A 56,291-nucleotide genomic window follows, 5' to 3' on the forward strand; every position below is an offset into this window, starting at 1 on the left:
GCGTCGTCCCGGAAGCAGCGGACGAGGCTGTCGGCGGACTCGGCGGCGGCGTTCTCGCTGCGCGGGAACAGCGCCGCTTCGTAGGCAGCGAGCGCCCTCTCGGTGGCGCCGGGATGCGCGGCGACGGCGGTGGCGAGCTCGGCCCCGTCGAGCATGGCGAGGTTGGCGCCCTCCCCCGCGAAGGGGGACATGAGGTGGGCCGCGTCTCCGAGCAGCGTGACGCCCGGGACACGGTCCCAGCGGTGACCGATCGGCAGGGCGTGGATCCGGCGGGGGATCAAGGCGCCGTCCGCGTCGGCGATCAGCGCCTGCAGGCTCTTGTCCCAGCCGGCGAAATGCTCCAGTACGGCGGCCTTGGCGAGGCCGGTCCGGCCGGGTGCGAAGTCGATGGTGGAGATCCAGTCCTCCGGTGCCTCGAGCGCGGTGTAGACGTGCAGGCTGCCGTCGGGCTCGCGGTGGGCGAGGAAACCCTTGCCCTTGCCGAGCGCGAAGAACATGCCGCCGCCCACGACCGCGGCACTGCCTGGGTGGCGGGTGTCGGCGTCGAGGAGGTCCGCCTCGACGAAGGAGAGGCCGGAGTAGACGGGAGAAGCGTCCGAGACCAGGGGGCGGATCCGGGACCAGGCTCCGTCGGCGCCGATCAGCAGGTCGGTGGTGAAGGTGGAGCCGTCGGCGAGGCTCACCTCGTGGCGACCGCCACCGAGCGGACGCGCCCCGGTGACCTTCGAGCCCCAGCGCACGGCACCGTCGGGCAGCGACCCGAGCAACAGGTCGCGCAACTGGCCGCGTTCGACCTCGGGTCGGCCGCCGTCACCGTCGTCCGCCTCCTCCATGCGGACCACGGCGTCCTGGTCGAGGACGCGCATGGCCTCGCCTCCGGGGTGGACGAGCGCGCGGAACTCCTCGTACAGATCGGCGGCGCGCAGGGCGGCCTGGCCGGACTCCTCATGGATGTCGAGCATGCCGCCCTGGCCCACGGGCGGCAGGTGAGGCCTCCAGGTCGTACAGGGCGGCGGCGATGCCGTTGACGTGCAGGACTCGGGCGAGGGTGAGCCCGCCGAGGCCCGCGCCGATGATGGCGATGGGGTGGTGTGTGGTCATGGCGGTGCTCCTTGGCGTGCTGGTGGGGGATGTCGGCTCTGTGTTCTCGGGGGGGGCGCGTCAGCCCTCGGCTGCGGGGCCGTCGGCCGGGAGTGGCGTGTGCAGGATGCCGTTGATCAACGTGCGGAAGCCCCAGGAGAGGCGGGCCTCCGGCTGACCGGACAGAAGCTCGGTGGCGAGCCCGGCGACGTGCGGATACGTCTGCTCGGGGGCGTCCCGCAGGGCTCCGGAGAGCGCGTCCCACTCGTCCTGGGCGCCGTCGGCCCGCTCGCCCGGTGCGTGCTCGGCGGCGGTCGCGGTGGCGTGCTGCAACAGCAGGTCGATACCCCAGGCCGCCTGCGCGGGCGGGACCCCACCCTCGTCGAGCAGGGCGAGCAGCGTCTCGATGAGCCGCAGGTAGTGCTCGCCGCTGGGCCGGGCCACCAGCGCGGCCTTGGCGAGACCGCGGTGGCGGAAGAGCACGGAGGTGTACGAGGTGAGCACCTTCTCCAGGCGCTCACGCCAGTCGCCCTCGTCCGGCGGCGCATCGACCGCGCCGAGGAGCTCGTCCAGGACCGCCGCGTGCAGCTCGGCGGTGTTGCGGACGTAGACGTACAGCGATGCGGGCCCGGTGTCGAGCTCCTGGGCGAGCCGGCGCATGGTCACCTTCCCCAGGCCTTCGGCGCGCATGATCTCCACCGCGGCGGCCACGATCCCGGCGCGTGTCAGGGCCGGTTTCGCCGGGCGCTCGCGGCGGCCGCGCGGGGCGTCGGAATGAGATGTCATACGACCAGCATAACGAACATGTTCGTTACGAGCACGTTCGACACGAACACGTTCGTCTCTCCCCCTGCCGTCTCGGCAAGCTCCCGCGACGCGCGGCGATCGCTTGGCAGAAGTCTGGTTGGCGATCAGCAGGGGCGGGCATCACCGTGGGACAGGATCGGCCGCGCAAGACATGCCGTGGCCCCGGTGAGCGGATGTCTTCGCGAGCAAGCCGGTTGTCCCAGGGGAGGGAAGTGAGTTGCCATGCGTGCGCACACGCGCGCCCATCGGCACGTCGCCCGGGTTGAGTACGCACTGCCGCAGGAGGCCGCATCGGCCGGACGGGCGCGGAGGCTGACCTCCGCGTTCCTCACCAGGCCCCGTAGGAACCTGACGGAGGTGGACGCCGAGCGCGTGGACGATGCCACGCTGATCGTGTCCGAACTCGTCACCAACGCCACGCAGCACGGCCACAGCTCCTGCCGCCTGCGCCTGGAGGTCTCCGACGACCACGTGACGGTCGAGGTCCACGACGCGAGCCCCGTCGGCCCGCGCGAGCTCAAGCCGAGCGCCGAACGGGAGAGCGGACGCGGCCTCGCGATGGTGCGTCACCTAGCGGCACGTCTCGAGGTCGTCGGCAGCGGCCGACGCGGCAAGGCCGTCCGGGCGGTGCTCGCCTGACGCACCGTGGGCCGGGGTCACCCCATCGGCTGCAACGCTGCAACGTCCTCGCAACCTTGCCCGGAGTTGACTGGGTCACCGCCACGACGGCGTCCCGGTGACCAAGGAGCGGCTGCCCATGACCGATACCCCGCGCGTGGAGCTGACCCCTGCCGCCGCCGATCTGGTGCGGCGGCTGCGGGAGGCCCACGGCCCTCTGATGTTCCATCAGTCCGGCGGCTGCTGCGACGGCAGCGCCCCCATGTGCTATCCGGAGGGCGAGTTCAAGACCGGCAACTCCGATGTGCGCCTGGCATCGCTTGACGTGGAAGGCGTGGCGGAACCGGTCGGCTTCTGGATGTCGACGAGTCAGTACGACGTGTGGAGCCACACCCGGCTGATCGTGGACATGGTCCCGGGCCGTGGCAGCGGCTTCTCCCTGGAAGCCCCGGAAGGCGTACGTTTCCTCATCCGTTCCCGATTGGTCGGCACCTAGCCACCGGCCAGGCACCCATCCGGCGCTGCCCCCTGGTGCACTTTCTGACTGGCCCTCAGACTGAGGCGGTCGGTCGGCCAGGGAGACTTCAGGGGGTCATGGGTGTCAACACGGCGTACACACGTCTTGGGACGGTTCAGAACGGCGAGAGCGGCGCTCTCGGTACTCACGGCATTCGGCACACTGGCCGGTGCGGCTCTGATGGGAGCGGCACCGGCCAGCGGCGTGCCGGCCAACGACGAGATGGCCCGGTCGCGGATCGCGCCGGGCGTGGAGTACTGGCAGTTCGACATCCCGGCCTCGCACGGCACGGCCCGCGCGCACGTGCTCGAGGTCGACCTCGACGATCCGCGCACGACTGTCGGACTGCTCTACCCGGGTGCGGTTGGTGCCCGCTCCGTCGTCTCCGCGCTCGCGGACGGAGCGGGGGCGGTCGGCGGGATCAACGGCGACTTCTTCAACATCTCCGAGACCCAGCATCCGGGTGTCGAGGCCACCGGCGCGCCGGTCGGCCCCGCGGTCGCACGCGGCCGTGCCCTCAAGGCGGCGGTGCCGAACGGTCAGCGCTTCGGGCCCGCGATGCCCCCGGGTGTGACCACCGAAGCCGTGCTCGGCGTGGGCACCGACCGCCGGGCCCGCATGGACAATCTCCGCCTGGACGGCGAAGTGCGCACCGGCAAGACCCGGCTGCCCCTCGGCGGGCTCAACCAATATGCCCTCCCCGTGGGTTCCGTCGGCGCGTTCACCAGCGACTGGGGCAGCACCTCGCGGGTGCGCTCCACCTGCGGCACCGACACGAGCCGCGGCGCCCCCTGCAGCACGGACACCCATGAGGTGATGGTGCGCCGCGGCCGCGTCGTGGAGAGCGCGGGCACGCCCGGCAGCGGACCGGTAGCCCACGGCACCACGGTCCTCGTCGGCCGCGAGGCGGGCGCACAGCAGTTGCGCAAGCTCTCCGTCGGCGACCGGGTGGACGTGAGCCACCGCCTGGTGGCGGCCGCGTCACGCACCCCGTTCCGCTTCGCGCTCGGCGGCTACCCCGTCCTGCGCGGCGGCGCCCCGCTGCCCGGCCTCGACTCCGTCACCTCGGCCGTCCGCACGGCCGCCGGGATCTCCGACAACGGCAAGCGCCTCCTGCTCATGTCCCTCGACGGCGGGCCCGAGTTCCGTACGGGGCTGACCATCGCCGAAGTCGCCGACACCCTGCGGGGGTTGGGCGCGCGGGACGGCTTCAGCCTGGACGGCGGCGGCTCCTCCACCCTGGTCTCGGCCGCCACCCTGGTCGCCAAGGCCCCGGGCGCCGATTCCGTCACCGTGCGCAATCACCCCAGCGGCGGAATGGAACGCCCGGTACCGAACGGGATCGGCGTGTTCTCCGGGAGCTGACTCACTCGGTGTCACGCACCGCCACCAGGCCGTTGAACACGCCCACGTACGCCGTGCCGTCCGGGCCCAGGGTCACCGGCGCCCAGTTGTTGTCGTACGCGACGCCCGTACCGGCGAGGCGCTTCCACTTGGTCTCGCCGGTGCGGAAGTCGACGGCCGTCAGGTACCAGGCATCGATGCCGAGGCTGTTCGGCTCCTTCGTGTAGAAGTACAACAGGCCGGAGGCGGTGGACAGTTTGGGCACGTTCGACGGGGCGCGGACGTCGCTCTCCCACACCGTGTCGCAGCCGCTGCCGTCCGCGCGGACGTCGATCCTGCTGACGCCGCCGACGACGCTGCGGCCGAAGGTGAGGGAGGTGATGTTCTCGTAGCCGTAGTTGTTCTCGACGACGAGGCTGTTGCCCCAGCTGATCAGCGAGTTGTCGGTGGTGGACGCGCCGGAGCGGAAGACGGGGACCTTGCAGACGAGGCGCTTGTCGTCGGCGACGTCGTCGCCTCTGCGGTAGACGAGGACGTTCATGCGGTCGTCGGCGTTGTCGGTGATCGCCACGTAGTCGTTCTCGCCCTGTCCGAAGAGGTCGGGCGTGGTGCCGGAACCCTGGTTCACCGAGCCGGGCTTGGTGCCCGTCCCCCGGTCGTAGGTCTGGCGCCAGACGGCCTTCGGGGTGCCGTCCTTGTCGGCACGGAAGCTGTAGAGGGCGTGGTCGGAGACGATCGACACGCCGTCCTCGGCAACGGAGAACGAGTTCTGGATCTCCTCGCCCCCGAGACGGATGGAGCGGATGTCGCCGGACCTGGGGTCGACGGTGCCGACGCGCCCCTGCCGGGTCACCCACCAGATGCGGCCCTCCCAGTCGGGCATCACGGAGGTGACCGGGTCACATTCGCCACTCGGGTAGAGATTTGACCAGGTCACGCAGTCGTGCGGGACGTGCGCCGTCAGATCCCAGTCCTTGTCGACGACGAACCGCCAGCTGCCGTCCGCGACCTGCTCGTGCGCGAGCCGGACGATGTGCTGCCGGGAGTCGGCCAGGACGAGTCGGTCCTCGTCGTCGAGATACGAGTAGGCGCCGCCCGAGGTGTCCTTGAAGATCTTAGAGAAGTCCAGGCGCGTGATGGCCTCGACGGTCGAGGGGCGCTGCGGCAGCTTGTACTCGGCGAGTGTCTCCATCGTGTCCGGGTCGAGCAGCTTGACCAGGAAGCCGGTGAACGTGCCGCAGACGGTGACGATGCGGCCGGCCTTGTCGAAGGTGACGGTGGCGCACTCACCGCCGATGGCGGCCATCTTCTCGCTGCTCACCTTCGGCTTCTTCCCCAGGGGCCCGTTCCAGGGGTAGGTGCCGCTGCCCGCCGCGTCCGCGTGCATCCCGCTGCGGCCGTTGGCGGCCAGGTACGGATGCTGGGGCGGCTGTTCGCCCGGCAGGGGGCGGGCGTCGGCGGGCTTGCCCGAGTACTGGTCGACGAGCCGGTGCCCTGGCGCCTTCGGTATGTCGTCCGCCTGTGCGGGATGCGCGAAGGACACCGCCGAGACCGTGAGAGCAGTCAGGGCGAGGGCACTGCTGAGGGTTCTGCGACGCGGCATGGGCCGAAGCTAGAGCCAGCGCCTTGAAGTGTCCATGGAAAGGTGACAGTTGTTCACGAACACGCAACGATCATGGCTGCAGGCCGCTGACGATGTCCGCTGCGGCCGTGACCCCGTTGTGAATGGTCGGCGCCATGCTCGAACTCGCCAGGTAGAAGCCGAGCAGCGCACAGACCAGCGCGTGCGAGAACTTCAGCGCGCCGTTGCGCAGAAAGACCACTGCCAGGATCACCAGCAGCAGCACGACAGAGACCGAAATGGCCATGGGGACAACCTCCTCCGCCACGTCAACACCGCGGCACTGGGCCGAGTGTGGCGCAGCGGAGGGACCGTCCGGGCGACCGGCATGTCCTCCGAACGGGTGTTATGTGCCAGGGGGTTGCTTCAGCCGGGCCGGGGCTACTGCCCGTGGGCGTCGAGGAACGCCTCGAGCCCCGCGAGGTCGTCCGTGTTCAAGTGATCGACGCCGGCGGCGAGGAGCTCGCCCCACACCGCGTCGCGCGCCGGACCCGCCAGGTCGGGTGTAGCCCAGAAGCGGACGCGCTGCCCGCGCTTGTGGGCGGCTCCGACGATGCCGCGCAGCTTGTCGCGCTCGGCGGCGGGGATCGCGCCGACGCCCTGCCAGCTGAAGTTGAGCGTCCAGTTGTCGCTGATCAGCGGGATGAGCGAGGCGGGCGCCGCGCTGCCCAGGTCGGCGAGGCGACCGTCATAGAAGGCGCGGCGCACGCGCTGGGCCTCCATGGGCGCACGGGCGGCCCGGTCGCCGGATATCACCGCTGTCACGGGGCCCCGGCGCACCTTGCCGTGGGAGTACGTGGTGAACAGGTGGCGGTAGCGGCGGAGGTGGCGGTCCAGTTCCAGGTACGTCGCGGCGCCCTCGGTCTTGATGTCGATCAGGAGCTGGAAGGGGGTGCGGTGGTAACCCCGGTACACGGAACCGTGGTTGGCGTGTACGCGGGCGGCCAGGGGGTCCAGGTAGAGCGATTCGAGGGTGCGGGCGGGGTCGAGGTCGATCGGGTCGTGGGCGACCAAAAGTTGGCCGTCAACGAGGTAGATGTCGGCCTCGACGCTGCCGAAGCGGTGGTCGAGGGCGTCGAACAGGGGCCGGGGGTGCTCGTAGTCGTTGTGCGCGTGGGCGCGGATGAGAGGGCGGGGCCGGTGCCCGCGTTCGCTCGCCTGGGCGTACGCGGGGACGGCGGCGGTGCCGGCGAGCGCGGCACCGATGGTCAGGGCTCTACGACGGGTGATGAGTGCCATGGAGGACTCCCGGAAAGGGCGAGGGGACGACGGGCGGGCCTCAGTGAGTATGCGGCCATGCTCGCGTCAAGAAACCCTTCCGGGAACGGAGTTGGCGCTATCGACGCCCCGCGTTAACTCCGGAAATCCCGGTGCTCCCGCACGGCACCTCAGGCCACCTCAAAGTCCACCTCGGCGACGGCCGACGGCTCCCTGTCGGCCGTCTGCGCGCCGCCCCCGACCAGCTCCTCCCAGTGGACGGTCCGCTCGCACCAGCGCTCCAGGAGCACCCGGTCGTGCCCGACCGCGAGCAGCCCGGCGCCGCTCGCCCGCCGGTACTCCTCCACGGCGTGCACGAGGGCCGCCGTCGTCGAGGCGTCCAGCATCGCCGTCATCTCGTCGCAGATCAGCCAGCGCGGGCGGAGCACCAGGGCGCGAGCCAGGCACGCGCGCTGCAACTGGCCGTCGCTGACCTCGTGCGGCCTGCGGCCGAGCAGGTCCTCGCCGAGGCCGACCGTGTCCGCCAACTCCCGTACCCGTTCGGTGGCTTCGGCTCCGCGGCCGGCCGCACGCAGCGGCTCGGCGATCAGGTTCGTGAGGGTCAGGCGCGGGTCGGCGGAGAGCCGGGGCTGCTGGAAGACGACGCCGAAGGCGGTGCGCTGGGCGCGGGGGGCGCGGTGCCGCCAGCCGCGGGCGGGCTCGCCGTCGATGACGACGCGGCCCGCGTCTGGTTTGTGGAGCAGGGCGGCGACGCGGGCCAGGGTCGACTTGCCACAGCCGCTGGGGCCGAGCAGGCCGACGGAGGTGCCGGGCGCGAGCGTGAGGTCCACGCCGCGCATGACGGGGGCGCGGCGGTCGTATCCGGCGGTGATGGAGTGGAGTTCAAGCACGGGGTGCCTCCAGCACGGGCGCCGCATGGGGGTGGTGGCAGGCGACACCGTCCGCGGGCCGCGGCACGGTGCCACAGGCCTCGTCCGCCGCGGGGCAGCGTGCGGCGAAGGCGCACCCCCGCGGCAGCGCGGACAGTTCGGGCGGCATGCCGGGGATCGGCGTGAACTCCCGTTCCGGCAGGGCGTTCAGGAGGCCGCGCGCATAGGGGTGCCGAGGTCCTGGTGTGCCGAAGAAGGCGTCGGCGTCGGCGAGTTCGACGATGCGGCTCGCGTACATCACGGCGACGCGGTCCGCGATGCGCTCGGCGGCGGCCAGATCGTGGGTGATCAGGAGGAGCGCCCGGTCGTCGCCCACGTGCCTGCGCAGCTCGTCCACCGTGCGGTCGACGAGTTCACGGTCGAGGCCCGTCGTCGGTTCGTCGGCCAGCAGCAGCGGCGCGTCGCCGATGAGCGCGAGCGCGGTGGCCGCCCGCTGGGCGAGGCCGCCGGAGAGCTCGTGCGGGTAGCGGTCCAGGTGCCCGGCGGGGAACGCGGCCCGCTCGGCGGCGGCCTCGGCGGCCTTGCGCAGCTGCGGGCGGCGCAGGCCGGACAGCTCCCGCAGGGTCTCCTCCAGCTGGGCGCGGACGGTGCGCACCGGCGTCAGGTGCGCGGCCGGGCTCTGCGGTACGAGACCGACGCGCCGTCCCCGCACCGTGCGGGACAGGGTGCGCTCGTCCGCGGTCAAGAGGTCCACGTCGCCGATGAGCGCGGACCCGGCGGTCTCCGCGTTCTGCGGAAGCAGCCCGAGCAGCGCCGAAGCGAGCACGGACTTGCCGCACCCGCTCTCGCCGACGAGGGCCAGGCACTCCCCCGCCGCCAGGTCGAAGTGGGCGTCGGTGACGGCGGAGACGAAGGTGTCGCCGCGCATGCGGAACCGTACGGAGAGACCGCGTACGGAAAGCACCGGGGACGAGAAGGACGGGGACGCAACGGGCTCGGTCACAGCATCAGCTCCGATCGGCGCCGGGGATTGATCCGTTCCCGCCAGGCGCCCGCGAGGCCCGCGATCGCCAGCGTGGGCACGATGATGAACAGGCCGGGGAAGAGCGTCGGCCACCAGTCCCCCGCCAGGAGCGAGCCGCGCGCGCTCTGCACGAGGGTGCCCAGGCTCGCCTGGTGGGTGGGCAGGCCGAGTCCGAGGAAGGACAGCGCGGACTCGTGCCAGATGGCGTGCGGCACCATCAGGACGGCGGCGAGTCCGGCCTGCGGGAGCACACCGGGCAGCAGATGGCGCACGATGACGCGCATCCGCGATGCGCCGCCGGAGATGGCGGCGTCGACGTACGGACGTGACCGCAGCGAGAGCACCTCGGCGCGCACGATGCGGGCGGTCGACAGCCAGTGCGTGAGCGCGACCGAGACGACCACCGGCCATACGCCGGGCCGGAACATCGCCACGATGAAAATGCCGAGCAGCAGGTGCGGCACGGACGAGAAGACATCCACGAGCCGCATCACGACCCGGTCCACCCAGCCGCCCGACGCGGCGGCCAGCGCGCCCACGGCCGTGCCGATGACGGTCGCGACGACGGCCGCCACCACACCCACAAGGAGTGAGACCCGCAGCCCGTAGACGCAGCGCAGGAGCAGGTCGCGTCCCACGTCGTCAGTGCCGAAGGGGTGGGCCCAGGACGGCGGTTGAAGCTTGGCCGCGAGGTCCACGGCCTGTTCGTCGAGGTTCACCAGCGGCGGTACGAGGAGCACGGCGAGCACGATGACGGCGACGATGACGGCGGAGGAGCGCACCCGCCACGCGCGCGTGGAGCGCGTCTTGGAGGCGTCGCCGCGGGAGGCACGCCAAGTGGTCGTCTCAGCCATCGAATCCCACCCTCGGGTCGGCGAGGCCGTACAGCAGGTCGGCGAGGAGGTTGCCCAGGAGCACGGCCGCCGTGGCAAGGACGGTGAGCGCGGCGAGCAGCGGGAAGTCCACGGCGGTCGCGGCCGACACGGTGGCCGCCGCGATGCCGGGCCAGCTGAAGACGGTCTCCACCAGGAGCGCCCCGGTGATCAGTTCGGGGACGCGCGAGCCGATCAGGGTGAGCACCGGCAGCATCCCCGAGCGCAGGGCGTGCCCCAGGAGCACGGTCCGCTCGGCGAGGCCACGCGCGCGTGCGCCCCGGACGGGGTCGTCACCGAGTGCGTCGCCGACTCCTTGGCGTACGTAGAGCACGAACCACGGGAGCTGCGAGATCGCCAGGACGGCGGCGGGCAGCACGAGATGGCTCGCGACCTGTCCGGCGGTCACGGCCGTGCTGGCGGTGTCCGTGAGCCCACCGGACGGCAGCACGCCGAGCTTCAGGGCGAACAGCCAGACGGCGAGCAGACCGATCCAGAACGGCGGCGCCGCTTCGAGCGTGTAAGCGAGCGACGTCACGGCGCGGTCGAGCCAGCCGCCGGGGCGACGCGCGGCGAGGACGCCGAGCGTGGTGCCGACGAGGATCGCGAGCAGGAACGCGGTGGCGGCGAGCAGCACGGACCAGCCGATGCGCTCGCCGATGACGTCGGCGACGGGCTGGCGCAGCGTGCTGGAGTCCCCGAGGTCGCCGGAGACGGCCGAGGTGAGCCACTCCCACCAGCGCTGCGTGAGCGGCTGGTCGACGCCGAGGTTGGCGCGCAGCTGGTCGAGGTTCTCCTGCGACGCGGTGAGCCCTGCCGTGCCCGCGTACGCCTTGACGGGGTCGAAGGGGGACGCGGCGGCGATCGCGAAGACGCCGAAGGTCACGGCGAGCAGGACGGGGACGGCGAACAGGGCCCGCCGTCCCGTCATGCGCGCCATCGGCCCCCAGGGGAGCTTCTGGAGCGCGGACGTCACTGCTTGGGCTGCCAGTCCTCGACGTTCCACCACGGGCCGGACGCGAGGCCGTGGTCGTGCGGCTCGATCTGAGTGGTCAGGTCACCGAAACGCTTGTCGACGACGTAGAGGTGGTCGATGTGGGTGAGGAAGGTGTAGCCCGGGTTCTTCACCAGCTCGCGCTGGATGGTGTCGTACGCGGCCTGCCGCTTCGCGTGGTCGCCGCTCTCGCGGGCCTCGTCGAGCGCCTTGTCGACCTTGGGGTTGTCGTAGTGCGCCATGTTGTTGAAGCCGTCACCGGCGAGCGAGGACTTCAGGAGCGTGTACTGGTCGAAGTCCGGGTCGGCCGGGGAGCCGCCGCCCGCGAGGACCGCGTCCTTGGGCATGCGCGGCTGGATGACCTCCCACGTGCCGGCCTGCACCTCGACCTTGATGCCGAGCTTCTTGGCGTCGGAGGCGTAGGCGAGCGCGTGGTCCTGGCGGAGCTTGTCACCGGAGAGGTACCAGAGCGGGAACTTCGCCTGGACGCCGTCCTTCTCGCGGATGCCGTCCTTGCCCGGCTTCCAGCCCGCCTTGTCGAGGCTCTTCTTGGCCGCGGCGAGGTCGTGCTTGCGCTCCGTGCCCTTGGTGAACCAGGGGCTGTCGGTCGGGACCGGGCCGTAGGCCTCCTTGCCCGCGCCGTCCAGGATCGAGTCGACCATCGCCTTGCGGTCGACGCCGTGGTCGAGCGCGCGACGGATATCGGTGTCGCCGGTGACCTTGTTGCCGGTGGGCAGGGTCACCACGCGGTAGTCGAAGGTCTTGGCGGCGTACGAAGCCTTGTTGTCGTCGTTCTCGTACTTCTTCGCCAGGTTGGGCGGCAGGATCGCGCCGTCGAGCTCACCGGCGTCGAGCCGGGTGGCGCGGATGTCGTCGTCCTTGATGATCGCCATGGTGAAGTTCTTGACCTTCGGCGCACCGCCCCAGTAGCCGGGGTTGGCCTTGAAGGTGAGCTTCTCGCCCTTGGACCACTTCACCAGCTCGTACGGGCCGGTGCCGACGGGCTTGGTGGTGAACTCACCGGTGTTCACGTCCTGCTTGCCCGCGATGTGCTCGGGCGCGATCGGCAGGACCGTGCGCTCGGCGAACGGCGCGTAGGGGTACTTGAGGTGGAAGACGACGGTGTCGTCGCCCTTCGCCTCGACGTCCTTGACGGCGTCGAGCTCGGTCTTGGCGGCGTTGTTGGTCTTCTTGTCGAGGATCGTCTCGTACGTGAAGACGACGTCCTTGGACGTGAAGGGCTTGCCGTCGCTGAACTTGACGCCTTCGCGCAGCGTGAAGGTGTAGGTCTTGCCGTCGTCGCCGACCTTGGGGAGCTCGGCGGCCAGCGCGGGCTTGAGCTTCATGTCGGCGTCGTGCGTGAGCAGACCGTCGAAGATCTTGGAGTTGCCGTCCTTGCCATAGCCGAGGAGCGGGCTGAGGGTGTCCGGTTCGTACGCGATGCCGACGACCGCCGTGTCTTTGGCGGCGTTCGCACCGCCCGCGTTCTTGCCGTCACCCGGCGCCGAACAGGCCGAAGCGGCGACCGCCAGTGAGGCGACCGCCGCTATCGCGCCCGTACCCCGTATCGATCGGGCCCTCATGCCCCACACCCCTACTGAAGATCAAAGGTTATTGCGAACAGTTCGCAATTATGCCTCATGTAATGGGTGGGTAAATACGTGCGGGCCGTTCCGAATGGATCACGCGGGCAGCGCCCCTGAGGTCAGGGAGCGGGAAGGTGCACGCGCGCGGCCAGCTCCTCACGGTGCCGGCCCACCGTGCCGAGCGCGATGGAGTCGGTCTTGGCCCGCTTGAGGTAGAGGTGCACGGGGTGCTCCCAGGTCATGCCGATGCCGGCGTGCAACTGGAGCGCCTCCTCGGCGATGTGCACCGTGGCGGGCGACGCGTAGGCCTGCGCGAGTGCCGCCGCGATGTCGGCATCCTCGCTGTCGGCGGCAAGGGTGTCGGCCGCGTTGCGGGCGGCGGCGCGGAGGTTGACCACCTCCAGCCAGAGCTGGGCGAGGCGGTGCTTGAGCGCCTGGAAGGAGCCGACGGGCCGGTTGAACTGGGTGCGCTCCTTGGTGTAGCGCACCGTCTCGGTCAAGCACCATTCGGCGAGGCCCAGTTGCTCGGACGTCAGGAGCCCGGCTCCCGCCCGCAGACCTCGCCGTACAGCGGGTCCGGACTCCGGACCCACGGCACGCGCGCGTGCCCCCTCGAAGGTGACCGTGGCGAGCGGCCGCGTGAGGTCGAGCGAGGTCCGCGGCGTGACACGCACGCCACCTTCCGACGCGTCCACGGCGAAGAGCCCCGCGCTCGTCGGCACCAGGAACACATCGGCCGCGACCGCGTCGGCGACACCGGAGACGCTGCCGTGCAGGACATCGCCCTCCGCGCGTACGTCGGGCAGGACGCCGGCCGGAGCGGTGGCCTGCGGCACGGTCAGCACGCCGACCGTGCGCCCCGATGCGAGCGCGCCCAGGAGTTCCCCGGCCACGTCCCCGCCGCAGGCCAGGAGCGTCTCGGTGGCGATGACGGCGCTGGTCAGATACGGCACGGGCGCGACCGCGCGGCCCAACTCCTCCAGGACGACGGCGGCCTCGCGGTGCGTGGCGCCCTGGCCGCCGAGCTCCTCGGGCACGAGCAGTCCCGCCAGGCCCATGCCGTCCGTGAGCGCCTTCCACAGCTCGCGGTCGTGCAGCTCGGCGGACTCGGTGCGCGCGAGCACGGCGGTGGCGTCGCAGTGGTCCGCGAGGAGGCCGCGCACCACCGAGCGCAGCGCTTCTTCGTCTTCGGAGTACAGCAGGTCGCGCTGCGCGGGCTGGGGGCTCTGTGGGGTCTGCGTACTCATCGGGCGAGGTCCTTCCACGCGACATCCTTGTCGGTGCGCGGCTCGGACGGCAGTCCAAGGACGCGCTCGGCGACGATGTTGAGCAGCACTTCGCTGGTGCCGCCCTCGATGCTGTTGCCCTTGGCCCGCAGATAGCGATAGCCCGCGTCACGGCCGACGAAGTCGACCTTCGCGGGCCGTCGCATCGTCCAGTCCTCGTACAACAGCCCTTCCTCGCCCAGGAGTTCCACCTCCAGGCCACTGATCTCCTGGTTCAGTCGGGCGAACCCCAGCTTCATGCCCGAGCCCTCGGGGCCCGGCTGTCCCGCGACCAGCTGCTGCCGGAGCCGCTCGCCGGTGAGCCGGGCGACCTCGGCCTCGACCCACAGCTTGAGGAGCCGCTGGTGCAGGTCGTGCGTGCGCAGCTCGGGGCGCTCGCGCCAGGCCTCGACGACCGGGCCGATCATGCCGCCCTCGCGCGGGATGCGTGAGCCGCCGATGGACACGCGCTCGTTCATGAGGGTGGTCTGCGCGACCTTCCAACCGTCGCCGACCTCACCGAGACGGTGCGCGTCCGGGATCGTCACGTCGGTGAGGAAGACCTCGTTGAACTCGGCCTCGCCGGTGATCTGCCGCAGCGGGCGCACCTCGACACCGGGGTCGGTCATGTCGCAGACGAAGTACGTGATGCCGCGGTGCTTGGGCACCTCCGGGTCGGTGCGGGCGATGAGGATGGCCCAGCGGGCGGCGTGCGCGCCGGACGTCCACACCTTCTGGCCGTTGACCACCCAGGTGTCGCCCTCACGGACGGCGCGCGTGCCCAGGGCGGCGAGGTCGGAGCCGGCACCCGGCTCGCTGAAGAGCTGGCACCACACCTCGTCGCCGACCCACAGGGGCCGCAGGAAGCTCCGCTTCTGCTCCTCGGTGCCGAAGCGCAGGATGGTCGGCGCCGCCATGCCCAGGCCGATCCCGATGCGGCGCGGGTCGTTGTCGGGCGCGCCCGCGGCCTCCAGCTCCGCGTCCACGACGGCCTGCAGAGAGCGCGGAGCGCCCATGCCGCCGAGCCCTTCCGGGTAGTGCACCCAGGCGAGTCCGGCATCGAAGCGGGCCTTCAGGAACGCCGCAAGTTCCGTCGTCGCGGGCGGGTGCGCGGCAAGGAACTCCTGGGTGCGGCGGCGCAGTTCGGCGGCGTCCGTCATGCGGCGCCTCCCTCGGGGACCACGGCCACGCGCCCCGTGGTGATGCCGTCGGCGACGCGCTGGACGGCGGCGGCCGCGTCGCTCAGCGGCACGCGCTCGCTGATCAGCGGCTTGATCGCGCCCTTGGCCGCCAGCTGGGTGAGCTCCTCGTGGCAGCGCAGGATCGCCTGCGGGTCCTTGGCGTTGTAGAGACCCCAGTGCAGGCCGACGACCGAGTAGTTCTTCACCAGGGCGTGGTTGAGGCCGGGCGTCGGGATGACACCGCTCGCGAAGCCGACGACGATGATCCGCCCCTCGAAGGCGACGCACTTGGTGGACTGCGCGTACGCGTCGCCGCCGACGGGGTCGTAGATGACATCGGCTCCACGGCCGCCGGTGGCTTCCTTCACGGCACCGATCACGTTCTCCGTACGCCGGTCGATGACCAGGTCGCAGCCGAGCTCGCGCGCGACCTCCGCCTTCGCGGCGCCGCCGACGACCCCGATGACCTTGGCACCGGCCGCCTTGCCCAACTGCACGGCGGCGCTGCCGACACCGCCGGCTGCCGCGTGCACCAGGAGCGTCTCGCCCGCCCGGAGGTTCGCGCGGCGGTGCAGGCCGAACCAGCCGGTCTGGTAGCCGATGTGCAGCGCGGCGGCCTCGGCGTCGTCCAGGCCGTCGGGCGCGGGAAGCACTGCCGCCGCGTCGGCGATCGCGTACTCGGCGAATCCGCCGTACGGAAGGGCCGGGTTGGCGATCACGCGGCGCCCGTCCTCGGTCTCGCCGCAGATCTCCACGCCGGGCGTGAACGGCAGCGGGGGCGTGACCTGGTACTGCCCCCGGCAGAGCAGGGCGTCGGGGAAGTTGATGTTGGCGGCGCGGACCTTGAGCAGCAGCTGCCCGTCGCCCGGCACCGGCCGGTCCACGTCTTCGAGGCGCATCACCGCACTCGGCTCGCCGTTCTGGTGCACTTGCCATGCCTGCATGCGGGGCCTCCACGGGGCTTTCGTAGACCGGGCTCCATCGCATACTAAGCGGTCGCTTGCAGGCAGGGGAACCGTCTGCGTCAGTCCTCTTCGCGCTTGCCCTGCGTGGGCCGCGCCCGTACGTGCATCCGCTCGCCCTGCGGCCCGAACAGGCTGAGGAACTCGGCGGGCCCCTCCCCCGTGGACCCGAACCAGTGCGGCAGGCGGGTGTCGAACTCGGCCGCCTCGCCGGCCGTGAGGATCACGTCGTGATCGGCGAGCACGACCCGCAGCCGTCCGGACAGGACGTACAGCCACTCGTACCCCTCGTGGGTCTGCGGCTCGGGCTGGACGGAGCGGGCGGGCTCGATCACCTTGTACGCCTGGAGCCCGCCGGGCTGCCTGGTCAGCGGGAACATCGTGCGCCCATGCCGGACGATCGGCTTGGAACGCACCCGCGGGTCACCGACGGGCGGGGCGCCGACGAGCTCGTCCAGGGGCACCTGGTGGGCGCGGGCGATGGGCAGCAGGAGTTCGAGGCTGGGCTTGCGGTGACCGGACTCCAGGCGCGAGAGGGTGCTCACGGAGATGCCGGTGGCGGCGGCGAGACCCGCGAGCGTCGCGCCGCGTTCCTTGCGGATCCTCCGCAAGCGGGGCCCGACCTCGGCGAGCACCCCGCTCATGGTCTCGTCGCCTTCGGCGCCGTCGGTGCCCGAGCTGGTTGCCGTACCGGTCGCGGTCTTGGTGCTTTCGGTCGCCTTCATGTTCATACATTCATTGCAGAATCAGCAAAGGCATTTGTCAATCCCCACTGCTGTTCTACTCCTCTTCCTGCCCCTCTTCCTGGTCCTCTCCCTGGTCCTCTCCCTGGCGGGCATGGCACTTTGAGGCGTTCCGCGATATCGATGCGGCCATGACGGACGATGCGAACGAAGGGACCCTGCCGGGGCTCCCGGCCCCCGCTCCGGCAGGCACGAGCGCCCTGCTCGCAGGGACGTACGACGGGGCGGTCGTCCTAGTGACCGGCGGCGGGACAGGCCTGGGCAAGGCGATCGCGGCGGAGTTCGCGCGGCTCGGTGCGGATCTGGTGATCGCCAGCCGCAAGGAGGACCGCCTGAAGGCTGCGCGGGATGAACTCGCGGGCCTCGGCGGGCGGGTGGCGGCAGTGGCGTGCGACATCCGGGAGCCGGACCGCGTCGCCGAGGTCTTCGACGCGGCGCAGGAGGCGTACGGGCTCCCGGGCGTCCTGGTCAACAACGCGGCGGCGAACTTCCCCGTGCCCGCCGAGGACATGTCCCCGAACGCCTGGCGCTCGGTCGTGGACATCACGCTGACCGGGACGTTCTTCATGACGCGGGAGTTCGCCCGCCGCCACCTCACGGCGGGCACGCCCGGCTCGGTCATCAATATCGGGGCGTCCTACGCATGGACGGGCGGGCCCGGTTTCGCGCACAGCGCGGCGGCCAAAGCGGGCGTGCGGAGCCTCGTCGAGAGTCTGGCGGTGGAGTGGGGGCCGTACGGGATCCAGGTCAACGGTCTGGTGCCGGGCCTGATGCCGCACGAGGACATGACCGCCGACATCCGCGGCAACCTCGACCGGGCCAACCCCTCGCAAGGGCATGAAACAGACTCCCATCAAAGGGAGTTGAGTACACGTCAGCCCGCCCTCCGTGTCGGCGCCCCGCGCGAACTGGGCTGGGCCGCGACCTTCCTCGCCTCGCCCTACGCCCGTTTCATCACCGGGCACACGCTGGTGGTCGACGGTGCGAACTGGCAACGGCGGGGGCTCGTGAGCCCGGAAGTGGTGACGGTGCGCGAGCAGATGGGGCGGGGGCCCTTCGAGGGATAGCCCCCCCAGGAGCACAACAGGCCTACTTCCCCTCGAACTTGGCCGCCTTCCGCTCCCCCTTCGCCACGTACCCGGCACGCGAGTCCTCCGACGTCAGCGTGATCGCCGCGTTCATCGCGACCCGATCGAGGGCCGCCTCCATCCCCGCGTCCGCGAACGCGTCGATGCCCCGCTTGATCCCCTGGACGGCCAGCGGGGCATTCGCCGCCATCTCCGCGGCGACTTCGTGCGCGGCCTTGGCCAATCCGTCCGCCGGAGTGACAAGTTGGACAAGGCGCAGACGCTCGGCCGTGGCCGCGTCGATGCGGCGCCCGGTGAGGGAGAGCAGCTTGGCCCAGCCCGCGCCCGCCTCGCGCGCGATGCGCAGATCGCCGCCTGCGTCCACCGCGACACCGATCTGCGCCTCGGGCAGCGCGAACACCGCGTCGTCCGCCACGATCCGCACGTCCGCCATCAGCGCGAGCTCGAAGCCGAAACCGAGGCAGTACCCCTGCACGGCGGCGACGACCGGCTGCGGAAGGCGCGCGAACGTGCGGAAGCGTTCATGGACCCAGCGCATGCCCTCGTAGTAGTTGCGGGTGCGCTCGGAGACCGAACGTCCTTCGATCGCGCCGCCGTTGAGATCGGTGATGTCGATCCCGGCACAGAACGCCCGCCCCTCGGCGCGCAGCAGGACCGCCCTGATCGAGTCGTCGAAACGGATCCGGTCGGCGAAGATGCCGAGCTGGCGTGTGGATTCCCAGCTCCACGCGTTGAGCTTGCGCGGATGACAGAGGGTGAGGATGCCGAGGCCGTCCTCGATGTCGAGGCGCAGCCGCTCCCCACCCTCCGGGATGTCCGTACCGAGGGTGTCGATCATCCAGCACCAGCTCCTGCCTACGTATCTGACGTACCGTCAGGAAAGTGACGTGCCGTCAGCGTAGCGGCGAGGCTTCAGCGACTGAAGACCTCGAAGGCCACCGCGGGCTTCCCGCCGAAGCGCGGCGCCAGCTGCTGTGCGTAGCCGATGAGGAACTCACGGCAGTACTTCTCGGGGTCTTCCTGCGTCAACCCCTCGATGTACGTGCGGTGTTCGAGCAGCGAGCGCACGGACCGCTCGAGCCCGGCCGTCGCGTCCACCGCGTGCGTGGGCGACGACGAACCGGCGACGGCCACCCAGCGAACGCCGCCCCAGGGCTCGAGCGCGTCCTCCTCGATCAGCTCGGGGAAGATCCAGCGGTTTCCCGCGTCCGCCACGGCGTCGAGCGTGGCGCGGCCGACGGCGACGTGGTCGGGGGTGTTCCAGGCGACGCCGCCCCAGGTGTCACGGTGGTTGAGCGTGATCACGAGTTCGGGGCGGTGCCTGCGGACCGCGGCGGCGATGTCGCGGCGCAGCGCCGTCCCGTATTCGATCACGCCGTCCCTGTGGTCGAGGAACTCCACGGCCGACACGCCGACGACGGCCGCGCTGGCCCGCTGCTCCCGCTCGCGCAGCGGCCCGCACGTGGCGGGGTCGAGGGTGTCGATGCCCGCCTCACCGCGGCTGGCCAGGAGGTAGGAGACCTCGCGCCCGCCGTCCGTCCAGCCGGCGATCGCGGCCGCGCAGCCGTACTCCAGATCGTCGGGGTGGGCGACGACGGCGAGGGCGCGCTGCCAGTCCTCGGGCATGGGGGTGAGCTGGTCGTTCGCATTCAACGGCTCTGTCATGCCCGAAGCCTAGCCTCGCGGGCCGCCCGGTCGCCGGTCCTCAGGCCTCTCCCCTGGCGAGCGCGAGGAGCCGGTCGAGGACGCGCGGTGAGCCCACCCGCAGGCCGTCGTGCTCGTACTCGTCGGTCACCCAGGTCCGCAGGCCGCGGATGGAGCGGGCGGTGCGCAGGGACTGCTCGGTGTCGACGTACATGTCGTCGTGGTAGATCGCTGCGGCGGCCGGCACCTCGTTCGCGGCCAGGCGTGCCGTGTCGTACAGCGGCGCCCAATCGGTGCGTGCGGCAAGGAGGTCGGCGGTCTCGCGCAGTGGCCGCAGGACCGGGTCGCAGTCGAACTGCCTGCGCTGGACGGCTTCCCCGGTGAACAGCAGCGGCGCGTCACCGGCGAGCGCCTTGCCCGGGTCGAACTGCGGGAACTCGCCGCGCAGCCGCTCCGCGGACCAGTCGGTGGGCCGATCGTCCTGGCCGTAGATCGTCTCGTGCAGAAGCGCGAAGAGCGGGCGGTTCGCGAGCGAGAGGGCGGATTGGACCTCCTCCTGGAACGCGTCGGAGAGCTCGATCCCGCCCGGCGTCCGTACGAAGGCGTCCTCGATGAGGTAGTGCAGGCGGTGGCTGCCGTCCTTCGTGCCGAGCAGCATGCCCAGGGACTGGAACGCCTCGACGGTCAGCCGGTAGCCGCCGTTCAGGACCGGCTCGTGCTCGGCGAGGTGGGCGGCGATGCGGCGGGCGCGTTCGACGTCCTGGGGGTAGCGGGCGTAGTGGGCGGCGCTCTTGCGCTCCATGCGGGGGTAGGCGGCGCGGTAGACGTCGTCCGCGTGGCCGTCGAGCGTGGGCAGGCCACCGGTGATGATCGCGGTCTGCAGGCCTTCGGGGGCCGCCGAGAGGTAGTGCGTCGCGCAGAAACCGCCGAAGCTCTGGCCAAGGACGGTCCAGGGCGCGCCGCGGGTCAGCTCGCGCCGGATCAGCTCGCAGTCGCGGACGATGGAGTCGGCGCGGAAGTGCGTGAGGTAGTCGGCCTGCTCGCGGGGGCCGCCGCGCAGCGGCAGCGTCTGGCGCGTGGCCGGAGTGGAGCTGCCCGTTCCGCGCTGGTCGAGCAGCAGCACCCGGAAGTCCTGCAGGGCCCTGCCGAGCCATGACTCCTTGCCCACGAACCGGTTGGCCCCGCACCCGGGGCCGCCCTGCAGATACACCAGCCACGGCAGGTCCGCGCTCTCGTGCGCGCCCGCGACGGCTTCGCGGGCGAAGATCTCGATCCGCTCCCCCGCCGGGTCGTCGTGGTCGAGGGGCACGGAGAAGCGGTGGTCGGTGAGGACCACACCGGGCTGACGGTAGGAGGCAGTGGCGGTCAAGGGGGCTCCTGGGCGCATGCGGAACGGGACACTTCGCCCCAGTTCAGCACACCCGCCGCGGGGGCCGTCAGCGGGGCACCAGGCTGGAGCGCCGTACGACGAGCTCCGGCTGGAGCACCACGCGCCGGTGATCGTGTGCCTCGGGTTCGGCGTCCGACTCGGTCTCCTCCAGGAGGAGTTCCGCGGCCATCGCGCCCATCTTGATGGCGGGCTGGCGCACCGAGGTGAGCGGGACGACGGCCGCGGCGGCGAACTCGATGTCGTCGTAGCCCACGATGGCGATGTCCTCGGGGACGCTGACCCCGGCCGCGTACATCGCCTGGAGCACCCCGAGGGCGAGCAGGTCGTTGGCGCAGAAGACGGCGGTCGGCCGCTCGGCGAGACCGAGGACGCGGGCGCCCGCGTCGCGCCCGGCCGCCACGTCAAGGCGTTCGGTGGGCAGTTCCCGCAGCGCCGACGCAGGCAGTCCGGCTTCGGCGAGGGCCTGCAGCGCGCCCTGTCTGCGGTCCTTGACCTGGTTGAGTCCGGGCGGGCCCGACACGTACGCGATGCTGCGGTGCCCCGTGTCGACGAGATGGCGCACCGCGAGCGCACCGCCGAGGACGTCGTCCACGGAGACGGAGCACTCGGTGGCGCCCTCGGCGACCCGGTCGACCAGGACGAACGGGATGGCGTGCCTGCGGAACGCCTCGATGTTGCGTCCCGTCGCGTCCGCCGGGGTCAGCAGGACGCCGCGGACCCGCTGTTCGGCGAAGAGGGCCAGATATTCGGCCTCTTCGGAGGGGCTCTGTCCGCTGTTGCACATCATGACGCGGAGCCCGGCGTCGCGCGCGGCCCGTTCGGCACCGCGCGCGACATCCACGAAGAAGGGGTTGCCCATGTCGAGCACGAGCAGCGCCATGATGCGGCTCTGCCCCGCGCGCAGCTGCCGTGCGGACTCACTGCGGACGTAGCCGAGGCGGTCGATCACGGACTGCACCCGGTGGCGGGTCTCTTCGGAGACCACGTCCGGCCGGTTGATCACATTCGACACCGTGCCCACCGACACGCCGGCGTGCTTCGCCACGTCTTTGATGCCGACCATGCGTCCCCTTGTTCCGTTGCTCGTGGCGGCGCCTTGTGCGCCGCCCCATGCGATCCCCTCAGAATTTGTACTGGTCGATGTTCTTCTTGTCGAAGACGGTCGGCTCACCGAGATCGACGACGCCCTTGTCACCGATGGTGAAGCTGCCGAGATCGCCCGCCTCGAACTTCTCGCCCTTCTTGCCGGTGATCTGGCCGGACTTCAGGGCCACGGCGGTGTGCGCGGCGAGTGCGCCGAGCTTGGCCGGGTCCCACAGTTCGAAGGCTTCGACGGTGCCGTTCTTCACGTACTGGCGCATGTCGTTGGGGGTGCCCAGGCCGGTGAGCTTCACCTTGCCCTTGTACTTCGATCCCGAAAGGTACTGGGCGGCGGCCTTGATGCCGACGGTCGTCGGCGAGATGATCCCGGCCAGCTTCGGGTGCTCCTGGAGGAGGCCCTGGGTCTGCTGGAAGGACTGCTGGGCGTCGTCGTTGCCGTAGGCGGTCTTCACCAGCTTCATGTTCTTGTACTTGGGCTTCTTCAGCTCGTCCTTCATGAAGCCGATCCAGGTGTTCTGGTTCGTCGCGGTCTGGGCGGCGGAGAGGATCGCGATATCGCCCTTGTAGCCGAGCTGCTTGCCCAGCAGCTCCACCTGGGTGCGGCCCAGCGCCTCGGCACTGGACTGCGAGACGAACACGTCACGGCATCCGGGGTTGGTGTCCGAGTCGTACGTGACGACCTTGATGTCGTTCTTCATGGCCTGCTTGAGGGCGGTGCACAGGGCGCCGGGGTCCTGTGCGGAGACAGCCATGGCGTCGACCTGCTGCTGGGTCAGCGTGTTGACGTAGGAGACCTGTCCGCTGGTGTCGGTCGCGCTGTTGGGGCCCGTCTCCTTGTACGTCGAGCCGAGCTCCTTCAGCGCCTTCTCACCGCCCTTGTCGGCCACGGTGAAGTACGGGTTGTTGACCTGCTTGGGCAGGAAGGCGACGGTGAGGCCCTTCTTGGTGGCCGCGTCCGGATCGGCCTTGGCGTTCGAGGCCTTGCCCGCGTCGTCGTTCTTCGAGGACTCCTTGGTGGTGCCTCCACAGGCGGTGGCGGTGAGTGCGAGCGAGGTGACGGCGGCCAGGGTCACGCAGGCGCGGGTGAGGGCGGAGCGGCGGGGAGAGAGCATCGTTGGTCCCTTTCGGACGTGTCGACTTGTCGGCGTTACGAGGGGTCAGCGGGCGGGAGCTGCCGCGGCACGGCGGCCCGCTCGGGCGACGGCGATCTGCCGGGCCACGCGCGGCCCGAGCACGGAGACCACGAGCAGCACGCCGGTGACGACGATCTGCGACTGCGCGGAGACATTGAGGAGGCTCATCGCGTTCTGCAGCGCGCCGAGCAGGAAGACTCCCGCGATGGCGCCGCCGAGGGTGCCCTTGCCGCCGTCGAAGTCGATGCCGCCGAGCAGGACGGCGGCGACGACGGACAGTTCGAGGCCGGTGGCGTTGTCGAAGCGGGCGCTCGCGTAGTGCAGCGCCCAGAAGATGCCCGTGAGCGAGGCCATGAGCCCCGTGAGGACGAACAGCCACAGCTTGTGCCGCTTGACGCGGACACCGGCGAACCGCGCCGCCTCCTCATTGGCGCCGATCGCGAAGAGCGAGCGCCCGAAGGGCGTGGCGTGCAGGACGACGACGGCGATCGCGAGCAGCGCGAGGAAGGGCAGGAAGGCGTACGGCAGGAAGGTGTCGCCGACGCGCCCGGCCGCGAAGTCCAGGTACTGCGCGGGGAAGTCGGTGACGGCGTCCGAGCCGAGGACGATCTGGGCGATGCCCCGGTAGGCGGCCATGGTGCCGATGGTCACGGCGAGCGAGGGCAGTCCGAGACGGGTCACGAGGAGGCCGTTGATCAGCCCGCAGACGACTCCGAGGAGGAGCACGAGCGGAATGATCGTCTCGATGGCCAAGCCGGCGTTCCAGAGCGCGCCCATCACGGCCCCGGAGAGCCCCGCCGTCGAGGCCACCGAGAGATCGATCTCTCCGGAGACGACGAGAAGCGTCATCGGCAGGGCGATCAGCGCGATGGGCAGCGTGTTGCCGATGAGGAACGACAGGTTGAGGGCGTTCCCGAAACCGTCGACAAAGGAGAAGGACATCAGGAGGAGGACGACAAGAAGAGCGCCGACAACGGTGTCCCAGCGGACGGCGCGCGTGACGTTGAGCCGGTTGGAGTCAGCCATGGCGGGCGTTCCTCTTCTTCAGTGCCTTGGCGACGCGCAGGGCGACGACCCGGTCGACGGCGATGGCCAGGACGAGGAGTACGCCGTTGATGGCGAGCACCCACACGGAGCTGACGCCGAGCGCGGGCAGCACGCTGTTGATGGAGGTCAGGAGCAGCGCGCCGAGCGCGGCGCCGTAGACGCTGCCGGAGCCGCCGGTGAAGACGACGCCGCCGACCACGACGGCGCTGACGACGGTGAGTTCGTAGCCGTTGCCGGTGGCGGAGTCGACGTTGCCGAAGCGGGCCAGGTAGAGCGCGCCCGCGAGTCCGGCGAGCGCACCGCACGCCGTGTAGGCGGCGAGGATGCGCTTGCGTACGGGGATTCCGGCGAGCCGGGCGGCCTCGGGGTTGGAGCCAAGCGCGTAGAGCTCGCGTCCACCGCCGAAGTGCCGCAGGTAGTAGGCGACCGCGACCAGGACGGCGAGCGCGATCAGCGCCAGGTACGGCACGGCCGAGATCCCGCCGGATCCGAAGTCGACGAAGCCGCCGGGCAGGTCGGAGGCGGTGATCTGCCGGGAGCCGACCCAGATCGAGTCGATGCCCCGGATGACGTAGAGGGTGCCGAGCGTCACGACGAGCGCGGGCACCTGGCCGAGGCTGACGAGCGCCCCGTTGAGCAGACCGCAGCCGACGCCGAGCGCGACCGCGAGGAGGATCGCGACCGTCGAGTTCCCGCCGCCCTGGAGGTAGTTGCCCGCGGCGAAGGCGCTGATCCCGAGGGTGGAGCCGACCGACAGGTCGACGTTGCGGGTGATGACGACCAGCGCCTGCCCCGTCGCGACGAGGACGAGGATGGTGGCGTTCAGAAGCAGGTCCTTGATGCCCTGCTCGGAGAGGAACTCGCTGTTGCCCGCCTGGGTGATGCCGATCATCACCAGGAAGACCAGCAGGATGGCCAGTTCGCGCATCTTGAAGACCCGGTCGACCAGGCGGGTGGCGCCGGCCTTCTCCGGGTCCACGGCGGGTGCCGGGCTCTGGGTGGTCACGCTCATGCCGTCCTCCCTGTGGCGGCCGCCATCACGGACTCCTCGGTCGCCCGCGCGCGCGGGATCTCGGCGGCGAGCCGCCCTTCGTGCATGACGAGGACCCGGTCGGCCATGCCGAGGATCTCGGGCAGGTCGGAGGAGATCATCAGGACCGCGACCCCCTCGGCGGCGAGTTCGGAGAGCAGACGGTGCACCTCGGCCTTGGTGCCGACGTCGATGCCGCGGGTCGGTTCGTCCACGATCAGCACCTGGGGCTTTGTGGCCAGCCACTTGGCGAGAACGACCTTCTGCTGGTTGCCGCCGGACAGGGTGCCCACCGCGTCGGCGATGCGCGCGTACTTCACCTGGAGGCGCACCGCCCAGTCGAGCGAGCGGCTGCGCTCGGCGCCTCGGTCCATGAGGCCCGCGCGCACCGTCGTCCGCAGTCCGGTGAGGCCGATGTTCCGCTCGATGGACATGTCCATCACCAGGCCCTGGGCGCGCCGGTCCTCGGGGACGAGCGCGAGCCCGGCCGCCATGGCGACGCTCGGGGCGCCGTTGACCAGCGCGCGCCCCTGCACCTCGACCGTTCCGGCGTCCCACCGGTCGACGCCGAACACGGCGCGCGCGACCTCGCTGCGGCCGGCTCCGACGAGTCCCGCGAGTCCGACGATCTCGCCGCGCCGCACGTCGAACGACACATCGGTGAAGACGCCCTCACGGGTCAGCCGGCGGACGCTGAGCGCGACATCGCCCACCTGTGTGTCCTGTTTGGGGTAGAGCTCGTCCAGGTCGCGGCCCACCATGCGGCGTACGAGATCGTCCTCGGTGAGGCCTTCGAGCGGCTCGCTCGCGATGAGGCCGCCGTCCCGCAGCGTGGTGACGCGCTGGCACAGCTCGAAGATCTCCTCGAGGCGGTGCGAGATGAACAGCACCGCGGCGCCCTGTTCGCGCAGGGTGCGTACGACGCCGAAGAGGCGGGCCACTTCGCTGCCGGTGAGCGCCGCGGTCGGCTCGTCCATGATCAGGACCCGGGCGTCGAAGGAGAGCGCCTTGGCGATCTCCACGATCTGCTGGTCGGCGATGGAGAGCCCGCGGGCGGGCTGGTCGGGGTCGAGGTCCACGGCCAGGCGCTTGAAGAGCGCGTCGGCGGCCGCGTGCACGGCCTTGTGGTCGACGCGGCCCAGCGAGCGGCGGGGCTGGCGCCCCATGAAGATGTTCTCCGCGACGGAGAGGTCGGGGAAGAGCGTCGGTTCCTGGTAGATGACGGCGACGCCCGCGTCCCTGGCGTCGCCGGGGCCGTGGAAGACGACCGGGGAGCCGTCGAGCGTCAGCTCTCCCGTGTCCGGCCGGTGGACCCCGGCGAGGGTCTTGATGAGGGTGGACTTCCCTGCGCCGTTCTCGCCCGCGAGGGCGTGCGCCTCACCGGCGTGCAGTTCCAGGGAGACGTCGTGCAGGGCGCGCACGGCCCCGAAGGACTTGCTCAGACCCTGCACGGCAAGGACGGGGGGCTCTCTCATAGGTAGCACCGATCGGTGATCAGGGGCATGCGGTTTCCGGGACCCGGCATCCGGCATGCGGTGAAAGGTTTCAATCAATTTTCAGGGAAGCTAAACCCGCGCCAACTGCGGCGTCAATGGGCAGGACTTGCAATTTCTGTTGCTTTTGAAACGCCACAGGCGAAGCAGCCGAGACCCTTGACAGCAGGCGGCGCCCTACCTAGCTTCGCCTCGTGTGAAACGATTCATCGTCGAGTCGCGTCGTTACGGAGTCGAGTTGTGATCAGCAGAAGACGACTGCTCAGCACCACCGCCACGGCCGCCCTGGGAACTGCCATGGCCGCCGGGGCCGTTCCGACGGCCCACGCCGCCCCCTCCGCGGGGGGCCGGGCCCTGCGCGTGACCAAGCCGACCGTCGAGTACGTGAGGCACCCGCTCGGCCTCGACGTACCGCGTCCGAGGCTGAGCTGGCCCCTGACGTCCGCCGAGGAGGGCCAGGCCCAGAGCGCCTACCAGGTGCGCGTGGCCACCGCCGCGAACCGTCTCACCGAGCCCGACGTCTGGGACAGCGGCAAGGTCGCCTCCAGCGACTCCGTCCTGGTTCCGTACGCGGGCCCCGGCCTCAAGTCCCGTACGCGCTACTACTGGTCGGTCCGGGTCTGGGACACCATGGGCAAGGCGTCCGGCTGGAGTGAGCCCTCCTGGTGGGAGACCGGGCTCTCCGAGGCGAAGGACTGGACGGCACGGTGGATCGGCGCACCCGCGTCCCTCGTCGGCGCGCCCGCCCTGGACGACGCCTCGTGGATCTGGTTCCCCGAGGGTGATCCCGCCAGTAGCGCTCCGGCGGCCACCCGTTGGTTCCGTGGCCGCGTCGATGTCCCCGAAGGGGTCACTCGCGCGCGCCTCGTCATGACGGCCGACGACGGCTTCACCGCCCACCTGAACGGCACGCAGGTGGCGCACACCGAAGCGGACAGCGCCGCCGACAACTGGCGCCGCCCCGTGGTCGTCGACGTGACGGCTCAGTTGCGCCCCGGCTCCGCGGTCGTCGCCGTATCCGCCGACAACGCCACGACCGGGCCCGCCGGGCTGCTCGGCGTGCTCGAGCTGACGACCGCCGACGGCGTACGCGCCCTCACCACCGACGGCACCTGGAAGACCACCGACAAGGAGCCCGAGGGCGACTGGCGGTCGGCCGAGTACGACGACGGCCCCTGGGCCGCGTCGAAGGTCCTCGCCCCGTGGGGCTCGGGCCCCTGGGGCAAGGTCGCCCCCAACCACTGCCCCGCCGCTCAACTGCGCCACGAATTCCGGCTGCGGGCGGGCAAGAAGGTCGCGCGGGCCAGGCTGTACTCCACCGCCCTCGGCCTCTACGACGCCTGGCTGAACGGCGAACGGGTCGGCGACGACCGCCTGGCGCCCGGCTGGACCGACTACAACAAGCGGGTCCAGTACCAGACGTACGACGTGACCGAGCAGCTCAAGTCGGGTGCCAACGCGCTCGGCGTGACGGTCGCGGTCGGCTGGTACGCGGGCAACGTCGGCATGTTCGGTCCGCATCAGTACGGCGAACGCCCGGCGTTCCTGGGCCAGTTGGAGGTCACGTACACCGACGGCACGACCGACCGCGTCCTTTCCGGCACCGGCTGGCGCGCCGCCACGGGCCCGGTGACCGCCGCCGACCTGCTGTCGGGCGAGGACTACGACGCACGCCTGGAGACGGCGGGCTGGACGCGCGCCGGATTCGACGACTCGGACTGGATCGCGGCCGACGCCGTCGACGAGGTCAAGGCCGCCGTCGTGGCCCAGATCGACGGGCACACGCGCGTGGAGAGCGAGATCTCCGCCCGCAAGGTGAGCGAGCCGAAGCCCGGAGTGTTCGTCTTCGACCTCGGCCAGAACATGGTCGGCGCGGTCCGCCTCACCGTCTCCGGGAAGGCCGGCACGAAGGTCCAGCTGCGCCACGCCGAGGTCCTCAACCCCGACGGCACGGTCTACACCACCAATCTGCGCTCCGCGCGCGCCACGGACACCTACACGCTCAAGGGCGGCGGCAAGGAGACGTTCGAGCCGCGGTTCACCTTCCACGGGTTCCGCTACGTGGAGGTGACGGGCTATCCGGGCAAGCCGCCGCGCGACGCCGTGGTGGGCCGCGTGATCCACACGTCGGCGCCCTTCACGATGGACTTCGAGACCAATGTCCCCATGCTCAACCAGCTGCACAGCAACATCACATGGGGTCAGCGCGGCAACTTCCTGTCCATCCCCACCGACACTCCCGCACGCGACGAACGGCTCGGCTGGACCGGAGACATCAACGTCTTCGCGCCGACCGCCGCCTACACCATGGAGTCGGCCCGCTTCCTCACCAAGTGGCTCGACGACCTGCGCGACGGGCAGCCCGACGACGGCGCCTTCCCTGACGTGGCCCCGTTCATCGGCACCGTCGGCAAGGGCGTGGCCGGCTGGGGCGACGCCGGAGTGACCGTCCCCTGGGCGCTGTACCAGGCGTACGGGGACAAGCGCGTCCTGGAGCAGTCCTGGTCCTCGATGCTCAAGTGGCTCGACTACCTGGAGAAGCACAGCACCGGATACCTGCGCCCCGCCGAGGGCTACGGAGACTGGCTCAACATCCAGGACGAGACCCCCAAGGACGTCATCGGCACGGCCTACTTCGCGCACAGCGCCGACCTGGTCGCGCAGGTCGCCGAAACGCTCGGCAAGGATCCCGCCCCGTACAAGAAGCTCTTCGGCAGCGTCCGTGACGCCTTCCGCACGGCGTACGTGACCAGTGGCGGCCGGGTGAAGGGCGACACGCAGACCGCGTACGTCCTGGCCCTGTCCATGGACCTGCTCGCCGACAGCGACCGCGCACCGGCGGCCGCCCGTCTGGTGGAACTCATCAAGTCCAAGGAATGGCACCTGTCCACGGGCTTCCTCGGCACCCCGCGCCTGCTGCCCGTCCTGACGTCCACCGGCCACACGGATGTCGCCTACCGCCTCCTCGTCCAGCGGTCCTTCCCCAGCTGGGGCTACCAGATCGACAAGGGCGCCACCACGATGTGGGAGCGCTGGGACTCCATCAAGCCGGACGGCAGCTTCCAGGACGCCGGCATGAACTCCTTCAACCACTACGCCTACGGCTCGGTGGGCGAGTGGATGTACACGAACATCGCGGGCATCGCACCGGCCGACCCCGGCTTCCGCAAGATCCTTGTCCGCCCGCGCCCCGGCGGCGGCGTGACCGAGGCCCGGAGCACCTTCGACGCGCTCTACGGTCCGGTCACCACTCACTGGAAGACGGACTCCGAGGGCTTCCGTCTCACGCTCACCCTGCCCGCCAACACCACGGCGGAAGTGTGGATCCCCGCGGACAAGCGCACTCAAGTGACGCACGACGCGGCGGAGTTCCTGCGGATGGAGGACGGCTGCGCCGTCTTCGCCGCGGCCTCCGGCACGCACCGATTCTCCAACTGACCCACCTCGACCGCTCTTTCGGAAGGCTGCGCGATGACCGCCGGAACCAGCAAGGATGCCGTGAAAGCGGCACTCACCACCCAGACCCTGGAGACCCCGTCCTGGGCGTACGGCAACTCCGGTACGCGCTTCAAGGTCTTCGCGCAGCCAGGCGTCCCCCGCACGACCCGCGAGAAGCTGGACGACGCCGCCCGGGTGCACGCCCACACCGGCGTGGCACCCAAGGTGGCCCTGCACATCCCGTGGGACAAGGTCGACGACTACGCTGCCCTGGCCGAGTACGCCACCGAACGCGGCGTGACGCTCGGCGCGATCAACGCGAACGTCTTCCAGGACGACGACTACAGACTCGGCTCGGTCACCAACCCGGACCCGGCTATCAGGCGCAAGGCGCTGGACCATCTCCTGGAATGCGTCGACATCATGGACGCGACGGGTTCACGCGACCTGAAGCTGTGGTTCTCCGACGGCACCAACTACCCCGGCCAGGACGACATCCGCAGCCGCCAGGACCGCCTGTCCGACGCCCTGCGCGCCACCTACGAACGCCTCGGCGACGACCAGCGCATGCTCATCGAGTACAAGCTCTTCGAACCGGCCTTCTACGCCACGGACATCCCCGACTGGGGCACGGCGTACGCGCACTGCCTCAAGCTCGGGCCGAAGGCGCAGGTGGTCGTCGACACGGGCCACCACGCGCCCGGCACGAACATCGAGTTCATCGTCGCGACCCTCCTGCGCGAGGGCCGTCTCGGTGCCTTCGACTTCAACTCGCGTTTCTACGCGGACGACGACCTGATGGCGGGCGCCGCGGACCCCTTCCAGCTCTTCCGGATCATGTACGAGGTCGTCCGCGGCGGCGGCCTGACCTCCGACATCGCATTCATGCTCGACCAGTGTCACAACATCGAGGCGAAGATCCCCGCGATCATCCGCTCGGTGATGAACGTGCAGGAGGCCACGGCGAAGGCTCTCCTCGTCGACGGCGACGCGCTGGACCAGGCCCAGCGGTCCGGCGACGTGCTCGCCGCCAACGAGGCCGTGATGGACGCCTTCAACACGGACGTCCGTCCCCTACTGGCGGAAGTCAGGGAGGACTCGGGGCTCGACCCTGATCCCATAAGGGCCTATCGGCAGTCAGGCTGGCAGGAGCAGATCGTCAAGGACCGCGTGGGCGGCGACCAGGCCGGATGGGGGGCATGAGCGACATGACACAGCACGCACGGATCACAGAACTCCTGGACCGCGCCCACCGCCTGGGCGCGGACCCGCGCAACACGAACTACGCGGGCGGCAACGCATCGGCGAAGGGTACGGCTCCCGACCCGGTCACCGGCGCGGACACCGACCTGATGTGGGTCAAGGGCTCGGGCGGTGACCTGGGCACCCTCACCGAGGATGGCCTGGCGGTCCTGCGCCTGGACCGCCTCCACGCGCTCAAGGAGGTGTACGCGGGCGCGGACCACGAGGACGAAATGGTCGCCGCCTTCGACTACTGCCTGCACGGCAAGGGCGGCGCGGCCCCTTCCATCGACACGGCCATGCACGCCTTGGTGGACGCACCGCACGTGGACCACCTCCACCCGGACTCGGGCATCGCCCTGGCCTGTGCCGCGGACGGCGAGAAGCTGACCGCGGAGTGCTTCGGCTCCACGGTGGCGTGGGTGCCCTGGCGCCGCCCAGGCTTCCAGCTCGGCCTGGACATCGCCGCGGTGCAAGCAGCCAACCCCGGCGCCATCGGCTGCGTCCTCGGCGGCCACGGCATCACGGCCTGGGGCGCCACGGCGGACGAGTGCGAGCGCAATTCACTGCACATGATCCGCACGGCGGAGGCGTTCCTCACCGAACACGGCAAGCCGGCCCCCTTCGGCAGGCACTTGGACGACTGCGCCCCGCTCCCCACCCCGGCACGCCACCACCGAGCGGCGGAGCTGGCCCCGCACATCCGCTCACTGGCGTCTCAGGACCGCCCCCAGGTCGGCCACTTCACCGACACGGACACGGTCCTGGACTTCCTGTCCAGCGCGGAGCACCCACGCCTGGCAGCCCTGGGCACCTCCTGCCCCGACCACTTCCTCCGGACGAAGATCAGGCCCCTGGTCCTGGACCTCCCACCCACGGCCCCACTCCACGAGACGATCACCCGCCTCCAGGAACTGCACACGGCGTACCGAGAGGAGTACGCGGCCTACTACACGCGCCACGCGGACCCGACCTCTCCCGCGATGCGGGGCGCCGATCCGGCGATCGTCCTCGTCCCCGGCGTAGGAATGTTCTCCTTCGGCAAGGACAAGCAGACGGCACGCGTGGCGGGCGAGTTCTACGTGAACGCCATCAACGTGATGCGCGGCGCCGAGGCTGTCTCCGCCTACGCCCCGATCGACGAGTCGGAGAAGTTCCGCATCGAGTACTGGCCACTGGAAGAGGCCAAGCTCCAGCGCATGCCCAAGCCCAAGCCCCTGGCCACCCGCGTCGCCCTCGTGACCGGCGCGGGCAGCGGCATCGGCAAGGCGATCGCGCACCGTCTGGTGGCGGAGGGCGCCTGCGTCGCGGTGGCGGACCTCAACGCGGAGAACGCAGCAGCGGTTGCCGACGAGTTGGGCGGCCCGGACAAGGCCGTCGCCGTACCCATGGACGTCACATCAGAGGAGCAGATCTCGGGGGCGTTCGCCGCTGCCGCGCTGGCCTTCGGCGGAGTCGACCTGGTGGTGAACAACGCAGGGATCTCCATCTCCAAGCCCCTGCTCGACACCACGGCCCGCGACTGGGACCTGCAGCACGACATCATGGCCCGCGGCTCCTTCCTGGTCTCCCGCGAGGCGGCCCGCGTCATGCGGGACCAGGCACTGGGCGGCGACATCATCTACATCACCTCCAAGAACGCGGTGTTCGCGGGCCCGAACAACATCGCGTACTCCGCCACCAAGGCGGACCAGGCCCACCAGGTCCGTCTTCTGGCAGCCGAGTTGGGCGAGTACGGCATACGCGTCAACGGCATCAACCCGGACGGCGTGGTCCGCGGCTCGGGGATCTTCGCGGGCGGCTGGGGCGCGCAGCGCGCGGCGACGTACGGGATCGAGGAGGAGAACCTGGGCGCGTTCTACGCCCAGCGGACCCTCCTCAAGCGCGAGGTGCTCCCCGAGCACGTGGCCAACGCGGTCTTCGCCCTGACAGCAGGGGACTTGACCCACACGACGGGCCTACACATACCCGTGGATGCGGGCGTCGCAGCGGCGTTCCTCAGGTAGTCACGCGCCGGGGCGCCTTGCACCAGCCCCGAGGGCGCTCCCGGGTTGGTGGTCGAGCGGGCCCCATCGACCCGCGGCCGTGTATCCGGCCCAAGGGGGCGTGCCGGTATGTCTGCCCGGAGCACCGTTCGTGGCGCTCCGGAGCCGAAGCACCCCGGCGGCCACCGGACGACAGCGAGGACGGACATACCGGCGCGGCCCCGCCCCCAAGAGCAGCACGCGACCACCGACCACCCGCGCTGGACCTTCAACCCTGCGAGCCACCATGCCCAGTCCCTCCCCCCGACCCCACTCACACCAGCACTTCGCCGCAATCGACCTGGGCGCCTCCAGCGGACGCGTCATGGTGGCAGAGGCCGGCCCCGACACTCTCACCCTCCACGAGGCGCACCGCTTCCCCAACCACCCCGTCCGCACCGCCGGCACCCTGCACTGGGACATCCTCTCCCTCTACAACGGAATCCTGGACGGCCTCCGCGCCGCAGGCTCGGGCTCCACCCCCCTCACCTCCATCGGCATCGACGGCTGGGCAGTCGACTACGGCCTCCTTGACGCGGACGGAGCCCTCCTCGGCAACCCGGTGCACTACCGGGACACCCGCACTGAGGGCATCGCCGCCAAGGCTTGGACGTCGGTCCCACCCGCCGACCTCTACGCCACGACAGGCATCCAGTACGCCCCCTTCAACACCCTGTACCAACTACTGGCCGCCCAAGGGTCCGCCCAACTTGCGGCCGCCAAACACCTTTTGCTCATCCCGGACCTCCTGACGTACTGGCTGACAGGTGAACTCGGCACAGAGCTGACCAACGCCTCCACCACACAGCTCATGGACCCCGCCACGGGCAACTGGTCCCGCGACCTGGCGCCACGCCTCGGCATCGACCTCAGCCTGTTCGCCCCCCTGCGGAACCCCGGCGATCCAGCCGGCCACCTGCTCCCCCAGGTCCTGGACGACACCGGCCTGACCACGCCCGCCCCCGTCACCACGGTGGCCTCGCACGACACCGCGTCAGCGGTGGCCGCCGTCCCCGCCACGACCGAGAACTTCGCCTACATCTGCACCGGCACATGGTCCCTGGCAGGCCTGGAGCTGACCGCACCCGTCCGCACGGAGGAGAGCCGCAAGGCCAACTTCACCAATGAGCTGGGGATCGACGGCACAGTCCGCTACCTGCGCAACATCATGGGCCTGTGGCTCCTCCAGGAGTGCATGCGCACGTGGGAGAGTCACGCCACGGGCGCCCCCAGCCTGGCAGCGCTCCTGCGCGATGCGGCCCTCGCCCCCGCCCTGCGTTCCCTGGTCGACGCGGCGGACCCCGCCTTCCTGACCCCCGGCGACATGCCGCACCGCATCGCCCAGGCCTGCGAGGCCACGGGACGGCCCGCACCCCGCACCCCCGCCGAGACGACCCGCTGCATCCTCGACTCACTGGCGCTGGCGCACCGCCGCGCCATCGAGGACGCCCAACGCCTCGCGGACCGAACCGTGGACGTCGTCCACATAGTCGGCGGCGGCGCCCGCAACGCGCTCCTGTGCCAACTGACGGCGGACGCCTGCGGTCTGCCCGTCGTCGCGGGCCCCGCGGAGGCCGCCGCGCTGGGCAACGTGCTCGTGCAGGCGAGAGCGCACGGTCTGATGGGCGACGACCGCCATGAGATGCGCGCCCTCCTGGCCCGCACCCAGCAGTTGACCCGCTACGAGCCGACCCGCGACCCGGCACGCAGGGCGGCGTGGAGGGAGGCGTCCCGACGCGTCGCGCCATGACGCCCCGCGCCATGACTCCCGCGCCACGACTCCCGCAAAGAAGGCGCAGCGCATACGCTGCATCCATCCGATGATCGACGAGGAGGAACCCGCGATGCGTGTCGCTCTGTTCCTGACCTGTGTCAACGACACGCTCTATCCCGACACAGGCCGCGCGGTGGTGAAACTGCTGACCAGGCTAGGAGTCGAGGTCGACTTCCCGATGGCGCAGACCTGCTGCGGGCAGGCGCACTACAACACGGGGTACCGCCACCAGGCAGAGCCGCTCGCCCGTCATTTCTCCGATGTCTTCGGGGCGGATGAGTACGACGCGATCGTGACGCCGTCCGGCTCGTGCGGCGCGATGGTCCGCGAACTGTACCCGCGCATGGGCGAACGAGCCCGCTCCGAGGGGCGCGGTGACGGCCTGGCGACCACGCTGGCACCCGTCGTCCCCAAGACGTTCGAGCTCACCGAGTTCCTGGTGGACATCCTCGGTGTGACGGACGTCGGGGCGTACTACCCGCACACGGTGACGTACCACCCGACCTGCCACGGCCTGCGCAGCCTCGGCCTCGGTGATCGCCCCACGCGGCTGCTCCAGGCGGTCAAGGGCCTCGAACTGCTCCCGCTGCCGGGCGCGGACGAGTGCTGCGGCTTCGGCGGCACCTTCGCGATGAAGAACTCCGATGTCTCGTCCGCGATGGGCACGGACAAGGTGCGCAACGCCGAGTCGACGGGCGCCGAAGCCCTGTGCGCCGCGGACAACTCCTGCCTGATGCACATCGGGGGCACGCTGACCCGCCTCAAGAGCGGCGTACGCCCCGTCCACATCGCTGAGATCCTGGCGAGCACGGAAGAGGACCCCCTGTCATGAGCGGCACGTTCGTAGGCATGCCCGCCTTCCCCACGGCGGCCCGCGAGGCCGTGGGAAACACGACACTGCGCGCCAATCTGCGGCACGCCACGCACACCATCCGCGACAAACGGGCCCGCGCCGTCGCCGAACTGGACGACTGGGCAGAGCTTCGCGAGGCGGGCAAGCGGATCAAGGACGAGACGCTGCGCCATCTCGACCGCTATCTGCTCCAGTTGGAGGAGTCGGTCACCGCGGCGGGCGGCACCGTGCACTGGGCGGCGGATGCGGACGAGGCCAACCGCATCGTGGCCGAGCTGGTCAAGGCCACCGGCGAGACCGAAGTGGTCAAGGTCAAGTCGATGGCCACGCAGGAGATCGGCCTGAACGAAGCGCTGGAGGCCGAGGGCATCAGCGCGTACGAGACCGATCTCGCCGAGCTCATCGTGCAGCTCGGCAAGGACCGCCCCTCGCACATCCTCGTACCCGCCATCCACCGCAACCGCGGCGAGATCCGCGAGATCTTCGAGCGTGAGATGAGCGAGTGGGGCCGGCCGGCCCCGGACGGCCTCACCGACACCCCGGCCGAACTCGCCGAGGCCGCACGCCTCCACCTCCGGGAGAAGTTCCTGCGCGCCAAGGTCGGCGTCTCCGGGGCGAACTTCATGGTCGCCGAGACGGGCACCCTGGTCGTCGTCGAGTCGGAGGGCAACGGCCGCATGTGCCTGACGCTCCCCGAGACGCTGATCTCGGTCGTCGGCATCGAGAAGATCGTGCCCACCTGGCGGGACCTCGAGGTCTTCCTCCAGACGCTCCCCCGCTCCTCGACGGCCGAGCGGATGAACCCCTATACGTCGATGTGGACCGGCACAGCACAGGAGGACGGCCCGAGCACCTTCCACCTCGTGCTGCTCGACAACGGCCGCAGCGACACACTGGCCGACGAAGTGGGCCGCCAGGCACTGCGCTGCATCCGCTGCTCGGCCTGCCTCAACGTCTGCCCCGTGTACGAACGGGCCGGAGGCCATGCCTACGGCTCGGTCTACCCCGGCCCCATCGGAGCCATCCTCAGCCCCCAACTCCGCGGCACCCAGAGCGAGATCGACGCCTCGCTCCCCTACGCGTCGTCGCTCTGCGGCGCCTGCTACGAAGTGTGTCCGGTGGCCATCGACATCCCCGAAGTCCTCGTCCACCTGCGCGAGCGCGTGGTCCAGGGCGGCGAAGTGATACAGCACGGCACGAAGGTGACGCTGCGGCCCGCGAAGGGGCACGCCGCGGAGCGGGCGGCGATGCGCGCGGCAGCCTTGGCGTTCGGTCGTCCGGGTGTGCTGCGGACCGGGCAGCGCCTCGCGTCCGGCACCCGGCGCCTCCATCCGCGCACGCTCCCCGGCCCCGGCCGGGCGTGGAGTGCGACGCGTGACCTGCCGAAGGTGCCCGCGGAGCCGTTCCGCGACTGGTGGCGACGTACGAACGGCGGCCAGACGCGGACGCCGCAGAAGGGCGGCAAGAAGTGAGCAGCAGGGAGCAGATCCTGGGCCGCGTCCGGCGAGCACTGGCCGACGTGGGGGACGTACGCGATGACGTGCCCCACGGCGGGAGGAACGGCGCCCACGACACCTACGAGACAGCCGTCCCCCGCGACTACCTGCGCGAGCACGGCGACCGCAGCACCGAGCAGACCGTCGAGCTGCTCGCGGAGAACCTCGCCGACTACCGCGCGCTCGTGCACCGCTGCGCGGACGAGGAGCTGCCGGAACTGCTCGTGCGCCTGCTCGCGGCACGCGGGGCACGGACCGTGCTCATGCCGCCCGGCCTCCCGCCGCACTGGCTGGAGGGCGCCGGGGCGACACTCGTCCACGATCTCGCCGAGAGCACCCCGCACGAACTGGACGAGGTCCACAGCGTCGTCACCGGCTGCGCGGTCGCCGTGGCCGAGACCGGCACGATCGTCCTGGACGGCGGCCCCGACCAGGGTCGTCGGCGCATCACGCTCGTGCCCGATCACCACATCTGCGTCGTACGGGTCCCGGACCAGGTCGTCTCCTCCGTCCCGCTGGCACTCGAACGGCTCGACCCGACGCGTCCGCTCACCTGGATCTCGGGACCGTCCGCGACGAGCGACATCGAACTGGACCGGGTCGAGGGGGTGCACGGTCCGCGCACCCTGGAGGTGGTCCTGGTGAGCGGTCCGTGACGTGCCCGGTTAGCGTGAGGGCATGATCCGGTTCGAGCAGGTGAGCAAGCGCTACCCGGACGGCACGATGGCCGTGGACGAGCTGTCCTTCGAAGTCGCCCAGGGTGAACTGGTCACGCTCGTCGGACCGTCGGGCTGCGGCAAGACGACCACGATGATGATGGTCAATCGCCTCATCGAGCCGACGGCGGGCCGCATCTTCGTGAACGACGAGAACATCGCGGACGTCGACCCGGTCCGCCTGCGCCGCCGTATCGGTTACGTCATCCAGCAGGTGGGGCTCTTCCCGCATCGGACGGTCCTCGACAACACGGCGACCGTCCCCGCCCTTGTCGGCTGGAAGAAGGCGAAGGCGCGGGCGCGGGCGGCCGAGCTGCTCGACCTGGTGGGCCTCGACCCGAAGACCTTCGGCTCCCGCTACCCCGAGCAGCTGTCCGGCGGTCAGCGCCAGCGCGTCGGCGTGGCGCGTGCCCTGGCCGCCGATCCGCCCGTACTCCTCATGGACGAGCCGTTCGGGGCGGTCGACCCAGTGGTGCGCGAGCAGTTGCAGGACGAGTTCCTGCGGATGCAGGCCACGGTCCGCAAGACGGTCCTCCTGGTCACGCACGACATCGAGGAGGCGGTCAGGCTCGGTGACCGGATCGCGGTGTACGGGCAGGGGCGCATCGAGCAGTACGACACCCCCGGCGCGGTGCTCGGTACTCCGGCGACGCCGTACGTCGCCGAGTTCGTGGGCGCCGACCGCGGCCTGAAGCGTCTGTCGGTCACCGACATCCAGGCCGACGACCTGGAGCAGCCGTCGGTGGTCCGCCTCGACGAGCCCGCGGCGCAGGCCGCCGCCCGGCTGCGCGAGGAGGACGCCCGCTGGGCCGTCGTCCTGGACACCGACGGAGATCTGCACGGCTGGGTCGGCATCGACGAGGTGGCCCTGGCCGGACAGGGCGGCAGGGTCGGCGACCTGGCCCACCGCATGAAGGCATGGGTGCCGGTCGGCGCCCCGCTCAAGCAGGCCTTCGGTGTGATGCTCCAGCACGACGCGGGCTGGGTCGCGGTCCTCGACGGCGCACGCTTCCTCGGCGTACTGACCCCGGCGAAACTGCACGAGGCCCTGCGCCGCTCGGTGGACGCGGATGCGCAGGGTGTGCCGCGGGACCAGGTGGAATTCGACTCCGTGGCCGACGCGTAGGCCGCGGTCGGCTACAGCAGCCCCTTGTCCTCCAGGTACGTCCGCGCCACGTCCTGCGGCAGCCTGCGCCAGCTGTCCACCTGTTCGTTCATGGATGCCAAGTCCGCTGTCGTCAGTACGGAGTTGAGGCGGCCGAGTGCCTTCGCTACGCCCTCGCTGCCCGCGCGGGAGCGGTTGACGACCGGGACGATGTAGTCGGCGTTCTGGAGTTTCTTGTCGTCCTTCAGGAGGACCAGGCCGAAGTCGTCGAGTGTGGCGTCCGTCGATGTGGTCAGGACCATTTGGTCCTGGCCGCTCTGCACGGCCTTCTTGGCCTGTGTCGTGCCCACGCCCTTGGGGTCGACGGAGGTGATGTCGATGCCGTAGACCTTCTTCAGGCCGGGTTCGCAGTACGGGCGTTGTACGCATTCGTCGCCCGCGGCCAGGCGTACCTTCAGGCCTGACTTGCCGAGGTCGGTCAGTGTCTTCAGGCGGTGCTGCTCGGCGAAGGACGCGGTGACGGCGAACGCGTTCTGGTCGACGGCCTTGCCCGCGTCCAGGACGGTGAGGCCGCGCGGGGTCGCGAGTGCGCGCAGGGCCTTCATCGTGGTGTCCAGGTCGGGCGAGCCGACCGGTTTCGCGTCCGCGCCGTTCTTCTTGGCGTTCAGCCAGTCCGCGAAGGTCGCGGCGTACTCGGGGACGACGTCGATCTGTCCGGACTCCAGGGCGGGTTCGTACAGCTCGCGGTTGGCCACGGAGAGGATCTCCGCGCCGTATCCGTCCTCCGTCAGGAGCAGGGAGTACATCTGGGCGAGCAGGTCGCTCTCGGTGAACCCCGCCGAGCCGACGACCAGATGGCGGCTGTCGCCGGGCGGTGCGGTGACCTCGCCCTGGGTCTCCAGGGACGGGCCGGAAGAACACCCGGCAAGGAGCAGGGCCATCCCGGCCGCCGCGCCCCACACCGTGCGCCGACGCCTCATCCCGTCCGCCCTCTCCCCCGCGCCCACCCGGGAGCGAGCCGTTCGCCGATCTCGAAGAGCCCCTCGACGATGAGGGCGAAGACCGCGACCAGTACGGCTCCGGCCACCACCTGCGGCGTACTGGCGAGGTTGAAGCCGGCCGTGATGATCCGGCCGAGGCCCCCTCCGCCGGCGAGCGCCGCGATCGTGGCGGTGGCCACGAGCTGTACGGCGGCGATCCGCACCCCGCTGAGGACCATCGGCATCGCGAGCGGCAGTTCGACCCGCCACAGCATCTGCCGTCCCGTCATTCCCATGCCGCGCGCGGCCTGTACGACGCTGCGGTCGACGCCGCGCATCCCGACGTACGCGTTGGTGAGCAGCGGCGGCACGGCGAACAGGACGAGCGCGACGACCGTGGGGCCCTCGCCCCACCGCCCGACGGGGGTGAGGAGCAGCAGTACGAGGACGGCGAAGGTCGGCACCGCGCGGCCGACGTTGGAGATGTTGACCGCGAGGGCGCCCCCCTTGCCCAGGTGGCCGAGGACGAGCGCGACCGGCAGCGCGATCAGACAGCTCAGGATCAGGCACACCACGGTGAGGACGAGATGCTGGGTGAGCCGGTGCCAGATGCCGTCGCCGCCCGCCCAGTGCGCCGAGTCGGTGAGCCACTGCCAGGCCCCGCTGATGGTGTTCATGAGCGGACCGCCCTCGTCCACGGGGTGAGGATCCGCTGCACGCCGAGGAGCAGCACATCGGCCAGGACGGCGATGACGACGCACAGCACGGACGCGGTCAGGACCTGGGCCTTGAAGTAGGTGTTCATGCCCGTGTAGATGAGGTTGCCGAGTCCGCCGAAGCCGACGATCGCGCCGATCGTGACCAGGGAGACCGCGGAGACGGTGGCGATGCGCAGGCCGGCCATCGCGGCGGGCAGCGCGAGCGGCAGCTCGACGGTGAGCAGGAGCCTGATCGGCCCGTAGCCCATGCCGCGGGCGGCCTGCCGGGTGTCCTCGGGTACGCCGCGCAGACCGGCCAGGATGTTACGGACGAGCAGGGTCAGCGAGTACAGGACGAGTCCCGCGACGACGAGGGACGCGGAGAGGCCGTACACGGGCAGCAGCAGCGAGAACATCGCGAGCGAGGGGATCGTGTAGAGCACCGTGGTCAGCGCCAGGACGGGCCCGGCCGCCAGGGACCAGCGGCGGGCGGCGACGGCCAGTGGTACGGCGATGACGAGCGCGATGAGGACGGAGGCCGCGGTCAGCTCCAGATGCTGGACGACCGCGTCGACGATGATCTGGCGGCGGGTGCTCAGATACTCACCGCAGATCCACTCGTTGCGCGCTAGGCAGTCGTCCGGGGGCGCGGTCACCTGTTCATTCCAGCGGGCGGGGCGGGGGTCGGCGCGTTCTGGTCCCCCGTACGGGCGTCGCGGTGATTCGCCCTGACGAGCACCGACGCAGTCCCCGCAGCGGCAATCCCCGGATCGGGTGGTTCGATCCGCCGGAGTGAATCGAACGCAAGATCACGGACCGTCGACCCAACGGCGCGGCGCACCGGCGCGGCCCGCCGGGTCCGGCTTCGAACTTTAGGGCGAGACTTCGCTCCCGCGTCACCGTTACGCACCATCGGTCGACGGGGTTTTCCGAGCGTCTGTCCGTACCGATGCCGCCAGGGAGCCCCATTGGAACTGCACGCCAACATCGTCGGTGTTCACCTTGTGTTCGAGCGGGCGGGCAAGGTCCTTCTCGGCCTGCGCTCGCCCGACTCCGGCTACGCCCCCGACACCTGGCACCTTCCGGCCGGTCATCTCGAACGGGAGTCCGCCACCGGGTGTGCCGTGCGCGAGGCGCACGAGGAGCTCGGCGTCACCATCCATGAGCAGGACCTGCGGCTCGTCCACATCGTCCACCACCGGGACAGCGACGACGGCAGGGCGCGCATGCAGCTGCTCTTCCACGTCCTCGCCCACAGCGGCACCCCCGCGATCCGCGAACCCGACCGCTGCGCCGCCCTGGAGTGGTGGCCCTACGCCGCCCTGCCCTCCCCTCTCGTCGACTACACGGCGGTCGCCCTGACCGGCATCGCCGCGGGCCGTACCTACACGGAAATGGGGTGGTCGGCGTGACGACACCCCTGGCATCCGCGCCACCGACCCCGCCGCCTCCGGCAGAGCTCACCTTTGAGGGGACCCCCGGCAAGAACCCGCTCGGCGAGGCGTCCTTCCGGCTCATGTGCTCACGGCTGCCCTCAGTCCTCGCCCGTACGACCCGGATGGCGTGGGAGGCCGACCGGCGGGCCGTGCTCCTGCTCCTGGTCTGCCAGCTCCTCGTCGGCGCCGGCGCTGCCGTGCAGCTCGCCTTCACCGCCACCGCCATGCAGCCCGTCCTCGGCAGCGGACCCGCCGCCGACCGCTTGCGCGCGGCGCTCCCCGCCCTCGTGGTCATCGCGGTCGCCGCCGCCGTCACGCGCGTGGCCACCGCGCTCTGCTCGTACGCCGACGGGCGCATCACCCCGCGCCTGACGACCGGCGCCGACACCGCCCTGGTCGCGGCGGTGTGCCGGGCCGAGGCCGCCGCGTACGCGCAGCCGGGGTTCGCCGACCGGCAGGAGGCGGCCGAGATGGGGGTGACGCGCAGCCGCCTGATGGTGCAGGACGCGACGCGGTTCACGGCCGCCCTGGTGCGCATGGTCACCGCGTGCGGGGTGCTCTCCGTGCTGCATCCGCTGATGTTCCCGCTGCTCGTCCTCGCGGTCGTGCCCTCCGGGGCCGGGGCGGTCCTCTCGGCACGCGTCACCTACGAGACGCACTACGCGAACGTCGGCGACCGGACCGTACGCCAGATGATGCGGTGGTGGTCGACGACCCCGAAGTACAGCGACGAGGTGCGCGCGAACGGCATGACCGGCTACCTGCTGCACTGGTACCGGGCCCTGTCCGCGCGCATCGACCGGCGCACGCTGTCGGCCGCGCCGCGGATGCTGCGCATCGTCCTCGCCAGTTCGGCCCTCGGCGGGATCTTCCTCGTCGCCACCTGGGCGACGCTCGCCTGGCTCGCCGTCTCGGGGCGGGTGGACCTCGCCGCCGCGGCCACGGCGGTCGTCGCCGTGCAGACGTCGCTGGCCGCGCTCTCCCAGGTGGTGATCCATGGCGCGGCGATGTTCCACACCAGCCTCTACCTCGCCGATATGCGGTCGTTCCTCGTTCTCGCCCGGGAACTCGCCCCCGGACGGGGCGCGTCGACCGCCCCGGCGCAGGTGGCGGAGATCCGCGTCGACGAAGCGGTCTATCAGTACCCCGGCAAGGACACACCGGCCGTCGACCACGTCTCCCTCACTCTCCGCCGCGGCGAGATCGTGGCCGTCGTCGGCGAGAACGGCTCGGGCAAGTCCACCCTCACGCGCCTGATCACCGGCATCTACCTCGCCGACAAGGGCCGCGTGACCTGGGACGGGGTCGACCTCGCCACGGCGGACCCGGACACCGTGTGGGCCCGCACCGGCCTGGTCCCGCAGAACTTCGCCCAGTGGCCGCTGCGGGCCAGGGAGAACGTGACGCTCGGCCAGCCCCGTACGGCCGACGACGGACCGGTGTGGGACGCCATCGACACGGTCGGCATGCGTGACGCCATCGAGGAGCTGCCCAGCGGCCTGGACACCCTCCTGGCCCGCGAGCTCTTCGGCGGCTGCGAACTCTCCGGCGGGCAGTGGCAGCGCATCGCCTGCTCCCGGGCGCTCTACCGCCGCCCGCCCCTGCTGATCCTGGACGAACCGACCTCGCAGATGGACGTCCGCCGCGAGCGCGACGTGCTCGACGCGCTCAAGGCGACCGCCCCCGACCAGATCACGGTCGTCGTGACGCACCAGCTGGAGAACACCAAGGTGGCGGACCGGATCGTCGTCATGCGGCACGGCCGGATCACGGAGCAGGGACCGTACGAGGAGCTGGCCCACGGAGGCGGCCTGTTCGCCGAACTGCTCGCACTCTCCAAGGACCGGTAGGCCGGACACTCCCCACAACTACGCATAAAGAAAAAATAAGAGCAGAATGGATATGCGCGACATTCCGCCGCGCTACGTGATCAGGCCTGCATGAACCAGAGGAGACGAGTCTGATGGCCGACGTCTCACACAGGGGAGATATAGGCGCTCACCCTGACGTATCCGAAATGCGGGATCGGTACGCCCGCGTCCTCGGTGGACACGATGTGGCACTCGTCGACGGGCCTGTGTTCCTCACAGGTCTCTTCTGTGCCATTTCCCCCTGGGTGGTCCACTTCACCACCAGCCAGCCCGTCCTCACGACGCACAACCTCATCATGGGCATCGCGATCGGCCTGCTGGGCCTCGGCTTCACCGTCGCGCCGGCCAGGATGTACGGCCTGAGCTGGGCCATGTGCGCCATGGGCGTATGGATGATCGTGTCGCCGTGGATCGTCGGCACGAGCCCTGACACGGGCGTCGTCCTCACCAACATCATCATCGGCGCCCTGACCTTCCTGCTGGGCCTTGTGTGCGTCGGAGCGGCGGCGAGGGAGGGCCGCAAGCCGAACCCGGCCTGACCGGGGAAGGACGACCGGAGAGGCAGGGTGAAGACACCGACAGCGGCCCCCGGAACGGCGGAGAGCCGGGAGCCGCTGTCGGCCGTGCGGGGCCGTGTCCGGGTCAGGCGGCGCGGCGTACTCGCCCCCGGTGGCCGCGGATGATGTCGGCGTAGCGCAGGCCGCTGGCCTTGACCGTGCGGCGCTGCGTCGCGTAGTCGACGTGGACCAGGCCGAACCGCTTGTCATAGCCGTAGGCCCACTCGAAGTTGTCGAGCAGCGACCACGCGTAGTAGCCGGCCAGGGGCGCTCCCTTGCGGGCGGCGCTCGCACAGGCGGCGAGGTGCCCGATCAGGTAGTCGGTGCGCTCGGGGTCGTCGACGGTCCCGTCGGGGCGCACGACGTCGGGGTAGGACGAGCCGTTCTCGGTGACGTACAGCTTGCGCGCCCCGTACTCGTTCGTGAGGCGCAGCAGGAGTGTCTCGATGCCGCTCGCGTCGATCTCCCAGTCCATGCCGGTGCGCGGGACTCCCGCGCGGCGGATCTGGTGGGCGTGGGGCGCGGGGCCCGCGGGGTCGTCGGAGACGACGGCCGGGAAGTAGTAGTTCAGGCCCAGCCAGTCGAGCGGCTGCGCGATGGTCGCCAAATCGCCCGCACGTTCGGGGAGTTCGACTCCGTAGACCTCACGCATGTCGGCGGGGAAGCCGAGGCCGTGGACCGGGTCGAGCCACCAGCGGTTGGTGTGGCCGTCCACGCGGCGGGCGGCCGCGACGTCCTCGGGGCTTTCGCTCGCGGCCTCGACCGTGGAGAGGTTGTTGACGATGCCGATCTGCGCTCCGGGCGCTGCGGCGCGGATGGCCTGGGTGGCGAGGCCGTGCCCTAGCAGGAGGTGGTAGGAGGCCCGTACGGCGGCGGTCAGGTCCGTCAGGCCCGGCGCCATCCGGCCTTCGAGGTGGCCGATCCACGCCGAGCAGAGGGGCTCGTTGAGCGTGGCCCACTGGGTGACGCGGTCGCCGAAGTGCTCGGCGGCGAGGGACGCGTACGCGGCGAAGTGCTCGGCCGTGTCCCGCTCGGGCCAGCCGCCGCGGTCCTGGAGGACCTGCGGCAGGTCCCAGTGGTAGAGGGTCACCGACGGGGTGATGCCCGCTTCGAGCAGCCCGTCGATCAACCGGTCGTAGAAATCGAGGCCCTTGGCGTTGGGCGGCCCGTCGCCGCCGGGCACGATGCGCGGCCAGGCGAGGGACAACCGGTAGGCGTTGGTGCCCAGTTGCCGCATCAGCGCGATGTCATCGCGCCAGCGGTTGTAGTGGTCGCAGGCCACGTCACCGTGATCGTCGTTGTCGATCTTGCCGGGGGTGTGCGAAAAGGTGTCCCAGATGGAAGGGGAACGGCCGTCCTCGGTGACGGCCCCTTCGATCTGGTACGCCGATGTGGCCGTGCCCCACGCGAAGTCGTGCGGGAGTGCGGCAAGGTCGATGAGCTCGGACACAGACGACACGGACGTCCTCTCAGACGGGTTTGTTGCCGGGGGATGGATCACTTGACGGCTCCGGCGGTGAGGCCGGCGACCAGGTAGCGCTGGAGCAGGAGGAAGCCCGCGACCACCGGCACGCTGACGACCAGCGACGCGGCCATGATCTGGTTCCAGTAGACGTCGTTCTGGGTGGAGTAGCCCTGGAGGCCGATGGCGAGAGTGCGGGTCGCGTCGTTCGTCATGACCGACGCGAAGAGCACTTCTCCCCACGCGGTCATGAACGCGTAGACGGCCACCGCGACGATGCCGGGGATCGCGGCCGGCACGACCCGGAAGAGCGCGCCGATGGGCCCGCAGCCGTCGACGAGCGCCGCCTCGTCCAGGTCGCGCGGCACCGAGTCGAAGTACCCGATGAGCATCCAGATCGAGAAGGGCAGCGAGAAGGTCATGTACGTGAGGATGAGTCCGCCCCGCGAGCCGAACAGGGCGATCCCGGTGGCGTTGCCGATGTTGACGTACATCAGGAACAGCGGCAGCAGGAACAGGATGCCGGGGAACATCTGGGTGGACAGGACCGTCACCGTGAAGACGCGCTTGCCGCGGAACTGGTAGCGGCTGACGGCATAGGCGGCGAAGACGGCGATCACCACCGAGCAGACGGTGGCCGCGCCCGCCACGATCAGCGAGTTCATGAAGAACTTCGCCAGCGGAACGGTCTTCCAGATGTCGATGTACGGGCGGATCGTGAGCCCGCTCGGCACCCAGCGGAACTGGCCCGACACGTCCTGAAGGGGCTTGAGCGAGCTGGACACCATCACGAACACCGGAAGGAGAACGAAGCCCGTGAGCAGCGTCAGGAAGATCCGCCGCGACCAGAGGAACGAGCGGGGTGCCGCCATCGGCGACCGGGGCTTCGTCGCCCCACGGGGCCGCACGGCCGTGCGGACGCTAGACATGGGCGGACTTCCTCTCGCGTGAGGTGAGCCACAGGTAGATGCCCGTCACCGCGAGCAGGAACAGGAGCAGCAGCACGGACATGGCGGAGCCGGTGCCGAAGTTCCAGGTGGCGAACGAGGACTGGTAGATGTGGATCGAGATCAGGTCCGCCGCCTCGGGCGCCGATCTGCCGAACAGGATGTACGGCGTGTTGAAGTCGTTGAACGTCCACAGGAACAGGACGAGTACGAGGACCTGGTTGACGGAGCGCAGGGACGGCAGCGTGATGCGGCGGATCTGCTGCCACATCCCGGCGCCGTCGAGCGCCGCCGCCTCGTACATCTCCCGCGGGATGTTCTGCAGCCCGGCCATCATGATGAGGAAGGCGAAGGGCCAGCCCTTCCACACCGACACGGTGAGCAGCGCGACGAAGCTGTTGTCGCCGATGAGCCAGAACGGCGCGCTGTCGGTGAGGCCCAACTGGTCGTGCAGGACATGGTTGATGAGGCCGTTGTCACGCTGGAACATGAAGCCCCAGGTGATCACCGCGGCGTAGACGGGAAGTGCGTACGGGACGAGAAAGAGCGCCCTGAGGAAGCCGCGCCCCTTGAACGTCTCCTGCAGATAGATCGCGGCGGTCGTCCCGATCAGCCAGCACAGGCCGACCGAGAGCACCGTGAACGCGCAGGTCACGAAGAACGAGTGCAGCAGCGCCTCGCCCACCGGCGCGTCGAAGTCCACCGCGATCTTGTAGTTGTCCAGGCCCGACCAGGGCGCGGCGCCCCAGTCGCGGATGAAGAACTGGGTGAGCTCCTTGAAGCTCATCACGCCGCCGATGACGATCGGCAGCAGGTGGACGAGGAGTTCGAGCAGCAAGGCGGGGAGCAGCAGGAGGTACGGGAGGCCGATGCGGCGGAGCCGTCCGGGGCGGCGGCGCGGCCCTCGGGGGCTCTCCGGGGTGGCCACGGACGGCTCCTTCGCGTCCTGAACGATGGTGGTGGTCCCAGAAGTCCCAGAAGTCACGGACGTGTCGCTCACTGCTGGGACATCTGCTGCTGAGCCTTGACCAGTTCGGCCTTCACCGAAGCGGTGGTCACCTCACCGCCGTCCGCGGCCGTCGCGAAGAGGTTCTTCACGGCGGTGCCGACCGCGGTCTCGAACTGCGACTCGTTGGCCACCTGGGGCAGGGGCGCGGCGCTCTCGGCGAGGGTGTCGCGCAGGACCTTGAGCTCGGGGCGGTCGAAGGCGGCGTCCTCCTGTGCGGCCTTGACGGGCGGCACGGAGCCGTAGGACGCGCAGAGGATCTTCTGTTCCGCTTCGCTCGTCATGAACTTCACGAACTTCAGCGAGCCGTCGATGTTCTTGGTGTTCTTGAAGACGGCCATGTTGATGCCCGCGACCATCGAGTTGGTGGCCTTGCCCTGGCCCGGGGTTCCGGAGGCGACCGGAACGGGCGCCACGCCCCAGTCGTCGTCGCTCATGCCCTGCGACTTGAAGGTGGTGGCCGCGGCCTGCCACAGCACCATCGCCGTCTTGTCCTTGGCGAAGTCGCTCAGGGACTGGTTCTTCGAGTACTCGGCGTTGCCCGGGGCGATGATCTTGTCCTTGGCCATCATGTCGACGTACTGCTTGACGGCCGCGACCGCGCCGTCGGAGGTGAAGTCGGCCTTGCCGTCCGCGGTGAAGAAGTCGGCGCCGTGCTGTTTGCCGAGGGCGAAGACCTGGTGGATGTTGTTGGCGAGGTTCGATCCCTCCGCGCCCAGGGCCCACTTGTCGTCCTTGGAGAGCCTCTTGCCGTCCGCGACCAGCTCGTCCCAGGTGGCGGGCGGCTTCTCTATGCCGGCCTCCTTGAACATCTTTTTGTTGTAGTAGAGCGCGTAGGCCATGGAGTACAGCGGGACGGCGGCCGGGTCCTTGTCCGGCGCTCCGGCCGAGGCGAGAGCGGACTCCACGAAGCGGTCCTTGCCGCCGATCTTCTTGAAGTTCTTCTCGTCCCAGGGCAGCAGGGCGCCGCTGGCCTGCAACGACGCGCTCCACGTGTTGCCGATGTTCAGGACGTCGGGGCCCTGGCCCGACGTCGTCGCGGTCAGGATCCGGCTGAGCAGCTCCGACCACGGGATGACCTCGAGCTTGACCTTGATCCCCGTCTGCTTCTCGAACTTGGCGAGTTCGGGCTTGAGGATCTTCTTGTCCGCCTCGACGTTGGGTCCTTGGTTCGACGCCCAGTAGGTCAGCGTCTTCGGCGAGTCGTTGGACCCCTCGCCGCCCGTCGTCGAACCGCCGCCGCAGGCGGACGCGGTGAGGGCGAGCGAGAGAGTGGCGGCGCCGACGGCGGCGGCTCGGAATCTGCGCATGGCTCCAGGTGTCCCTTCCGGAGGGAGTCATGGGGAGGACGGCTGGACCAGCGCCCGGTCGAACGGGCGCCGCGTTCAACTCTTGAATGCCCTCATGACTTAATTTAGGACGTGAGTTAAACCGGCGGGGAAGATACCGTCAAGGGGTCACACCGAACCAACTTCGAGGCAGAGCACGCCGGAAGGAACCACATGGCTGGGCAGCGCAACGGGCGTACGGTGCACGACCTGCGGCGGGAGAACCGCGCTGCCGTACTGCAACGGCTGTACTTCGAGGGACCCATGAGCCGCTTCACGCTCGGGCCCGCCACCGGGCTGAGTTCAGGTTCCATCAGCAATGTCGTGGCCGAACTGGTGGCGGAGGGATGGGTGGAGGAGGCGGGCAGCGTGGAGTCGGACGGCGGGCGCCCGCGTACGCTCCTCAGGGTCGCGCCGGGCCGTGGTCAGCTGATCGGCGTGGACGTCGGCGAGACCCGCGTACGCGTCGAGCTCTTCGACCTGTCGCTGTCCGAACTCGCGCGCGCCGAGCGGGCGTTGACCCTGAAGGATCAGGATGCCGAAGGCATCGCGGAGCACATCCGCGACGGGATCGGAGAGGTGCTCGGCGCGGCGGGCGGCACGGACGAGGGGCTCCTCGGCGTCGGGATCGGCGTACCCGGAATCGTCGCGCGCGACGGCGAGCTCGGCGCCGTCGTGCACGGACAGACCATCGGCTGGAACGCGGTCCCGCTGGAGTCACTGCTGCGGGACACCGGGCGGGGGGTGACCCAACTCCCCGACTCCGTCCCGTACTTCATCGACAACGGCGCCAAGACGCTCGGCCAGGCGGAGATGTGGTTCGGCGCCGGGCGCGGGACGCGCAACGCGGTGGTGGTCCTGTTCGGATCGGGTGTCGGCGCCTGCGTCGTCTCCGAGGACGTGGAGCAGGGGCGCGCCGTCGAGTGGGGCCACCTCACCGTTCGGGTGCGGGGCAGACGGTGCCGGTGCGGTGCCCTTGGCTGCCTGGAGGCGTACGCGGGTGCGGAGGCGCTACTCGAACGGTGGCAGGAGGCGGGCGGGCGCCCGCCCAGAGGCATCGACGAGGAGAGCGCGCTGACGGCCATGCTCGACGCCGCCTACCCGGAGAGCGGCGGCGCGGCCGACCCGACAGCCCTGCTGGTCCTGGAGGAGACCGCCGAGTACCTGGGCGCGGGCCTCTCCGACCTGATCAACCTCTTCCAGCCGGAGCGGATCCTCGTCGGCGGCTGGGCCGGACTCCAGCTCGGGCAGCGCTTCCTCACCGCGGTGAAGCGCCACATCCCCACCTACGCCCTGTCCTACCCCTCGGGGCGCGTCACCATCGACCTGGGCCGCCTGGGTCCTGACGCGGTGACGGTGGGCGCCGCGACGCTCCCGCTGGCCGACTTCTTCGCGCGCGGCGGGCGGCGGGCCGCACCGGAGCGCGAGGCCGAACTGCCGGGCTGGCAGGCGGCGTTGGAGGGCCGCTCGCCGTCCTAGCGCCGGTCCGCGTCAAGGCGGGCGTGGCCTGCGTCCCGCTCGGCGCCGGAGGGCGGGCGGCCGTCGGCGGTGGCCGCCCGCCCGAGGAGGGTCACCGCTTCCCTGGACGGTGAATCGGGCTCGGTGACGGCGAGCACCAGGTGCTGGTCCGGTGCCTGGGGGAGGTTGAGGCTCTGCTGGGTCACGGTGAGGGTGCCGACGAGGGGGTGGCGCATCTCGTAGCTCGCGAAGTCGCAGGGGTGCACCCGGTGGCCGCTCCACATGGCGGCGAACTCGGCGCTCTTGACGGTGAGTTCACCGATGAGCGAGGCCAGCCGGGTGTCGTCGGGGTGGCGTCCCGCGACCATCCGCAGATTCTCGACGACGGCCTTGGCCTTCGCCGTCCAGTCGGCGTACAACGCACGCGTGTGCGGGTCGAGGAAGAGCATCCTGGCGAGGTTGGGGCGCTCGGCCGCCCGCTGAGGGCTGTCGGGGCTCACATGCGCCGCGAACAGGGCGTGGCCGAGCTGGTTCCATGCGAGCACGTCGGTGCGGCGCCCGGTGATCAGTGCCGGAACGCCCTCCAGGGTGCTCAGCAGATGCAGCGTGGCGGCCCCCGCGTGCTCGGGCCTCGGCCGGCGGGCCGGAGTCCGCCTTCTGCCCGCGTCGGCGAGGTCGTGCAGATGGCGGCGTTCCGACGCGTCGAGGCAGAGGGCGCGGGCGACGGCGTCCAGGATCTCCGGGGACGCCCCGACCGACTGGCCCTGCTCGAGCCGCGTGTAGTACGAGGCGCTGACGCCGGCGAGCAGGGCGAGCTCTTCCCTGCGCAGTCCTGCCACGCGCCGCCGGTCGCCGTAGTCCTTCAGACCGACGTCCGCGGGCCGCAGCTGGGAACGTCGCGCGTACAGGAAGTCGCCGAGTCGGCCTCGCTCACTCATGTCCTCCAGTCTGCATCCGCACGTGCGCCGCAGCCTGACCCTGTCCGGGGTAGGCAGCAGCGGGTCTGGCCGACCCCGGCGGACGCGGCGACGGTGGTGGTCGAGAGAGAACCAGCCCCGGCCCCATGGAGCACCCCGATGGATCAGATGGAACAGACGGAACAGATCGAACTCGGCGGCGTCACCGTCACCCGCGTCAAGGAGTACTACGGCCCCATCGACATGACCCCCGGGCAGTTCCTGCCCACCGCCCCGGAGGAGTCCTGGCGCGACAACTCCGCCTGGCACCCGCCCCACTTCCTCGACCCGCGTACGAACACCGTCAACTCCGCCGTGCAGAGCTGGCTGTTGCGCAGCGAGGGGAAGACCGTCCTCGTCGACACCGGGGTCGGCAACCACAAGGAGCGGCCCTACTCGCCGGTGTGGAGCCACTTGCGCACCGACTTCATCGCCGACCTGGCGCGTGCGGGCGTCGCCCCCGAGGACGTCGACATCGTGATCAACACGCATCTGCACGTCGACCACGTCGGCTGGAACACCCGCCTGGACGGCAGGGAGTGGGTCCCCACCTTCCCGAACGCCACCTATCTGCTGCAAAGGACGACTACGACTTCTGGAACCCCGAGAACGGCCACAAGCCCCGGCTCGGCCGCGGCAACCAGAACGTCTTCGAGGACAGCGTCGCCCCCGTGCACCGGGCGGGACAGGTGCGCCTCTGGCAAGGAGACCACCGCATCGACGCCAACCTGCGCCTGGAGGCGGCCCCCGGCCACACCCCCGGATCCAGCGTGCTCACCCTCGCCGCCGGGACCGACCGAGCGGTCTTCGTCGGCGACCTGCTGCACAGTCCCGTCCAGCTCGTCGACCCGGACCACAACAGCTGCTTCTGCGAGGACCCCGTCGGCGCCCGCGCCTCGCGGCGGCGGATCCTGGGCTGGGCGGCCGACCACAACGCGCTCGTCGTTCCCGCCCACCTGGGCGGCCACGGCGCCGCCGAGGTCGAGCGCTCGGGCAGCGCGTTCGCCATCAAGGGGTGGGCTCCCTTCACGCCGTACGCGCGCGCGGAGACGGACACGGAGGACGCGGGACGTGAGCGCCATGAAGGGCCCGAAGACCACAAGGGCCACGAGGGCCACAAGGGCCACAAGGGAACGGTGGTCGGCGCATGACCGGGATCCGCACCGACACCCGCACCGTGACCACCGCGCAGGGCGTGGTCGCCGGCGCCCGTCATCAGGGAGTCGTGGTCTTCCGCGGCGTCCCCTACGCCGCGCCCCCGGCCCGCACCGGACGCTTCGCCGCGCCCGCACCGCACGCCCCGTGGGATGGCGTCCGGGACACGACCGCGGCGGGGCCGACCGCGCCACAGGCCGAGCGGAACCTGGGTGGCATCGACATGTCGCCCTACTTCGGCCCCGGTTGGGTGCCCGGAGATGACTACCTCACCCTCGACATCTGGGCCCCCGACCGCCAGGACCTGGACCAGGCCGCCCTGCCCGTCATGGCCTTCGTGCACGGCGGAGGCTTCGTGGCGGGTTCGACCAGGGCACCCCTGTACGACGGCACAGCCTTCGCGCGCGACGGCGTCGTCCTGGTGACCGTCGGCTACCGGCTCGGCATCGCCGGATTCCTCGACCTGCCCGGAGCGCCGCGCAACCGTGGTCTGCTCGACGTCCTCGCCGCCCTGCGCTGGGTACGGGAGAACATCGCGGCGTTCGGAGGAGACCCCGACCGGGTCACGCTCTTCGGCCAGTCCGCGGGCGCCACCCTCACCGGTGCCGTCGTCGCCGCGCCGGAGAGCAGGGGCCTCGTCCAGCGCGCCATCGTGCAGAGCGGCAGCGGCCTTGGCGCCTTCTCCCCCGAGCAGGCCGCCCGCGTGACGGAGGCGGCAGCGGCCTCCCTCGGCATCGAGCCACGGGCCGACGCCTTCGAAGCCGTCCCCGACGCACACCTGGTCGAGGCCTCGTCCCGACTCGGCGGACTCGACCTACGGACCAGCACCGCCTACGACCCGCTGATCGGCCTCAGTCCCTTCGGTGTGGTCGCGGACCGTCAGCCCGCCGACGCCGTCGCCGCGGGGCTCGGCAGCACCGACACCGACCTCCTGATCGGCACCAACACCGAGGAAGGCAATCTCTACCTCGTCCCCTCCGGCGCCTACGCGGCCTCGACCATGGCCGACGTCCGCGCCGCCGCCGAAGGCTCGCACCCCGCACCGGACTTGCTGGTCGCCGTGTACCGCGCGGCGCACCCCAGGGCTGCCCCAGGGCAGTTGCGCTCCGCCGTCATGGGCGACGCACTGTTCGGCGCGGGAAGCTGGGCGCTTGCCGATGCCCACGCCGGCCGCTCATCCGGCGCCACCTACAGCTATCTGTTCGACTGGCGCTCCGGTGCCGTCGGCGGACTGCTCGGCGCCACCCACACGATGGAGCTCCCCTTCGTCTTCGACCTCGACCCGGCCCAGCTGGGCGGCCCCGGGGGCTTGTTGGGCCCCAGCGCACCTCCGCCCGACCTGGCACCCCGCATGCACGCCGCCTGGATCCGCTTCGCCCGCACCGGTGACCCCGGCTGGGCCCCGTACGACACCCGGCGGCGGGCCACGTCGGTCATCGGTCACCGCTGGACGGTTCGTGAGGACCCCGGTGGCGACGTACGACGGGCGTGGGCGGATCGGCCGCTGCCGTCCTGAGTGGTGCCCGAGTGATGCCCTTTCGGGTGACGTGAACCGCTGCGGGCATGCCGAAGAGACGGTATGAACTCACCGCTCGACCGGGCCGCCGCCCGCCTCTTCCCCGATGCCGAGGGTCACCACGGCGTACTGCCTCCGCTGCTCGTCGTGTTGACGTTCGTCACCGGCCTCGTCGACGCCGTCAGCTACCTCGGGCTCGACCGCGTCTTCGTCGCCAACATGACCGGCAACGTGGTCTTCCTGGGCTTCGCGCTCGCGGGCGACGTCCAACTGTCCGCGACGGCCTCGCTCCTGGCTGGCTGCGCGTTCGTGGCCGGGGCGTGGGCGGGCGGGCGGATCGCGCCGCGGGTCGCGGGGCCGCTGCGGCTGTTCGCTCTCCTCGTCGCGGCGCACGCCGCGCTGGTGGCGGCGGCCCTGGTGCTCGACCTGACCGCCCATGTCAAGCACGTCCTGATCGTGCTGCTCGCGCTCGGCATGGGGCTGCAGAACGCCGTGGTCGGCAAGCTCGCCGTACCCGATCTGACGACCACCGTCCTCACGCGCACCCTGACCGGCCTGGCCTCCGACCGGCTCGGTCCCGCGTCCGTACGCAGATTCGTGTCCGTCGGCGCGATGTTCACCGGCGCGCTCGCGGGCGGCCTGCTGCAACTGCGCCACGGCACGGCCGCCGCGCTCGCGCCCGCGATCGCCCTGCTCGCCGTCGTCGCTCTGACGGCGCTCCTTCGGGACGCTGCCGAGCCGCGTACGGGCTGAGCTCCCGCCCACCGCTAGGGCGCTCCCTCCACGAGACGGGCAAGGTTGTCCAATGCCATGCGCGTGCCCGTCTCGTTGTCGGCGGCGGGCACGCTGTCGGGGATCCCTTCGTGCACGACGAGGACGTCGGTGCCTCCGTCCGCGTCGGTGAGCGTCGTCGTGATCGTCATCGTGCCGCGCAAGGCGGGGTCGGGGGTCTCGAACTCGAGGACTTCGACCACCTGCTCGTCCGGTACGAGCCGCGCGAAGTGGCCGTGGTACGTGTCGGTGTGCGCGGCCGACTTGCCCGTCCCGGTCGGCGCGTCGTAGGTGAGCGAGACGCGGAACCGCCCGCCTTCGCGGGCTTCGAAGGTGTGCACGTGACTGCTCATGTCGTCCGGCACGCGCCAGCGCGCGATCGCGTCCGCGTCCAGAAGCGCCTGATAGACGGCCTTGCGCGGGGCGTTCACGTGCCCGGACACCTGGGTCGAGTACATGCCGATCCAATCTAGGCGTCCATCGGCGTCCGCCTCCCCCGAACCGTCACCGGAAGGCGGTGTCGTCCTCGGCCGGAAGCTGCTCGCCCAGGCGCGACAGCGGGGACAGGGCCATGAACAGCGGGGACAGTGCCAGGCAGACGGCGGTAAGCAGCAGACTCGTGCGCAGCCCCCACGCACCGGCCAGAAACCCGCCGAGCAGCGAGCCGAGCGGTGTCAGGCCCATGCCGACGAAGTTGATGGTCGCGACGACGCGGCCCTGCATCCGGACGGGCGTGATCGCCTGCCGTACGGCCATCATCGTGACGTTGACCAACTGGCTGAAGACCCCGAAGAAGAAGTTGATCGCCATCAGCGCGGTGACGGTGACGGCGTTGGAGCCGTGCAGAGCGGGTACGCAGAGCATCACCCCGTCGG

The 56,291-nt window shown here is 70.7% G+C and carries 49 protein-coding genes and 2 pseudogenes (2 of these 51 only partly in view); 19 read left to right on the forward strand and 32 right to left on the reverse strand.

What is annotated here, in order from left to right; all coding sequences use genetic code 11:
- Together AC5P1C_RS11595 and AC5P1C_RS11600 are read right to left on the reverse strand one after the other, a co-directional pair.
- Positions 1-1,101, reverse strand: a pseudogene (locus AC5P1C_RS11595) (FAD-dependent oxidoreductase) (it extends 37 nt beyond the left edge of the window).
- 60 nt (positions 1,102-1,161) lie between these two features.
- Positions 1,162-1,866: a TetR/AcrR family transcriptional regulator gene (locus AC5P1C_RS11600; protein ID WP_493865658.1), complete on the reverse strand. Its 705-nt coding sequence runs from the start codon at positions 1,864-1,866 to the stop codon at positions 1,162-1,164.
- Positions 1,867-2,109: 243 nt separating this feature from the next.
- Between AC5P1C_RS11600 and AC5P1C_RS11605 the strand changes: the two genes are divergently transcribed.
- The 3 genes from AC5P1C_RS11605 (at position 2,110) to AC5P1C_RS11615 (ending at position 4,387) form a co-directional block, all read left to right on the forward strand.
- A complete protein-coding gene (locus AC5P1C_RS11605) occupies positions 2,110-2,526 on the forward strand; it encodes an ATP-binding protein (RefSeq protein WP_493865659.1) in 417 nt (138 codons plus the stop codon).
- Positions 2,527-2,644: 118 nt separating this feature from the next.
- Entirely contained in the window at positions 2,645-3,001 is a 357-nt protein-coding gene (locus AC5P1C_RS11610; RefSeq protein WP_493865660.1) for a DUF779 domain-containing protein, read from the forward strand.
- Between the two features lie 201 nt (positions 3,002-3,202).
- Entirely contained in the window at positions 3,203-4,387 is a 1,185-nt protein-coding gene (locus AC5P1C_RS11615; protein ID WP_493865661.1) for a phosphodiester glycosidase family protein, read from the forward strand.
- 1 nt (position 4,388) lies between these two features.
- Here AC5P1C_RS11615 and AC5P1C_RS11620 read toward each other — a convergent pair whose 3' ends face one another.
- From AC5P1C_RS11620 to AC5P1C_RS11675, 12 genes are all read right to left on the reverse strand, one after another.
- Entirely contained in the window at positions 4,389-5,969 is a 1,581-nt protein-coding gene (locus AC5P1C_RS11620) for a hypothetical protein (RefSeq protein WP_493865662.1), read from the reverse strand.
- 70 nt (positions 5,970-6,039) lie between these two features.
- Positions 6,040-6,234 carry a hypothetical protein gene (locus tag AC5P1C_RS11625; RefSeq protein WP_160503040.1) on the reverse strand — a complete coding sequence of 65 codons (195 nt, stop codon included), beginning with the start codon at positions 6,232-6,234 and terminating at the stop codon, positions 6,040-6,042.
- Between the two features lie 134 nt (positions 6,235-6,368).
- A complete protein-coding gene (locus tag AC5P1C_RS11630) occupies positions 6,369-7,226 on the reverse strand; it encodes a phosphatidylinositol-specific phospholipase C/glycerophosphodiester phosphodiesterase family protein (protein ID WP_493865663.1) in 858 nt (285 codons plus the stop codon).
- A gap of 149 nt (positions 7,227-7,375) precedes the next feature.
- The gene (locus tag AC5P1C_RS11635; RefSeq protein ID WP_493865664.1) at positions 7,376-8,095 is read right to left on the reverse strand and encodes an ABC transporter ATP-binding protein; all 720 of its coding nucleotides are present in this window, start codon (positions 8,093-8,095) and stop codon (positions 7,376-7,378) included.
- Positions 8,088-9,002: an ABC transporter ATP-binding protein gene (locus AC5P1C_RS11640; RefSeq protein ID WP_493865714.1), complete on the reverse strand. Its 915-nt coding sequence runs from the start codon at positions 9,000-9,002 to the stop codon at positions 8,088-8,090. The genes AC5P1C_RS11635 and AC5P1C_RS11640 overlap by 8 nt, the downstream gene beginning before the upstream one ends.
- Positions 9,003-9,073: 71 nt before the next feature.
- Entirely contained in the window at positions 9,074-9,952 is an 879-nt protein-coding gene (locus AC5P1C_RS11645) for an ABC transporter permease (RefSeq protein ID WP_493865665.1), read from the reverse strand.
- On the reverse strand, positions 9,945-10,910 hold the full coding sequence (locus AC5P1C_RS11650) for an ABC transporter permease (protein WP_493865715.1): 966 nt from the start codon (positions 10,908-10,910) through the stop codon (positions 9,945-9,947). The genes AC5P1C_RS11645 and AC5P1C_RS11650 overlap by 8 nt, the downstream gene beginning before the upstream one ends.
- Before the next feature lie 32 nt (positions 10,911-10,942).
- Positions 10,943-12,547: an ABC transporter substrate-binding protein gene (locus tag AC5P1C_RS11655; protein WP_493865666.1), complete on the reverse strand. Its 1,605-nt coding sequence runs from the start codon at positions 12,545-12,547 to the stop codon at positions 10,943-10,945.
- Positions 12,548-12,669: 122 nt separating this feature from the next.
- Positions 12,670-13,797: an acyl-CoA dehydrogenase family protein gene (locus AC5P1C_RS11660; RefSeq protein ID WP_493865667.1), complete on the reverse strand. Its 1,128-nt coding sequence runs from the start codon at positions 13,795-13,797 to the stop codon at positions 12,670-12,672.
- Positions 13,794-14,975 carry an acyl-CoA dehydrogenase family protein gene (locus AC5P1C_RS11665; RefSeq protein WP_493865668.1) on the reverse strand — a complete coding sequence of 394 codons (1,182 nt, stop codon included), beginning with the start codon at positions 14,973-14,975 and terminating at the stop codon, positions 13,794-13,796. Before AC5P1C_RS11665 ends, AC5P1C_RS11660 begins: the two co-directional genes overlap by 4 nt.
- Positions 14,972-15,940: an NADPH:quinone oxidoreductase family protein gene (locus AC5P1C_RS11670; protein ID WP_493865669.1), complete on the reverse strand. Its 969-nt coding sequence runs from the start codon at positions 15,938-15,940 to the stop codon at positions 14,972-14,974. Before AC5P1C_RS11670 ends, AC5P1C_RS11665 begins: the two co-directional genes overlap by 4 nt.
- Positions 15,941-16,020: 80 nt before the next feature.
- Complete coding sequence (locus AC5P1C_RS11675) at positions 16,021-16,602, reverse strand: helix-turn-helix domain-containing protein (RefSeq protein WP_493865716.1); 582 nt, start codon at positions 16,600-16,602, stop codon at positions 16,021-16,023.
- 230 nt (positions 16,603-16,832) lie between these two features.
- On the opposite strand from AC5P1C_RS11675, the gene AC5P1C_RS11680 reads away from it, so the two are divergent.
- Positions 16,833-17,768, forward strand: coding sequence for an SDR family oxidoreductase (locus AC5P1C_RS11680; RefSeq protein WP_493865670.1), 936 nt, complete (start codon positions 16,833-16,835; stop codon positions 17,766-17,768).
- Between the two features lie 22 nt (positions 17,769-17,790).
- On the opposite strand, the gene AC5P1C_RS11685 is transcribed toward AC5P1C_RS11680, so the two are convergent.
- From AC5P1C_RS11685 to AC5P1C_RS11720, 8 genes are all read right to left on the reverse strand, one after another.
- Complete coding sequence (locus AC5P1C_RS11685) at positions 17,791-18,627, reverse strand: enoyl-CoA hydratase/isomerase family protein (RefSeq protein ID WP_493865671.1); 837 nt, start codon at positions 18,625-18,627, stop codon at positions 17,791-17,793.
- A gap of 74 nt (positions 18,628-18,701) precedes the next feature.
- Positions 18,702-19,454: a PIG-L deacetylase family protein gene (locus AC5P1C_RS11690; protein WP_493865672.1), complete on the reverse strand. Its 753-nt coding sequence runs from the start codon at positions 19,452-19,454 to the stop codon at positions 18,702-18,704.
- A gap of 40 nt (positions 19,455-19,494) precedes the next feature.
- Positions 19,495-20,820: an alpha/beta fold hydrolase gene (locus tag AC5P1C_RS11695; protein ID WP_493865673.1), complete on the reverse strand. Its 1,326-nt coding sequence runs from the start codon at positions 20,818-20,820 to the stop codon at positions 19,495-19,497.
- Between the two features lie 49 nt (positions 20,821-20,869).
- Positions 20,870-21,886: a LacI family DNA-binding transcriptional regulator gene (locus AC5P1C_RS11700; protein WP_493865674.1), complete on the reverse strand. Its 1,017-nt coding sequence runs from the start codon at positions 21,884-21,886 to the stop codon at positions 20,870-20,872.
- 58 nt (positions 21,887-21,944) lie between these two features.
- Positions 21,945-23,036 (reverse strand): rhamnose ABC transporter substrate-binding protein, encoded by a 1,092-nt coding sequence (rhaS, locus tag AC5P1C_RS11705; RefSeq protein WP_493865675.1) that lies wholly within the window; start codon positions 23,034-23,036, stop codon positions 21,945-21,947.
- Positions 23,037-23,081: 45 nt separating this feature from the next.
- Positions 23,082-24,083: an ABC transporter permease gene (locus AC5P1C_RS11710; protein ID WP_493865676.1), complete on the reverse strand. Its 1,002-nt coding sequence runs from the start codon at positions 24,081-24,083 to the stop codon at positions 23,082-23,084.
- Entirely contained in the window at positions 24,076-25,116 is a 1,041-nt protein-coding gene (locus AC5P1C_RS11715) for an ABC transporter permease (RefSeq protein ID WP_493865677.1), read from the reverse strand. Before AC5P1C_RS11715 ends, AC5P1C_RS11710 begins: the two co-directional genes overlap by 8 nt.
- Positions 25,113-26,609: a sugar ABC transporter ATP-binding protein gene (locus AC5P1C_RS11720; RefSeq protein WP_493865678.1), complete on the reverse strand. Its 1,497-nt coding sequence runs from the start codon at positions 26,607-26,609 to the stop codon at positions 25,113-25,115. Before AC5P1C_RS11720 ends, AC5P1C_RS11715 begins: the two co-directional genes overlap by 4 nt.
- Positions 26,610-26,867: 258 nt before the next feature.
- Between AC5P1C_RS11720 and AC5P1C_RS11725 the strand changes: the two genes are divergently transcribed.
- The 8 genes from AC5P1C_RS11725 to AC5P1C_RS11760 all read left to right on the forward strand — a co-directional run bounded on the left by AC5P1C_RS11725 (position 26,868) and on the right by AC5P1C_RS11760 (position 39,296).
- Entirely contained in the window at positions 26,868-30,065 is a 3,198-nt protein-coding gene (locus AC5P1C_RS11725; RefSeq protein ID WP_493865679.1) for an alpha-L-rhamnosidase, read from the forward strand.
- 33 nt (positions 30,066-30,098) lie between these two features.
- Entirely contained in the window at positions 30,099-31,268 is a 1,170-nt protein-coding gene (gene rhaI / locus AC5P1C_RS11730; protein ID WP_493865680.1) for an L-rhamnose isomerase, read from the forward strand.
- Between the two features lie 5 nt (positions 31,269-31,273).
- Positions 31,274-33,313, forward strand: coding sequence for a bifunctional aldolase/short-chain dehydrogenase (locus tag AC5P1C_RS11735; protein WP_493865717.1), 2,040 nt, complete (start codon positions 31,274-31,276; stop codon positions 33,311-33,313).
- Between the two features lie 265 nt (positions 33,314-33,578).
- On the forward strand, positions 33,579-35,081 hold the full coding sequence (locus AC5P1C_RS11740) for a rhamnulokinase (protein ID WP_493865681.1): 1,503 nt from the start codon (positions 33,579-33,581) through the stop codon (positions 35,079-35,081).
- 94 nt (positions 35,082-35,175) lie between these two features.
- Positions 35,176-35,937, forward strand: a complete 762-nt coding sequence (locus AC5P1C_RS11745; RefSeq protein ID WP_493865682.1) for a (Fe-S)-binding protein — start codon at positions 35,176-35,178, stop codon at positions 35,935-35,937.
- Positions 35,934-37,430 carry a LutB/LldF family L-lactate oxidation iron-sulfur protein gene (locus tag AC5P1C_RS11750; RefSeq protein ID WP_493865683.1) on the forward strand — a complete coding sequence of 499 codons (1,497 nt, stop codon included), beginning with the start codon at positions 35,934-35,936 and terminating at the stop codon, positions 37,428-37,430. The genes AC5P1C_RS11745 and AC5P1C_RS11750 overlap by 4 nt, the downstream gene beginning before the upstream one ends.
- The gene (locus tag AC5P1C_RS11755; protein WP_493865684.1) at positions 37,427-38,110 is read left to right on the forward strand and encodes a LutC/YkgG family protein; all 684 of its coding nucleotides are present in this window, start codon (positions 37,427-37,429) and stop codon (positions 38,108-38,110) included. Before AC5P1C_RS11750 ends, AC5P1C_RS11755 begins: the two co-directional genes overlap by 4 nt.
- A gap of 22 nt (positions 38,111-38,132) precedes the next feature.
- A complete protein-coding gene (locus AC5P1C_RS11760; protein WP_493865685.1) occupies positions 38,133-39,296 on the forward strand; it encodes an ABC transporter ATP-binding protein in 1,164 nt (387 codons plus the stop codon).
- Positions 39,297-39,307: 11 nt separating this feature from the next.
- On the opposite strand, the gene AC5P1C_RS11765 is transcribed toward AC5P1C_RS11760, so the two are convergent.
- The 3 genes from AC5P1C_RS11765 to AC5P1C_RS11775 are packed head-to-tail and all read right to left on the reverse strand — an operon-like array spanning position 39,308 to position 41,609.
- A complete protein-coding gene (locus AC5P1C_RS11765) occupies positions 39,308-40,255 on the reverse strand; it encodes an ABC transporter substrate-binding protein (protein ID WP_493865686.1) in 948 nt (315 codons plus the stop codon).
- Positions 40,252-40,932 (reverse strand): ABC transporter permease, encoded by a 681-nt coding sequence (locus AC5P1C_RS11770; RefSeq protein ID WP_493865687.1) that lies wholly within the window; start codon positions 40,930-40,932, stop codon positions 40,252-40,254. The genes AC5P1C_RS11765 and AC5P1C_RS11770 overlap by 4 nt, the downstream gene beginning before the upstream one ends.
- Complete coding sequence (locus tag AC5P1C_RS11775) at positions 40,929-41,609, reverse strand: ABC transporter permease (RefSeq protein ID WP_493865688.1); 681 nt, start codon at positions 41,607-41,609, stop codon at positions 40,929-40,931. Before AC5P1C_RS11775 ends, AC5P1C_RS11770 begins: the two co-directional genes overlap by 4 nt.
- Positions 41,610-41,921: 312 nt before the next feature.
- Between AC5P1C_RS11775 and AC5P1C_RS11780 the strand changes: the two genes are divergently transcribed.
- From AC5P1C_RS11780 to AC5P1C_RS11790, 3 genes are all read left to right on the forward strand, one after another.
- The gene (locus tag AC5P1C_RS11780; protein WP_493865689.1) at positions 41,922-42,365 is read left to right on the forward strand and encodes an NUDIX hydrolase; all 444 of its coding nucleotides are present in this window, start codon (positions 41,922-41,924) and stop codon (positions 42,363-42,365) included.
- Positions 42,362-44,239: an ATP-binding cassette domain-containing protein gene (locus tag AC5P1C_RS11785; RefSeq protein WP_493865690.1), complete on the forward strand. Its 1,878-nt coding sequence runs from the start codon at positions 42,362-42,364 to the stop codon at positions 44,237-44,239. Before AC5P1C_RS11780 ends, AC5P1C_RS11785 begins: the two co-directional genes overlap by 4 nt.
- A gap of 113 nt (positions 44,240-44,352) precedes the next feature.
- The gene (locus tag AC5P1C_RS11790; protein WP_493865691.1) at positions 44,353-44,799 is read left to right on the forward strand and encodes an SPW repeat protein; all 447 of its coding nucleotides are present in this window, start codon (positions 44,353-44,355) and stop codon (positions 44,797-44,799) included.
- A 103-nt stretch (positions 44,800-44,902) separates the two neighbouring features.
- Here the strand turns inward: AC5P1C_RS11790 and AC5P1C_RS11795 are convergent, their stop codons facing one another.
- From AC5P1C_RS11795 to AC5P1C_RS11810, 4 genes are all read right to left on the reverse strand, one after another.
- Positions 44,903-46,267, reverse strand: coding sequence for a GH1 family beta-glucosidase (locus AC5P1C_RS11795; protein ID WP_493865718.1), 1,365 nt, complete (start codon positions 46,265-46,267; stop codon positions 44,903-44,905).
- A gap of 47 nt (positions 46,268-46,314) precedes the next feature.
- Positions 46,315-47,208: a carbohydrate ABC transporter permease gene (locus AC5P1C_RS11800; protein ID WP_493865692.1), complete on the reverse strand. Its 894-nt coding sequence runs from the start codon at positions 47,206-47,208 to the stop codon at positions 46,315-46,317.
- Positions 47,201-48,154: a carbohydrate ABC transporter permease gene (locus AC5P1C_RS11805; RefSeq protein ID WP_493865693.1), complete on the reverse strand. Its 954-nt coding sequence runs from the start codon at positions 48,152-48,154 to the stop codon at positions 47,201-47,203. The genes AC5P1C_RS11800 and AC5P1C_RS11805 overlap by 8 nt, the downstream gene beginning before the upstream one ends.
- Before the next feature lie 68 nt (positions 48,155-48,222).
- Entirely contained in the window at positions 48,223-49,542 is a 1,320-nt protein-coding gene (locus AC5P1C_RS11810; protein WP_493865694.1) for an ABC transporter substrate-binding protein, read from the reverse strand.
- A 192-nt stretch (positions 49,543-49,734) separates the two neighbouring features.
- On the opposite strand from AC5P1C_RS11810, the gene AC5P1C_RS11815 reads away from it, so the two are divergent.
- On the forward strand, positions 49,735-51,039 hold the full coding sequence (locus tag AC5P1C_RS11815) for an ROK family transcriptional regulator (RefSeq protein WP_493865695.1): 1,305 nt from the start codon (positions 49,735-49,737) through the stop codon (positions 51,037-51,039).
- Here AC5P1C_RS11815 and AC5P1C_RS11820 read toward each other — a convergent pair.
- On the reverse strand, positions 51,036-51,956 hold the full coding sequence (locus AC5P1C_RS11820) for a helix-turn-helix domain-containing protein (protein ID WP_493865696.1): 921 nt from the start codon (positions 51,954-51,956) through the stop codon (positions 51,036-51,038). The two genes, AC5P1C_RS11815 and AC5P1C_RS11820, sit on opposite strands and share 4 nt — an antisense overlap.
- Before the next feature lie 138 nt (positions 51,957-52,094).
- Between AC5P1C_RS11820 and AC5P1C_RS11825 the strand changes: the two are divergent.
- The 3 genes and pseudogenes from AC5P1C_RS11825 to AC5P1C_RS11835 all read left to right on the forward strand — a co-directional run bounded on the left by AC5P1C_RS11825 (position 52,095) and on the right by AC5P1C_RS11835 (position 55,398).
- Positions 52,095-53,125 (forward strand): annotated as a pseudogene (locus tag AC5P1C_RS11825) (MBL fold metallo-hydrolase).
- A complete protein-coding gene (locus AC5P1C_RS11830) occupies positions 53,122-54,645 on the forward strand; it encodes a carboxylesterase/lipase family protein (RefSeq protein ID WP_493865697.1) in 1,524 nt (507 codons plus the stop codon). The pseudogene AC5P1C_RS11825 and the gene AC5P1C_RS11830 overlap by 4 nt, the downstream one beginning before the upstream one ends.
- Positions 54,646-54,708: 63 nt before the next feature.
- Positions 54,709-55,398, forward strand: coding sequence for a YoaK family protein (locus AC5P1C_RS11835; RefSeq protein WP_493865698.1), 690 nt, complete (start codon positions 54,709-54,711; stop codon positions 55,396-55,398).
- 14 nt (positions 55,399-55,412) lie between these two features.
- Here the strand turns inward: AC5P1C_RS11835 and AC5P1C_RS11840 are convergent, their stop codons facing one another.
- Both AC5P1C_RS11840 and AC5P1C_RS11845 read right to left on the reverse strand, forming a co-directional pair.
- The gene (locus AC5P1C_RS11840; RefSeq protein ID WP_493865699.1) at positions 55,413-55,874 is read right to left on the reverse strand and encodes an SRPBCC domain-containing protein; all 462 of its coding nucleotides are present in this window, start codon (positions 55,872-55,874) and stop codon (positions 55,413-55,415) included.
- 46 nt (positions 55,875-55,920) lie between these two features.
- Positions 55,921-56,291: the 3' end of an MFS transporter gene (locus tag AC5P1C_RS11845; RefSeq protein WP_493865700.1), read on the reverse strand. The gene runs 946 nt beyond the window's last position; 371 of the gene's 1,317 nt are visible here — the last part of the coding sequence; its start codon lies off the right edge, out of view; the stop codon is at positions 55,921-55,923.

This window comes from Streptomyces sp. A18, from assembly GCF_059026065.1.

Excerpts from the sequence above, each read along its gene's own strand:
- AC5P1C_RS11710 (WP_493865676.1), bottom strand. The coding sequence starts at position 24,083 with ATGGCTGACTCCAACCGGCTCAACGTCACGCGCGCCGTCCGCTGGGAC.
- AC5P1C_RS11740 (WP_493865681.1), top strand. The coding sequence starts at position 33,579 with ATGCCCAGTCCCTCCCCCCGACCCCACTCACACCAGCACTTCGCCGCA.
- AC5P1C_RS11760 (WP_493865685.1), top strand. The coding sequence starts at position 38,133 with ATGATCCGGTTCGAGCAGGTGAGCAAGCGCTACCCGGACGGCACGATG.
- AC5P1C_RS11820 (WP_493865696.1), bottom strand. The coding sequence starts at position 51,956 with ATGAGTGAGCGAGGCCGACTCGGCGACTTCCTGTACGCGCGACGTTCC.
- AC5P1C_RS11790 (WP_493865691.1), top strand. The coding sequence starts at position 44,353 with ATGGCCGACGTCTCACACAGGGGAGATATAGGCGCTCACCCTGACGTA.
- AC5P1C_RS11835 (WP_493865698.1), top strand. The coding sequence starts at position 54,709 with ATGAACTCACCGCTCGACCGGGCCGCCGCCCGCCTCTTCCCCGATGCC.
- AC5P1C_RS11840 (WP_493865699.1), bottom strand. The coding sequence starts at position 55,874 with ATGTACTCGACCCAGGTGTCCGGGCACGTGAACGCCCCGCGCAAGGCC.
- AC5P1C_RS11675 (WP_493865716.1), bottom strand. The coding sequence starts at position 16,602 with ATGAGCGGGGTGCTCGCCGAGGTCGGGCCCCGCTTGCGGAGGATCCGC.
- AC5P1C_RS11600 (WP_493865658.1), bottom strand. The coding sequence starts at position 1,866 with ATGACATCTCATTCCGACGCCCCGCGCGGCCGCCGCGAGCGCCCGGCG.
- AC5P1C_RS11640 (WP_493865714.1), bottom strand. The coding sequence starts at position 9,002 with ATGCGCGGCGACACCTTCGTCTCCGCCGTCACCGACGCCCACTTCGAC.
- AC5P1C_RS11685 (WP_493865671.1), bottom strand. The coding sequence starts at position 18,627 with ATGATCGACACCCTCGGTACGGACATCCCGGAGGGTGGGGAGCGGCTG.
- AC5P1C_RS11700 (WP_493865674.1), bottom strand. The coding sequence starts at position 21,886 with ATGGTCGGCATCAAAGACGTGGCGAAGCACGCCGGCGTGTCGGTGGGC.
- AC5P1C_RS11735 (WP_493865717.1), top strand. The coding sequence starts at position 31,274 with ATGACACAGCACGCACGGATCACAGAACTCCTGGACCGCGCCCACCGC.
- AC5P1C_RS11690 (WP_493865672.1), bottom strand. The coding sequence starts at position 19,454 with ATGACAGAGCCGTTGAATGCGAACGACCAGCTCACCCCCATGCCCGAG.
- AC5P1C_RS11680 (WP_493865670.1), top strand. The coding sequence starts at position 16,833 with ATGACGGACGATGCGAACGAAGGGACCCTGCCGGGGCTCCCGGCCCCC.
- AC5P1C_RS11695 (WP_493865673.1), bottom strand. The coding sequence starts at position 20,820 with ATGCGCCCAGGAGCCCCCTTGACCGCCACTGCCTCCTACCGTCAGCCC.
- AC5P1C_RS11660 (WP_493865667.1), bottom strand. The coding sequence starts at position 13,797 with ATGAGTACGCAGACCCCACAGAGCCCCCAGCCCGCGCAGCGCGACCTG.
- AC5P1C_RS11625 (WP_160503040.1), bottom strand. The coding sequence starts at position 6,234 with ATGGCCATTTCGGTCTCTGTCGTGCTGCTGCTGGTGATCCTGGCAGTG.
- AC5P1C_RS11610 (WP_493865660.1), top strand. The coding sequence starts at position 2,645 with ATGACCGATACCCCGCGCGTGGAGCTGACCCCTGCCGCCGCCGATCTG.
- AC5P1C_RS11810 (WP_493865694.1), bottom strand. The coding sequence starts at position 49,542 with ATGCGCAGATTCCGAGCCGCCGCCGTCGGCGCCGCCACTCTCTCGCTC.
- AC5P1C_RS11715 (WP_493865677.1), bottom strand. The coding sequence starts at position 25,116 with ATGAGCGTGACCACCCAGAGCCCGGCACCCGCCGTGGACCCGGAGAAG.
- rhaI (WP_493865680.1), top strand. The coding sequence starts at position 30,099 with ATGACCGCCGGAACCAGCAAGGATGCCGTGAAAGCGGCACTCACCACC.
- AC5P1C_RS11800 (WP_493865692.1), bottom strand. The coding sequence starts at position 47,208 with ATGTCTAGCGTCCGCACGGCCGTGCGGCCCCGTGGGGCGACGAAGCCC.
- AC5P1C_RS11830 (WP_493865697.1), top strand. The coding sequence starts at position 53,122 with ATGACCGGGATCCGCACCGACACCCGCACCGTGACCACCGCGCAGGGC.
- AC5P1C_RS11745 (WP_493865682.1), top strand. The coding sequence starts at position 35,176 with ATGCGTGTCGCTCTGTTCCTGACCTGTGTCAACGACACGCTCTATCCC.
- AC5P1C_RS11670 (WP_493865669.1), bottom strand. The coding sequence starts at position 15,940 with ATGCAGGCATGGCAAGTGCACCAGAACGGCGAGCCGAGTGCGGTGATG.
- AC5P1C_RS11815 (WP_493865695.1), top strand. The coding sequence starts at position 49,735 with ATGGCTGGGCAGCGCAACGGGCGTACGGTGCACGACCTGCGGCGGGAG.
- AC5P1C_RS11630 (WP_493865663.1), bottom strand. The coding sequence starts at position 7,226 with ATGGCACTCATCACCCGTCGTAGAGCCCTGACCATCGGTGCCGCGCTC.
- AC5P1C_RS11665 (WP_493865668.1), bottom strand. The coding sequence starts at position 14,975 with ATGACGGACGCCGCCGAACTGCGCCGCCGCACCCAGGAGTTCCTTGCC.
- AC5P1C_RS11645 (WP_493865665.1), bottom strand. The coding sequence starts at position 9,952 with ATGGCTGAGACGACCACTTGGCGTGCCTCCCGCGGCGACGCCTCCAAG.
- AC5P1C_RS11770 (WP_493865687.1), bottom strand. The coding sequence starts at position 40,932 with ATGAACACCATCAGCGGGGCCTGGCAGTGGCTCACCGACTCGGCGCAC.
- AC5P1C_RS11750 (WP_493865683.1), top strand. The coding sequence starts at position 35,934 with ATGAGCGGCACGTTCGTAGGCATGCCCGCCTTCCCCACGGCGGCCCGC.
- AC5P1C_RS11765 (WP_493865686.1), bottom strand. The coding sequence starts at position 40,255 with ATGAGGCGTCGGCGCACGGTGTGGGGCGCGGCGGCCGGGATGGCCCTG.
- rhaS (WP_493865675.1), bottom strand. The coding sequence starts at position 23,036 with ATGCTCTCTCCCCGCCGCTCCGCCCTCACCCGCGCCTGCGTGACCCTG.
- AC5P1C_RS11650 (WP_493865715.1), bottom strand. The coding sequence starts at position 10,910 with ATGGCGCGCATGACGGGACGGCGGGCCCTGTTCGCCGTCCCCGTCCTG.
- AC5P1C_RS11655 (WP_493865666.1), bottom strand. The coding sequence starts at position 12,547 with ATGAGGGCCCGATCGATACGGGGTACGGGCGCGATAGCGGCGGTCGCC.
- AC5P1C_RS11605 (WP_493865659.1), top strand. The coding sequence starts at position 2,110 with ATGCGTGCGCACACGCGCGCCCATCGGCACGTCGCCCGGGTTGAGTAC.
- AC5P1C_RS11720 (WP_493865678.1), bottom strand. The coding sequence starts at position 26,609 with ATGAGAGAGCCCCCCGTCCTTGCCGTGCAGGGTCTGAGCAAGTCCTTC.
- AC5P1C_RS11620 (WP_493865662.1), bottom strand. The coding sequence starts at position 5,969 with ATGCCGCGTCGCAGAACCCTCAGCAGTGCCCTCGCCCTGACTGCTCTC.
- AC5P1C_RS11615 (WP_493865661.1), top strand. The coding sequence starts at position 3,203 with ATGGGAGCGGCACCGGCCAGCGGCGTGCCGGCCAACGACGAGATGGCC.